Below are 57,277 nucleotides of genomic sequence, written 5' to 3'. Positions count from 1 at the left end.
CGTGGCGGCCCCGGCGGCTCACGCCGGCGGGTGCGGGTGCTCCGGGAACTTCGCCTCGTCCGGCCCCGTCCACGACCGTGGCGGCCAGCAGGCAGGGACGATCCACGACTACTGGGACGGCACCTGCAACTGCTCCGTCTTCGTCTTCGTCAGGAGCACGTACGCGGGTACGGCGACGGCCACCTCGATCCGCAGCGCTCGCGCTCCACCAGGTCACCCACGCGGCCCAGATCGCCGACCTCGACCGGATGGGACTGGACACCATTCGGATCGACCACTCCACCGGGCGGATCGAGCTGATCTCCCATGAGTACGACGACCCGCAGGCCGCCGAGGCTGCCCGCCGCGCCCATGCCGAGCAGCACGACGAACGGCCACCACGCCGCTGGTGGCGCCGACCCTGGTGATACGTCAGTACGACCGGGCAGCCCCAGGGTATTGGCCACATGGACGAGGACCGTTCCGCCGCCGACCGGGGCGATCCGGCCGGCCCCGCCGACCGGGAGCAGCCGACCACGCCTCTTCGGATCAGGACGACGCGCCGCCGGTGCCCGGCCGGGGTGGTGTCCGGGGATGGTCGGGTTGCTGGCGGGATCGGCGGAGCGGACCGGGCCCACTACGGCACAGCGGACCGGGCGGTTGGCCCGGCACAGCTCGCGGTGTGCCGGGTGGTCGCCTTGCCCGGCCGTGGGTGGGGTGGGTGTCCTCGGCCCGCGTCAGTGCCCCCGGCAGCACGCCGGTCCGGCGGCGTTCATGGTCCGGTGCGCTGCCACGACGCTTACGGCACAGGCGATTCGGCGGACGGCGGCCAGCGGTGGCCGGCATCGTGCAGCTTGCCGAGGGCGGCGTGGTCGTTGCCGACCAGTACCTGTGCCAGTCGTGCTGCGGTGGCCACGACATCGGGCCAGCCCGGCGATCGAAGGTAGATCTCGTCGCCGGCACCGGCGCCGACCAAGTCCTGCACCCTGGCGTAGGCGGCGCCGAGGCGCGCCATCAGCGACACCTCCTCGTCGGTGCGCAGGCTTTGCCCCAGCCAGGGCATCGGATCCTCCGCATTGCAGAAGTCGTCGAACAGGACGTGCACCACGTGGTCGAGATTCTCGAACCGATCCGGGTCGAGCCAGACTTCCCGTTGCCAGGTCGGGCTTGCCAGCGCCACGACCGCAGGTACGACGTGCAGGCGGTAGTAAGGCAGCGCGATGCCGTGATCAATCACAGGTCGAGGGTACCGACCTCGTGACCGGCAGGAGACGGGGGCGGCAGGCAGCTGCCCGGCCGGTCTCCGGGCCCGGTGGACAACTCCCCGGTAGATTCCCGCGGGTGACATCGATCCGGCCCCAGGCCGGGCGGGCGGATCGCGGTGAACGGCACGACGCCGGGATACCCGCCACCACCATGACCGGCTGCAGTGTCCGGGCCGTGGCCACGCGGCACCGGGCACCGGGTTGCCCCGGGACGCGGTCAGCGGCGGGTGACGGCGGATCCGCTGTCGTTCAGGGCCTCGGCCCACACCAGCGGGTCGAACCACTTGGCGATGTCCGGCATGTGCGCGGTGATCGCCTTCGATCGAGCCCATGCTCACCAAGGTCGATACGACAACGGCCGCTCATCGCGGTTCGTGGGGCTTGAGCTGTGCAGGGGATACTGCTGCGGTGCTGCTGACATGGATCGCCGAAGTGGCGGACGAGCCCCTGGTACTGGAGCCGGCTGACCGGCGGGTGGAGTGGGAGACCAACACCTGGTGGCTGAGTGCGGAGGTCGAGGACAGGAGGTCGTTGTCCGTCTCCGAGGTGGTGGCTGCTTTCGAGCGGACTGCTTCGGCTCTCCGCGCCCGCATTCGCGAAATGGGTTTTCCCGGGACCGCGACGTTCTACGTGTGGCACGACGACGTCGCCGGGCAGCTGGGGTGTTCGACCGGCTCGGTACCGCCGGACGAGTTGCCGTTCGGCGGAGCCTACGTGCCTTCCGACGACCTCGGATCAGTCGTCGGGGGATTCCTGGCTGACAGCAACCCCGGGGTCATCACCTTGTCGGACCTGGACGAGGCACGAGACTCCGGGCAGATCGAGGCCGAGCCCGAGATCGTGTCCTTCCCTGTCTGGGTCAGCAGCGTCGGAGCCGCCTCACCGTGAACGCTCCAGCCTGTCCGCAGGGACGAGCCGGCGGCGGCAGATGAGGGCTACGGCGAAGGTGAGGAAGTGGTCGGCCCTGCGCTCCTAGCACCGATGCAGGCGTCGGCGGCCGACGGCCCGGGCCCTCGCCCGTACCCCCGACCGCATGCCTCCCACCGCCTCCAGCGGCAGGATCAGCGGGACGTCGGACCGGGCGCCTGACAGCACTGCTGTCTGGATGCGCCGTGTGTCACCGGGCAACGGCCAACCCCTCCCCCACAGCTCCGCCTTGTGTCAGGGTCAGCCGAGCCAGACGATGTCGATGACGTAGAGCCGCCCCGCCGCGCTGTTGACCAGGTAGACGAGGCTGAGCTGGCCGATCGAGGCGCAGCGTACGTCTTCGCCCTCGGTATCGGTGGCGTCCCACTGCGGCCATCCCCAGGGGGTGCGGGCGGCGATGTCGAGCAGGTCGCGGACCAGCTGCTGGGCGTGCGTGGGGAGGTCGGTGAAGGTCTTGACCGCCTTGGGTGACAGGCGGGCGGGCCAGATGTGGTCGCTCACGGACGCGTCCCGAAGAGCTGGTCGATGTCGACACCGTCCTCGTCGTCCAGGCCGGCGGCGACGAAGGCGTCGACCGCGGGTGCGCTGTCCAGGCGGACCTGCCAGGTGCGGACGACCTCGTGCAGCGGGGAGAGGTCGTAGGTCTGGCGGGAGTCCTCCAGTGCCTTGGCCCAGTCCCGCTCGAAGGCCGGCAGCCATCGCTGGGCGCGCTCGGGGCGTTCGGCGCGAATACGGACGAGCAGTTGCGCCGCGGCGCGCGGGGCCGGGGCGGGTGGCGGGGCGGGAAGGTGTTCCGGCTGGGCGCTCATACGAATCTCCTCCACTTCGTCGTCGGTCACGGTACGGCAATCGGTGCCCGCAGTGGCGTGGGCGGGCGGATTCTCCGGTTCCGGCCGGGCAGAAGTGCGCGGCGGCACCGTGCCAGGGAGGGGAATGACCGCACAGCTCACATTTCCCGTACATCCCGGGCGGCCCGCCGCCGGTACAGCCGTGGGAACAACGGGCCCGGCCCGGCATCGCACGAGGCCGGCGTCGACGTTCCGAGAGCTGCCGACCGACTCCACGTAGAGGTCCAGGTCGTCCTCCCGTCCCGTCTCGCCCGCCCGCAGACCGATGAACAGGGGTGCCATCCGTTCGGCACAGGCGACGGCGAGCAGACGCACCGTCTCGTCTCCCCCGGCGTGAAGGGCGTCGACGGCGGTCTCTTCCACGAGCGTCTTCACAAGCCCGTCCTTTCTCCACGTCACTCGCTCAGCCGGTCGACTCGACCGCTCGCCTGCCAACCGGGCGCTCGGTCTCACACGGCGCGCCGCCCGGGGCGGGGTGGTCAGTGGTCGATGCCGAAGTCGATGTACTGGATGCCGGTGAACTCGACGGCCAGGCCCGCTGCGCGGCGGCCGCCGTCCTTGAAGTAGGACTCCTGGAGGGCTTCGGCGAGGATGTCGGCCTGCTGGCGTTCGCTGGCGCCGGTGTCGCGGGCGGCGAAGAGGCGGCGCGCGTACTCGCCGCCGATGTGCTGGCTGAGGTGGCGCAGGCGCGGGTCGTCGGTGGATCCGGCGGCGCTGGCGTAGCCGAACTGGGCCATGGTGCTCAGCTGGAGGCCGTTGTGTTCGGCGGCCTTGCGCATGCGGGCCTTCACCCGGGGCTGCCATTTGGCGCGGACGGCGTCCTCGATGGCGCGGGCGGTGTCGGGTCTGGGGTGGGTGCGGGTGTCCTTGAGCCAGCGCTGGACGGTGCGCCGGGAGACGCCGAGGTCCTGGGCGACCTGCTTGGTGGAGCCCTTGGCGGCCTTGACCAGGAACCGCACCCGGGCGGGGTTGCCCTGCGGGATGGGGCGGGTCTGCATGACGCGCTCCAGGCCGTCGTCGATCTCCCCCACGGTGGTGCTCCCTGTCCGGTGTCCGGCGGCGGTGCCGCCCGTGTCTGAGTGTGCTTGGTGTGCCTGGTGGCGAGGCCGGGGCCCGTGGCGGGCCCGGCCGCGGGTGGGTGCTACTCGTCGTGGGCGGGTGCGGTGCCGCCGGCCTTGATGTACCGGGCGGGGTTCACGTCGTCGGCCAACAGGTCGGCGATCTCGGCGAGCGGGCGGGCGCCCTCGAACTTGACCATTCCCGGCGCCACGCCCAGGCGCAGTGTGCCGGGGACCTGGCGGCCGTCGGGGCCCAGCGGGATCACGTCGAGGGCGGTGGGGCCGAGGGCGGGGTAGAGGGCGCAGTCGGAGAGGACGGCGATGGGGTGGCGGCCGGTGAGCTGGGCGGTCCTGAGGAGTTTGCGGTGGAAGTTGACGCGGGCGGTGGCGATGACGGCGGCGCGGATGTCGGGGCGCCAGGTGGGGCGTTCCAGGGCCGGCCAGGGCCGGCCGGGGCGGTAGCCGTGGCCGCGGGGGCGTTCGCGGAGTTTGCCGATGCCGCCCTTGGCGGTGGCCTTGACGGCGGCGAGGACGGCCAGGTCGACCGGGTCACCGTCCTTGAGCGCGGCCATCGCCTGCAGGAACGCGGTGAGGTCGCGCTCGGCGAGGTCGGTCGGGACGCCGAGGCGGGCCATGGCCGTCTTGTAGGCGGTGGTGAGGCGATCGTGCCAGGGGTCGAGGTACGGGCCGCTCTCGTGGCGCAGCCAGCCCTCCAGTGGCTGGACGCGGGCGCCGAGTTCGGTGGCGTAGGCGACGGTGGGGGTGGCGTACCAGGCCGGTCCGGTGGGGCGGGTGCCGTCCGGGGTGAACGGCGAGGGGAGTCGCTCGTCGAGGTCGATGTGGGAGAGGTCGACGAGCCAGGAGCCGGGCAGCTTCTTGTCGAACACCGGGTTGAGCTCGTGGACGGGCTCGGACAGGCCGACGGTCAGGCGGCCCGCGGCGGAGAGGAACGCGGTGTTGACGTCCACCCCGACCGCCCACGGCAGCACCGCCTCGGCGTCGGTGAGGGGGCGCCACCAGTCCCACGCCTCCTCCGTCAGCACCTCCTCGGGCCCGCTCCCCCGGCCCTGGGCGAGCGGGTGGACGTCCGGGACCTCCGGCGGCGCGGCGTCGACCGCCGCGTGCAGGGAGCCCGGGACCGGGGCGGACGTCCAGCCGCCGCTCTCACCGCGCACCGGCTTGGTGGGCGGGCGCAGCGCGGTCATGAGTTCGAGGCCGGAGACGGCGGTGGAGCCGCGGGGGGTGATGACGGTGTCGGCGTAGGTGGCGAGCAGGCGCAGCAGGCCGACCGCGTCCAGGTGGTCGGGGACGTGCCAGCCGGAGCTGGTCAGCGCCCCCCACATCGGCACGCAGTACTGGACGCATTCGCGGCGGGCGCCGTCGGGGGTGCGGTAGACGCGGGCCCAGGGGCCGAAGCCGCGGCGGGTGAGCTGCCAGCCGTCCTTGGTCAGGGCTTTCACCACGCGGTGGGTGTCGGGCAGGCGCCCGGTGCGGGGCGCGTAGGTGGTCTTCTCGTCCGTGCCCGTCGGGGGCAGGCCGAGTTCGGTGGCGGCCGCGTCGGTGAGGACGACCAGCGGATCGCCGTCGCGGCCCCACTGGTGAAGGCGCGGCGAGCCGAGGCCGGCGGTAAGCGTCCATTCGGTCAGTGCGGACAGTGTCCTGGCCGGAACCTCCATGACCTGGCCGTCGGTCAGGTGCGCGGCCAGGTGCTTACCCGTGGCGGCGACGTCCACCACGGCGAGCGGCCCGGCCGGGAAGCGGGCGGCGGCCGCCTGCTGCCACTCCGGCACCACGGACGCCTTCGCCGCCTTCGTTGCTTTCGCGGTCGCCGGAGCGGCCTTGCGGGCCCGCGCCGGGACACCCGAGCGCGACGGTGCCGCACCGCGGGTCTCGGCGGGCGGGGACACCGGCCGGGGTGCGGCCGGGGCGGTCGTGGCGGCCGGCGTCGATGCCGTGACCGGCCCCGCCGGAGCGGTAGCGGCAGAAACCGGCGCGGGGCTGCACCAGCCACCGCCGTGCATCGGCCGTCCTCCCGCCCGGAACGGCGTCGGACGCCCGCACCGCACACACGCCGCAGGCTCGGCCATGACCAGCTCACCGGCCGGACTCTGGTCCAGCGTCACCAGCTCCGCTCCCGCCCCTGCCCCTGCCCCCGGCGTCGGCGTCGGCGTCGGCAGCACGCTCGGCGCGGTCACCGGTGCGGCGGCGGTCGGCTCCGGCCCGGTCCCGGCCGGGGCCTGCGCCTCGGCGGGCACCAGGCCCGCCTCCCGGGCCCGGCGCAGCCACGCGGTGGGATCCACCGTGCCGTGGCGCAGCGCCAGCGTGGCCAGGAACCGGATGTAGGCCTCACGCTTGGGCGGACGCGGCTCCGTCGTCCCCGCCTCCCAGCGCACGATCGTCTCCCGGCGGGCCCGCAGCGCCTTCGCCAGGTCCTCCTGCGTCAGGTCGGCGAGCTTGCGCAGCCGCTCCCGCTCCGCGGGCACCGGCAGATCGTCCTCCGGCTTGGGCCGCGCGAGCAGCGCGTCCACCGAAGCGAACAGGTCATCGGACACAGGCCACCTCCACCCCCACCATAGCGCGAGTGTAACCTCAAACCACACATCCGAAACGCACATTCGAAGGCCTCGGCCATCCGCATGACCACGCTCCGGCCGTCGCCGGGTCGACCCTCCCGGCGAGGTTCGACCGCACACCGGAACCTCGCTCTCGTGGGCTGCCATCGGCAGCGCTGACCAGCACCTGCCGGCCCGGCCGGCCTTCCCCATGACGAAGCACTGCCGGCGGTGCGCCACGACCGGTGCAGTGGTCACGTGGTCGCGCAGTCCAGGATCCGGCCGTCGGCCGTGCCGATGAGCAGGCGGCCGGGCCCGGTGGCGGTGAGCGCAGTCGGGACGACGGGGACACCGGAGACGGTCAGCCGGTGGCGCCAACGGGGGGAGCCGTCGTGGAGGTCGAGGGCCAGGAGCTCGCCGTTGCGGTAGGCGAGGTGGACGGTGTCCGCCTCGGTGTCGAGGTCGGTGGCGACATGGTCGGTCCGGAAAATCCAGCGGGGCGCGCCGTCGGTGATCGTGCGGCGGACGACGAAGGAGCCGCCGGGCTGCAGTCCGTGGCCGCTGTAGACGGTACCGGCGTGCACCAGGTCGCCGTCGTCGGTCTCCACGCCCGGGCCCGGGAAGTGCGTCTGTCCGGGCTCCCAGGAGAACGGGAACAGGGGCTGGACACCCGGCCCCTTCCGGGAGGGCACCGAGAGCCAGTGCCGTTTCCGTGACACCTTGTTGACGTAGTCCCGGCTTCCGTGCCGGATCCGCAGGCGCTCGTGCCGGTCGACGTACGTGGTGGTCCGGTGCTGGATCAGCAGGCCGTCGGCGAGAGCGGTGCGCAGGGGCTGCTCCGGATCGTCCTCCTCCCGGTGGAGGGTGGCCAGGACTCCGGCGTCCGAAATCTCCTCGACGGCGAGGACGTGCCGCCGGGGTTCCCAGTGCGGGCTCAGCGCGGAGAGCGCCCGGTGGGCCCCGTCCCGCCCGTCGGGGCGCGGGGCGGGCACCCGGGGGCCGGCCAGTTCGGCAGCGGTGAGCGAACGCGGTGCGGCGGCGCGCCAGTCGGGCCGCCGCACCACGGCGACGTGGCCCTCGACGTGGGCCCTCCGGTCGTTCTTCCAGTCGTCGGGCGGTGCCGTCAGCACGCGCAGGGCCTGCTCGTCGAGCCAGGTCAGCGCGAGGACCTGGCGGCCGGAGTCGTGCTCCAGGAGGGAGGTGGCGGAGCCCGTTTCCCAGTCGAGCAGGAGCAGCTCGCCCTCGAAGAAGTAGCCGCCGTCGTACTTTCCGGCGCCGACGGCAAGCAGGGGCACCGTGGGGTGGAAGGCCAGGGCGTGCACCGGGAAGCGCGTGCGGAGAACGGCCCGGCAGGCGAGGTCCCCCGTGCCGTACACCCCCACTGTCGCCATCCCGGCGAACCCGCGCTCGCCCGCGACGGCGATCAGGCCGCGCCCCTCGTCGAACACGGCGAGGACGGGCCGACCGACCTCGGCGAACGGGCGCTCGCCGAGGACATGGAGGACGCGGAGCGGGGAGGTCATGCCGGAGATCCTCCCAGTAGGCGGCGTCAGGCTCTTGCGCGGGCCCGCCGAGGGACGTCTCACAGGAGTTGACGACAGCGAGGACTGCTGGTGCGAAACGACCGATGGCGGAGGCCGTCAGCCTTCGGGCCCGGCGGCGGGCCGCGGGGCTCGGCCGTGCCCGCCGAGGAAGGGGACGGGAGTACCGCCGCTCCCGACAGGTTCGGTGCCTGTCAGGAGTTCGGCCGGGGACACCACCAGGACGTCGCAGGCCGCGTGGGCGCGTTCTGGCATGGCCGCCGTGACGAGGTGCTCGGGACGGGCCACCGGTGCCGGGCACCTGCGGCAGGTGCGGCTCAGCGGTCGACCTCGCGGGCGAGGAGGTCCTCGACGCTCTCGCGGCGGATCAGCAGCCGGGCCCGGCCGTCGCGGACGGCGGCGACGGCCGGGCGGCCCACGAGGTTGTAGCCGGAGGCCATGGAGAGCTGGTACGCGCCGGAGGCGGGGACGGCCAGCAGGTCGCCGGCCCGCAGATCGGCCGACAGCCGGGCGCCGCGGACCAGGATGTCGCCGGCCTCGCAGTGGCGGCCGACCACGTCGACCTCCCGGTTGGCGGCGGTGGAGTCCCGTCCGACCAGGCGGACGGAGTACCGCGCGCCGTACAGGGCCGGGCGCGGGTTGTCGCTCATGCCGCCGTCGACGGCGGCGAAGATCCGGCCACCGCTTGTGTGCTTGACCGCCAGCACCCGGTAAACCGCGACGCCGGCGGGAGCGGCGATCGCGCGCCCCGGCTCGATCAGCAGGCGCGGTGTGTCCAGTCGGCGGCGCTTGCAGGCGTCGGCCAGGCGCACGGGGACGAGGGCGGCGAACTCGTCGAGGTCCAGCGCCTCGTCGCCGGGGACGTAGGGCACCGCGTGTCCGCCGCCGAGGTCGAGTTCGGGCAGGTGCAGGCCGTGCTCGTCGCGGACGGCGGCGAGCAGTCCGGCCATCCGGTCGACCGCGGTGAGGTAGGGCTCGACGGTGGTGATCTGGGAGCCGAGGTGGCAGTGCAGCCCGCTCAGGACCAGGCCGGGCTGGGCGAGGATGCGCCGGACGGCGTCGAGGGCTTCCCCGTCGTCGACTGCGAGGCCGAACTTCTGCCCGGTGACGCCGGTGCGGACGGCCTCGTGGTGGCCCGCGGCCACCCCGGGCACCACCCGCAGGAGGACGCGCTGCGGAGCGGTCGGGCTGGTCAGCGCGGCGATGCGGGGGATCTCGGCGAGGTCGTCGACGACGATCCGTCCCACCCGCAGGCGCCGGGCCAGGCGCAACTCGGCGGGGCTCTTGGCGTTGCCGTGCAGGACGATCCGTTCGGGCGGGAAGCCGGCGGCCGCGGCGAGGCGCAGTTCGCCCTCGGAGCAGACGTCGAGGCCCAGGCCCTCCTCGGCGGCCCAGCGGGTGACGGCGCTGCACAGGAACGCCTTGGCGGCGTAGAGCACCTCGGCCGCCGGCAGGGCCGTGCGGTAGGCGCGGCAGCGGGAGCGGAACTCGTCCTCGTCGAGGACGTACAGCGGTGTGCCGAAGCGGTCGGCGGCCTCGGCGAGGCCGACGCCTGCGACGGTGACGTCCCCGGCGGTCGACCGGGCGGAGGCCGGCCACGGGTCGCCGACCGCCGGGTCGGGCTGGTCGGTGTAGAGGCAGGGGCGGACGGGGGTGAGGCTCATGGGGTGGTGCTCCTTGCCGGTGCGGCAGCGGGATCGGTGGCGGTGGGATCGGTGACGGCGGAATCGGTGGCGGTGGGATCGGTTGCAGTGACGGGCCCGAGGTGCCGCAGGACCAGTTCGACCTGAACCCTGGCGGCGCCGGCTCGGCGCAGTGCGGAGGTGACGGCACGCAGCTCGTGCCGGTCGGTGCAGGCGAGGTGGAGTTCCAGGTCTGCGTCGCCGGCGAGGGCGAGCCCCCACTGCACGGCGGGGATCCGGGCGGCCAACTGCTCGAAGTCCATCGGCAGCGGCCCGTGGACGATGCGCGCGACGGCCAACAGGCGGCGGTCGGTCCGGGGCGGGCTTGTCCCGGCGTGGACGGCGGTCCCGCCTCGCGGTGGATGCATGTCCGGTCGGCCGGGTGCGGGTGCGACAGGGCGGACGGTCACGACCGGTGCAGCAGCGCCGGCAACTGCGGCGATGCGGGAACCGGCGCGATCGGCCCGACGACCGGGGCCGCGACCATCTGCGGGTCGACGACCAGGGCGACGGCGCCGAGCGGGGCCGCCAGGGCGCGCAGTGCGGGCTCCGCCAGTTCGACGGAGTGCTGGGCCGGCCCGAGCAGTGCGGTCAGCGCCGCGCGGGAGGTGAAGGCGACCGCGCAGCGGATCCCGTCCCGCTGCTTGAACAGCCGCAGCGCGTAGGCGCCGCTCACGGCTCGGACCGGGACGTGCAGGTGGTGCCGGGGTTCTTCGGGCGCCGCGGGGGCGGGGTCGGTACGGGTCATGGGGTGCGCTCCGGGGGCTGGGTGGAAGCAGTGCGGGTCCACGTCGACCCGGTGGGAACATCTCCGACGCCAGGCACTCGCATGCGAGGCGAGCGCCGTTCCTGACGCTTCGTTGACTGTCGCGGGGCCGGCCTTGACGAACCCCTGACGCGGCCCCTCCCCAGCCGATCGGAGGCACGCACCCCGGTGCCGTCAAGGGCACGTTCGGATCGGGCCCCGCGGCATCAGGATCGTGTCAATGACCGGCTCCTCCCCGGCGACCGGCCGCTTTGCTGGGAGCACCTGCACCAGCGAGACGGAGGATCGGACATGGACGACAGCCACCCGGACGAGGGCCCGCGCTGCCGGGTCATGGCGGGAGTGAGCGGATCGCTCGGCAGCCTCGCGGCACTGCACCGGGCGGTGGCCGAGGCCCGGCGCATCGACGCCGAAGTGGTGGCCGTCCTGGTGTGGGAGCCGCCGGGCGGCGAGTTCGGCTACCGGCGCTCGCCCTGTCCTCCCCTTCTCGACGCCGTGCGCGAGGCGGCCGACGAACGGCTGCGCACCGCGCTCGACGAGGCCTTCGGCGGGGCCGACCCGGGCGTGCCGCTGCGGGCGCTGACCGTCCGGGGCGAGCCCGGCACCGCACTCGTCCGCACCGCCCACCGCCCCGAAGACCTGCTGGTCGTCGGAGCCGGAGGCGGCTGGCTGCACCGGGGCCTGCGTCCCTCGGCCGCGGCGTACTGCGTCCGGCACGCGACCTGCCCGGTGCTCGCCGTACCCGTGCCCGCGCTGCAGCGCGACCTGGAGACCCTGCGCCGCCGCAACCTGTGGCACCTCCCGGCCGAGACGGCCCCGACGCGTTGAGGAGGCCGTACCCGTGCGCATGTACTCCGCCCGGCCGGGTGGCCGCGTCTTCCGGCCCGAGGCCGACCGCTTGCCGGTGGCGATGTCCGGCGCCCTGGCCCTGCTGGCAGCGGCGGCCCTCGCCCTGGCCTGCCTCGGCGAGCTGCGGCCGACCTGGTTAGCCCTGGCCGCGTACACCGCGACGAGCTGCGGGCTCGGCGCCTTCTCTCGGCCGCGCGCGGCACTGCTGATCGCGGGTGCGGCCTGGCTGTTCCACAACGGCTTCGCCGAGCACCGCCACGCCGAGCTCGGTCGGGGCGGGACGGGCGTGGAGAGCGCACATCTCGCGCTGTTCACCCTCGGCGCGCTGATGGGTGCCCTGCCCGGGATGCTGCCCCGCCGCAGGGTGCGCACCGGCGGCCGCCGCCTCCCGCAGCCGTCCGCCGCCCGGCATCCCTAACGCCACATCAACGGGAACCCGAACGGCCCTGATCGGGCAGGTGGGCGTCGCAGGCCTGCCCCGGACAGCCGTGCTGTCCGGGGCAGGCCCCGTTTCCGGCCGGCCCGTGCTTCCGGTGGAAGGACTGCCGGCGTCAAGGCGGCGTCAAAGTTCCCGGGGCGGCCGTATGGAGAGCGTCAGGGCCGCCGGAAACGCCCGGATCCGCTGCTTGGCTTCATCTGCCGGCCTCCCGCCGGCGCCGCGGGGGCCCTTCGGAGCCGCCCGCGGCCAGGCACTGAACCCCTTCGGGTGGAACCCATGTCAGACCTGCTCTTCGTCGGTGTCACGGTCGCCGTGTTCGCCGTCATCGCCCTGATCGCGCGGGGGGTGGAGAAGCTGTGAGTGCGGACAACCTCATCGGCCTCCTGGTGGCCGCCGGCCTCGTCGGCTACCTCGTCCTGGCCATCATCTACCCGGAGAAGTTCTGACCATGAGCTCCACTGCTGCGGGCTGGCTGCAGGTCCTCGCCCTGGTGGGCGCTCTGGCCCTGTGCCACCGCCCCCTCGGCGACCACATCGCCAAGCTCCTCACCACCGCCCGGCACCTGGGAGCCGAGCGCGTCCTCTACCGCGTCGTCGGCGTCGACGGCGACGCCGACCAGCGCTGGCCCGTCTACCTGCGCTCGGTCCTGGCCTTCTCCGCCCTCTCGATCCTCTTCCTGTACGGCCTGATACGCCTCCAGTCGCACCTGCTGCTGAGCCTGGGCGTGCCGCAGATGCCCGGCCACCAGGCCTGGAACACCGCGATCTCGTTCACCACCAACACCAACTGGCAGTCCTACAGCGGCGAGTCCGCGATGGGCCATCTGGTGCAGACGGCCGGCCTGGCGGTGCAGAACTTCGTCTCCGCCGCCGTCGGCATCGCCGTCGTGGCGGCGCTGATCCGCGGCTTCACCCGCCACCGCACCGACCGGGTCGGCAACTTCTGGGTCGACCTCACCCGCATCGTGCTGCGCCTGCTGCTGCCACTGGCGATCGTCTTCGCCCTGGTGCTGGTGGCGAACGGCGTGGTGCAGAACTTCCACGGCTTCCACGAGGTCACCACCCTCACCGGGGGCACCCAGGCGATCCCGGGCGGGCCGGTGGCCTCGCAGGAGGTCGTCAAGGAGCTGGGCACCAACGGCGGCGGCTTCTACAACGCCAACTCCGCGCACCCCTTCGAGAACCCGACCGGTTTCACCAACTGGCTGGAGATCTTCCTGCTGCTGGTGATCTCGTTCTCGCTGCCCCGCACCTTCGGCCGGATGGTCGGCGACCACCGGCAGGGCTACGCGATCGTCGCGGTGATGGGCCTGTTCTGGGTGGCCTCGGCCGCGCTGATCACGTTCGCCGAGTCGCACCACTCCGGTGCGGCGCTGAACGCCGCCGGTTCCGCGACGGAGGGCAAGGAGCAGCGGTTCGGCATCGCCGCGTCCAGCCTGTTCGCGGCCTCCACGACCCTCACCTCCACCGGCGCGGTGAACTCCTTCCACGACTCGTTCACGCCGTTCGGCGGCGGTCTGACGATCTTCAACATGATGCTCGGCGAGATCGCGCCCGGCGGCACCGGCTCCGGCCTGTACGGCATGCTGATCCTGGCGATCGTCGCGGTGTTCGTCGCCGGTCTGATGGTGGGCCGCACGCCGGAGTACCTGGGCAAGAAGCTCGGCGGCCGGGAGATGAAGTTCGCCTCCCTCTACATCCTCACCACGCCCGCCCTGGTGCTGGTCGGCACCGGTGTCGCGATGGCCCTGCCCGGCGAGCGCGCCGGGATGCTCAACTCCGGGCCGCACGGCTTCGCCGAGGTCCTGTACGCCTTCACCTCCGCCGCCAACAACAACGGCTCGGCCTTCGCCGGCATCACCGTCAACACCGACTGGTACGACACGGCGCTGGGGCTGGCGATGGTGTTCGGCCGGTTCCTGCCGATGGTGTTCGTCCTCGCTCTGGCCGGCTCGCTCGCGCGGCAGCAGCCCGTGCCCGCCACGCCGGGCACCCTGCCCACCCACCGGCCGCTGTTCGTGGGCCTGTTGTCGGGCGTCGTCGTGATCGTCGTCGGCCTCACCTACTTCCCGGCCCTGGCGCTCGGGCCGATCGCGGAAGGTCTCCACTGATGTCGTCCACTCTCACCCCTCCCGCGCCCGCACCGGCGGACCAGGGCCCGTCGACCGGGCACAGGGTCTCCGGCGGTCTGCTGGACCCGAAGCTGATCGTCGCCTCGCTGCCGGACGCGGTGAAGAAGCTCGACCCGCGGGTCATGGTCAAGAACCCGGTCATGTTCGTGGTCGAGGTCGGCTCGGTGGTCACCACCGTCTCCGCGATCGCCGACCCGTCCGTCTTCGCCTGGTCGATCGCCCTGTGGCTCTGGCTCACCACCGTCTTCGCCAACCTCGCCGAGGCCGTGGCCGAGGGCCGCGGCAAGGCCCAGGCCGACACCCTGCGCAGGAGCCGCACCGAGGCCATGGCCCGCCGCCTCGCCGACTGGCCCGCCTCGCAGGCCGAGGAGCAGGTGCCGGGAACGGCCCTGCGGCTCGGCGACCACGTGGTCGTCGAGGCCGGGCAGACCATCCCCGGCGACGGAGACGTCGTCGAGGGCGTCGCCTCGGTGGACGAGTCGGCGATCACCGGCGAGTCCGCCCCGGTCATCCGCGAGTCCGGCGGCGACCGCAGCGCGGTCACCGGCGGCACCAGGGTGCTCTCCGACCGGATCGTCGTGAAGATCGCCTCCGAGCCCGGCAAGACCTTCGTCGACCGCATGATCGCCCTGGTGGAGGGCGCCGCCCGGCAGAAGACCCCGAACGAGATCGCCCTCAACATCCTGCTGGCCTCGCTGACGATCGTCTTCCTGATCGCGGTCGTCACCCTGCAGCCGATGGCGACCTACGCCGGCGCCCCGCAGTCCACGGTCGTCCTCGTCGCCCTGATCGTCGCACTCATCCCCACCACCATCGGCGCGCTGCTCTCCGCGATCGGCATCGCCGGCATGGACCGCCTGGTGCAGCGCAACGTGCTCGCGATGTCGGGGCGCGCCGTCGAGGCCGCCGGCGACGTCAACACCCTGCTGCTCGACAAGACCGGCACCATCACCCTCGGCAACCGGCAGGCCGCCGAGTTCCTCCCCGCCGCCGGGGTGCCGATCGGCGAGCTGGCGGACGCCGCACAGCTCTCCTCGCTCGCGGACGAGACCCCCGAGGGCCGCTCGATCGTCGTCCTCGCCAAGACCGTGTACGGCCTGCGGGCCCGTGCCCAGGGCGAACTGACACAGGCCGCCTGGGTGCCGTTCACCGCGCAGACCCGGATGTCCGGCGTCGACCTCGCCGAGGACGGCGGCCTCCGCTCCGTCCGCAAGGGCGCAGCCGGATCCGTCACCCACTGGGTGACGGAGGGCGGCGGCAGCGTCGGCCGGGACGTCGCCGACCTGGTCGACGGGATCTCCGCCGCCGGCGGCACCCCCCTCGTCGTCGCCGAGCGGATCGGCGCACGGCCGGCCCGCGTCCTCGGGGTCGTCCACCTCAAGGACGTCGTCAAGGAGGGCATGAAGGAGCGGTTCGACGAGCTGCGCCGGATGGGCATCCGCACCGTCATGATCACCGGTGACAACCCGCTCACCGCCAGGGCCATCGCCGAGGAGGCAGGTGTCGACGACTTCCTCGCCGAGGCCACCCCCGAGGACAAGATGGCCCTGATCAAGAAGGAACAGGCTGGCGGCAAGCTCGTCGCGATGACCGGCGACGGCACCAACGACGCCCCCGCCCTCGCCCAGGCCGACGTGGGCGTCGCCATGAACACCGGGACCATGGCCGCCAAGGAGGCCGGCAACATGGTCGACCTCGACTCCAACCCCACCAAACTCATCGAGATCGTCGAGATCGGCAAGCAACTCCTGATCACCCGGGGCGCGCTGACGACCTTCTCGATCGCCAACGACGTCGCCAAGTACTTCGCGATCATCCCCGCGATGTTCGCCGGCGTCTACCCGGGCCTGCGCCACCTCAACATCATGGGCCTGCACAGCCCCGAGTCCGCGATCACCTCCGCGATCGTCTTCAACGCCCTCGTCATCGTCGGCCTGATCCCCCTCGCCCTGCGCGGCGTCACGTACCGCCCCGCCGACGCCGGCTCGCTGCTGGCCCGCAACATCGGGGTCTACGGCCTCGGCGGCCTGGTCGTCCCGTTCGTCGGGATCAAGGCGATCGACCTGATCGTCCAGTTCGTCCCCGGCCTGAGCTGAGAGAACGAGAACCATGCCCACCATCGTGCGCACCCACCTCACCGCCCTGCGGATGCTGCTGGTGATGACCGTGATCCTCGGCCTCGCCTACCCGCTGCTCGTCACCGGCATCAGCCAGGTCGCCTTCCCCGCCAAGGCCGACGGATCGATCGTGACGTCCGCCGGCAAGGAGGTCGGCTCCGGTCTCCTCGGCCAGACCTACGACCTGCCGAAGAAGAACCCGGCCGACCCGGACGAGGCCGCCCGGCCCGACCCGCAGTTCTTCCAGCCCCGCCCGTCCGCGTACGGCTACGACCCGAAGAGCTCCGGAGCCTCCAACCTCGGCCCGAACAGCGAGGACCTGCTCAAGGCCGTGCAGGAACGCCGCGCCGCCGTCGCCGCCTTCGACGGCGTCGACCCGGCGAGCGTCCCGCCGGACGCCCTCACCTCGTCCGGCTCCGGCCTCGACCCGCACATCTCCGTCGCCTACGCGAAGCAGCAGGCCGCCCGGGTCGCCAGAGCCCGCAACCTGCCCCGGACGACGGTGGACGCGCTCGTCGAGAAGTACACCGACGGTCGCTCGCTCGGCTTCCTCGGCCAGGCCGGCGTCAACGTCGTCCTGCTCAACACGGCGCTCGGCGAGCAGAAGTGACCGCGTCACCCCGGTCCGTCGTCTAGGCCGGCCGGCCCGGGTGCAGGAGACCCCCGCACCCGGGCCGGCCGGTTCGTGTCCTCCGCCAGCCCCCGTCACGAAAGAGCAGAGCCCATGTCCCGCGACCTCGCCCCCGGCACCGCCGCCCGCCGCGGCCGGCTGAGGGTGTACCTCGGCTCCGCCCCCGGCGTGGGCAAGACCTACCGGATGCTCGACGAGGCCCACCGGAAACGGGAACGCGGCGCGGACCTGGTCGTCGGCTACATCGAGTGCCACGGCAGGCACCGCACCGAGCGCGCCCTCGAAGGCCTGGACGTCGTGCCGCGCCTCACCCGCACCCACCGCGGGAGCGAGTTCGAGGAGATGGACCTCGACGCGGTGCTGGCCCGGCGGCCGTCGGTGGCGCTGGTCGACGAGCTCGCCCACACCAACGTCCCCGGCGGCCGCAACGCCAAGCGCTGGCAGGACGTCGAGGAACTCCTCGCCGCCGGCATCGACGTCATCACCACCGTCAACGTCCAGCACCTCGAATCGCTCAACGACGTCGTCGAGAAGATCACCGGCATCCCGCAGCGCGAGACCGTCCCCGACGGGGTCGTCCGCCGCGCCGACCAGATCGAACTCGTCGACATGGCACCCCAGGCCCTCCGCCGCCGGATGGCCCACGGCAACGTCTACAAGGCGGAGAAGGTGGACGCCGCACTCTCCAACTACTTCCGCGTCGGCAACCTCACCGCCCTGCGCGAACTCGCCCTGCTCTGGGTCGCGGGCCGCGTCGACGAAGGGCTGCGCGACTACCGCGCCGCGCACGACATCGACCGGGTCTGGGAGACCACCGAACGCGTCGTCGTCGCCCTCACCGGCGGCCCCGAGGGCGAGGCGCTGATCCGCAGGGCCGCCCGCATCGCCGCCCGTACCGCGGGCGGCGACCTGTTCGCCGTGCACGTCACCCGCAGCGACGGCCTGGCCGGGGCCTCCCCGGGCAGCCTCGCCGAACAGCGGCGGCTCGTCGAATCCCTCGGCGGTAGCTACCACGTCGTGGTCGGCGACGACATCCCCACCGCGCTGCTCGCCTTCGCCCGCGCGCACGACGCCACCCAGCTGGTGCTGGGCACCAGCCGTCGCGGCCGGACCACCCGCTTCCTCACCGGCCCCGGCATCGGCGAGACCACCGTGGACGCCTCCGAGGACATCGACGTCCACATGGTCACCCACGCCTTCACCGGCCGGGGCCGGCTGCCGTCGCTCGGCCGCCGCCACTCCCGCCGCCGCACCGCCGCCGGCATCGCCTCGGGCCTCGCACTCCCCGCCCTGCTCACCGCCGGGCTGTCCCAGGTGCCGGGCCTGAACCTCACCACCGTCGCCCTCATCTTCCAACTCGGCGTCGTGGCGGTCGCGCTGCTCGGCGGCGCCACCTCCGCCCTGCTGGCGTCGCTGGTCGCCTCGCTGCTGCTCAACTACTTCTTCATCCCGCCCGTCCACACCTTCACCATCGGCGAGCCCAACAACGTCATCGCGCTCGCGGTGTTCGCCGTCGTCGCGCTCACCGTCTCCACCGTGGTCGACCGCGCCACCCGCCTCACCGCCCGGGCCGCCCGCGCCACCGCGGAGGCCGAGACCCTGAGCACCCTGGCCGGCAGCGTCCTGCGCGGCGCCGAAGCCGTACCCGCGCTGCTGGAGAAGACCCGCACCGCCTTCGGCCTGGACTCCGTCGCCCTGCTCGACCGGGCGGGCGGCGCCACGATCGCGCGCAGCCACGCCGACGGCGATCCGGCACCCGACCGCGTCGTGACCGAACTCCCGGCCGGAGGCGAGGCGCTGCTGATCCTGGCCGGCCGCCGCCTGCCCGCCGCGGACATGCGGGTCCTCACCGCCTTCGCCGCGCACATCGCCGCCGCCCTGGAGCGCGACCGCCTCGCCACCGCCGCCGCCGAGATAGAACCCGTCCGGGCCGCCGACCGGATGCGCACCGCGCTCCTCGCCGCCGTCAGCCACGACCTGCGCACCCCGCTCGCCGCCGCCCTCGCCGCCGTCGGCTCGCTGCGCAGCCCCGACGTCGAGTTCTCCGACGACGACCGGGCCGAACTCCTCGACCTCGCCGACAGCTCCCTCGTCAGACTCACCCGCCTGGTCGACAACCTCCTCGACATGAGCCGCCTGCAGGCCGGCGCCCTCACCCTGCACCTCGCCCCCACCCGCCTCGACGAGGTGCTGTCCCGCGCGGTCGACTCCCTCGCCGACCCCGGCGCCCCCGTCCGGCCCGTCGGCCTCGACACCGCCCCCGCCGTGCTCGCCGACCCGCCCCTGCTGGAACGCGTGCTGGCCAACGTCGTCACCAACGCACTGCGGCACAACGCCCCCGGCCGACCCGTCCTCGTCACCGCCAGCAGCCACCTGCACCGCGTGGAGATCCGCGTCGTCGACCGCGGCCCCGGCATCGCCCCGGAACAGCGGGACCGCATGTTCCTGCCGTTCCAGCGGCTCGGCGACACCGACAACACCACGGGCCTGGGCCTCGGCCTCGCCCTCTCCCGCGGCCTCGCCGAAGCCATGGGCGGCACCCTCGACGTCGAGGACACCCCCGGCGGCAGCACCACCATGCTCCTCACCCTGCCCGCGGCGGAGGAGAGCCCCGACCCGGAGATCGCGGAGGCGGAGGGGTGAGGGGCCACGTACCGCACCCATGCCGCTCTCCCGCCCGAAGGCCGCCGTGTCCCGGGGCGGGGCCGGCCGGCACGTCCCGGGAAGGACACACCCATGAGCCGGATCCTCGTGATCGACGACGAGCCGCAGCTCCTGCGCGCCCTGGAGATCAACCTGCACGCCCGCCGGTACGCGGCGCTCACCGCCGCTTCCGGACAGGAAGCGCTCGACCTCGCAGGCCGGGTGCCGCCCGACGCCGTCCTGCTCGACCTCGGTCTGCCCGACATCGACGGCATGGACATCATCCACGGCCTCCGGACCTGGAGCACGGTCCCGATCATCGTCCTCTCGGGGCGTGCCGACGCCACCGCCAAGATCCGGGCCCTCGACGCGGGCGCCGACGACTACGTGACCAAGCCCTTCGTCATGGACGAACTCTTCGCACGGCTGCGGGCCGTCCTGCGACGGCCTCCCCGTGAGGACCCGCCCCGTGAGGGCCCGCCGCCCCGGACGGTGATCGGAGCCCACACCGTCGACATCGATGCGGGTCAGGTCACCGGGCCGGAGGGCACCGTGCGGCTCACACCCACCGAATGGAAGATCCTCGTGCTGATGCTCGCCAACCCCGGCAGCCTGATCCCCGGCCACCGGATTCTCCACGAGGTGTGGGGTCCGGACCAGGAGGAGAAAACCAACTACCTCCGGGTCTACTTCGCAGGCCTGCGCCGCAAACTGGAGCCCGACCCCGCACACCCCCGTCACCTGGTCACGGAACCGGGCATCGGCTACCGCTACCAGCCCTGACCCCCCTCATGTCGACGGGCCGGTCCTGGTCCCGGCCCTGCGACTCGGGCCACGGGTGCTGGTCCGCCGCGAGGGCGGCGCCCGGCGAGCCGGGGCAGTTCTCCCGCCCGGAAGTGCCGGGGTCGGAGACGGCGAAGGCGGATCAGTTGCCCACGAACGGTCTCGGCCTCGCGGCGCCGGGGGCCCGGTGCAGATGCCCGGGTCTTCCGATGACCTGGGCCATGCCGGCCGCGTCGTGCCGTCCTCGGCCGAGCAGCCGGCACAGGATGGCGCGTGGTGGCGCACGGTGGCGCCGAGTGATGCCACCATGCGCCATTCGGTGGCACCAAAGGCGCATGAGCACCCATGGCATCGCCGCGCTTCAGGCTTCCATTTTCGCGTTTCCCCAGTTCAGGGCGGTCACATGCACCTCACCACACATGCGGCACCATCATGGCTTGCATATGGCGCCACAGTGGTGCCACTATAGGCACCATGGACCTCACGCCGTATGTCGACACCCTCCGCCGCGAACTCGCGGTCGCCGCCGAAGCCGGCGGGGACGAAGCCCGCGAGCTGGCCGAGCGGCTCACCGCCCCCCTGGAGTCGGCGGCCCGGCTGACCATGCTCAACGTGCTCTCCGCCGCGATGGACGAGATCACCCGCGAGCTCGCCCCCGGCTCGGTCGACGTACGGCTGCGGGGGCTCGACCCCGACTTCGTGGTGACGCCGCCGCCCGCCGGCAGCGGCCCCGCGGATCCGGCCCCGCCCGCCGAACCGCTCAGGGCACCGGCCCCGGCCGACGGCGACGAGGGCGGCACCGCCCGTGTCAACCTGCGCCTGCCGGCCCACCTCAAGGCGCGCGCCGAGGAGGCAGCGGCTCGCGAGGGCCTGTCGGTCAACGCGTGGCTGGTGCGGGCCGTGTCGGCCGCGGTCGACGGCGACACCCGGCCGCGCACGACGGAGAAGACCCGGACCGTCGGACAGAGCTTCACGGGCTGGGTGCGCTGACCGCGCCACCGGCCCGCCCGCAGCACTTCACCCGCACCACGTCCCACCAGCGGGGACGACCCAAGGACTCAAGAGGACGGGACAGCCATGCCTTCTTTCGACACTCCCGGACCGATCTCGGCCACCGCGCACGTGGGGGCCGGCTCCGTCCGGTTCACCGCGGGCGACCGTCTCGACACCGTCGTCGAAGTACGGCCCCGCGACCCGAAGAAGGACAAGGACGTCCGCGCGGCCGACCAGACCGAGGTCACCTACGCGAACGGCGTCCTGACCATCAGGACGAAGCAGCGCCATCTCGTCGGGCCCGGCGGCGCCGTCGACGTGACGGTCGAACTGCCCACGGGCTCGCACGTCGATGCGACCGGCTCCTGGACCCAGGTGCTCGGCGAGGGCCGGCTCGGCGAGGTCCGCGTGAAGACCTCCTCCGGCGACGTCCGCCTCGATGCGACCGGCCCGCTGAAGCTGACCGCGTCGCACGGCTCGATCACCGTGGACCGGGTCGAGGGCCCGGCCGAGATCACCACCAGCTCCGGCAGCCTGCGCGTCGGCCTTCTCGACGGCACCGCCGTCCTGAAGAACTCGCACGGCACCACGACCGTCGGCGCCGCGACCGGCGAGCTGCGGGTGAACGGCGCCCACGGCGACATCGAGATCCGTCGCGCCGAGGACTCGGTCACCGCCACCACCGCCCACGGCGCCCTGCGCGTGTACGAGGTGGCCCACGGCACCGTCCAGCTGGAAACCTCCTACGGCGCCATCGAGGTCGGCATCCGCGAGGGCACCGCCGCCTGGCTCGACGTCAGCTCGGAGCGCGGACAGGTGCGCAACACGCTCACCGCGTCCGAGACCCCGGAGCAGGCCGAGGACACCGTCGAGGTCCGCGCCCGGACCCGCTGGGGCAACATCGACGCGCGCCGCGCCAAGGTCTGAGCGCAACCCCATCGACCGGCACCCCCCACCCATACCAGCCTTCGAAAGGGAGGGCCCCGTGCCTTCATCTGTCATGCCCACGCCCAGAAAGGCCGGCGGCCACCCGGCGCCCGCCGCCGTCACCGCCATCGGCCTGCGCAAGTCCTACGGCGACAAGACCGTCCTCGACGGCATCGACCTGCGCATCCCGGCCGGGTCCGTGTTCGCACTGCTCGGGCCCAACGGCGCCGGCAAGACCACCGTCGTGAAGATCCTCTCCACCCTCGTCACCGCCGACGGCGGACAGGCCCAGGTCGCCGGCCACGACATCGCCGCGTCACCGGACGGCGTACGTGCCGCGATCGGCGTCACCGGCCAGTTCTCCGCCGTCGACGGCCTGATCACCGGCGAGGAGAACATGCTCCTCATGGCCGACCTGCACCACCTGCCCAGGCCCGAGGGGCAGCGGATCGCCGCCGAACTCCTGGAGCGCTTCGACCTGGCCGAGGCCGCGAAGAAGCCCGCCTCCACCTACTCCGGCGGCATGAAACGCCGCCTGGACATCGCCATGACCCTGGTCGGCAGCCCGCGCATCATCTTCCTCGACGAGCCGACCACCGGCCTCGACCCCCGCTCCCGCCACACCATGTGGGGCATCATCCGCGAACTCGTCACCGGCGGCACCACCGTCCTCCTCACCACCCAGTACCTGGACGAGGCCGACGAACTCGCCGACCGCATCGCCGTCCTGAACGACGGCCGGATCGCCGCGGAGGGCACCGCCGAGGAACTGAAGCGCCTCGTCCCCGGCGGCCACGTCCGCCTCCGCTTCACCGACCCCGCCGCCTACCGCAGCGCCGCCTCCGCCCTGCACGAGGTCACCCGCGACGACGAAGCGCTGTCCCTGCAGATCCCCAGCGACGGCACCCAGCGCGACCTGCGTTCCGTCCTCGACCGCCTGGACGCCGCCGGCATCGAGGCCGACGAACTCACCGTCCACACCCCCGACCTCGACGACGTCTTCTTCGCCCTCACCGGCCCCACCGACCAGCCCGAGGAGACCCTCCGATGAGCTCCCTGACCCTCGCCGTGCGCGACTCGTCCACGATGCTGCGCCGCAACCTCCTGCACGCCCGGCGCTACCCCTCCCTCACCCTGAACCTCCTGCTCACCCCGATCGTCCTGCTGCTGCTCTTCGTCTACATCTTCGGCGACGTGATGAGCGCGGGCATCGCAGGCGGCAGCCCGGACCGCTCCGCGTACATCGCCTACCTCGTGCCGGGCATCCTGATGATGACCGTCGGCGGCACCACGGTCGGCACCGCCGTGTCCGTCTCCAACGACATGACCGAAGGCATCATCGCCCGCTTCCGCACCATGGCCATCCACCGCGGGTCCGTCCTCGTCGGCCACGTCATCGGCAGCGTGCTGCAGTCGGTCACCAGCGTGGCTCTCGTGGGAGCCGTCGCCGTGGCCATCGGCTTCCGGTCCGCCGACGCCACCGTGCTGGAGTGGCTGGCGGCGTTCGGGCTGATGGCGCTGGTCGCCCTGGCACTCACCTGGATCGCCGTCGGCATGGGCATGGTCAGCCCGAACGCCGAGGCGGCCAGCAACAACGCGCTGCCGCTGATCGTCCTGCCGCTGATCTCCAGCGCCTTCGTCCCGATCGACGCGATGCCGGGCTGGTTCCAGCCCGTCGCCGAGTACCAGCCGTTCACGCCCGCCATCGAGACCCTCCGAGGCCTGCTGCTCGGCACCGGGATCGGGTACAACGGATGGCTCGCCGTCACCTGGTGCCTGGCCCTCTCCGTACTCGGCTACCTCTGGTCGACCTCGACGTTCAACCGCGACCCGAAGTAACCGCCACGACAGCGCGGGCCGCCTCCCGCGGCCCGTCCCGCCCGAGGGCGGCGTACCCCGCCACCGGGTCGGGGCACGCCGCCCCGGCCGCGTTCCCGTCGCCGACCGGGCCCGGACGCAGTCGACCGGAAGTCACCTTGCACCCACAACCTTTCGGTGAGGCTCCACGGATGCAATTCCAGACAGGCCCAGGACGTGCAGGACCCTCCCGTACACCGTGAGCCGCCCCGGGGAACAAGTGTCGGCCCCGGTCGGCCGGACCAGGACGTTCGGCCGACCATCGCAGGCTCCTGCTCGACGGCCCTACGGGGCGGAGGGCCGTCACCGGTACGCACTTCCTGCGCTCGCGAGTGCCGGTCACCCGTCCCAGGGCCACAGTACGAAGCGCCACCATCGGCCGAGCGGTGACACGGTGTGCCTCAGGTCCGGATGATCGAGAATTCTGCTGTCCAGGCGGCCGACGATGCGGGTGAGCTCGCGTGCGGACTTCGCAGGCAGAGCATGTACGGCGGCATCCAGGAGGTCCCGCCACTCGGTCGGCTCCGGCGGGCAGCAGGCCGGTACACCGCAGCCCGAGCGAAAGACGAGCGAACGCCGCCGCGGGGTGTGCGCCAGCACACTCCAGGAAGCCAGGGCTCTGCTCAGGTCACCGGGCTCCAAACGGGTCCGCTCCAGGCGGATGATCTCGGCCTGTGCCGAACCGGAGAGCTGACCGATCCTCGAATACCGCCCGCGCTCGACCGGAGACCTCCGGCGCTCCGAGCGCAGGTCCGAAGGGCGCCTACGCGGCACGGTCCTTTCGCTGCATTGTCATGGTGTCAGTGTGTCAGAAGCCGTGCGCTCGTTCGGCCGTGGGGTGCGCGGAGGCGGGACCTGGAGGCGGGCAGCCTGGTGGACTGCCTGCTGCAGGTGGTGGTGGGCGGTGGCCGGGGACGGGCCACCGGTGCGGGTGACGGCGGTCGCGGCGGCATCGCGGTCGGACAGGCCCGGCAGGAACTGCACCACGCTCACCGTGGCCGACCGGGCCGGTGAGAGGCCCGGGCGCCCGTCCCGCGGGTACCGGTCGGCGAAGTCCTCGTCCCGCCGCAGGCCGTCGAGACGGTCACGCACCCACGTCGCCGTCGTACCAACGGAGTTGCCGGCCCGAGTCATCCGCACCGTCACCACCGGGACCTCGGTATCCGGACGAGGACGGACCGACATCTCGCACTCCTCGGAAATCTCGCGGCCATCGTGCATCCGTGAGACCGGCGCACCACCATGATCACCTGCAGCCGGACACCAAGTTTCCCGACAGGGTCGAGCTCAGACGACTCGTCGCGCGCCGGCCAGGTTGGCGATGAGTTCGTCGCGGGTCTGGTGCTCGTGTGCGAGCCACGCGGGCTGGCCGGGACCGCTGCGCCATGACTCTCCGAGAGGGCTGTTGTCGACGGTGTCGAACCCGAACTGGTCGTACAGGCGCGTCACGAGCTCCACGGCTTCGGGATGGTCGCTGGAGGCCGACAACGCAAGCCGGCCGGGGGTGCCTGCCGCTCTGCCCGCCGTGGTGATGCGGGGGGCTTGGATGTGGGTGAAGGCCTTGACGACCCTGGATTGCGGCAGGTGCTCCTGGCGGAGCTCGTGCACGGTCTTCTCTCCCGAGTCGACGGCCGGGATACGGCCGTCGCGCCAGATCATGTAGTTGTTCGTGTCCAGCACGATCTTGCCCGCCAGTTGGTGTACGGGCATGTCGTTGATCACCTTGAGGGGAACCGCCACGACAGCGAACTCTCCGGCGGCAGCGGCGCCGGCGGCGGTCGCGGCGCGCGCTGACGGACCGAGCTCGTCGATGAGGTCCTTCAAGGTCTCGGGGCCCCGCGAATTGGCGATGACGACGTCGTAGCCGTTCACGATCGCCGCACGCGCGATCTGGCGGCCGACTTCGCCCGCGCCGATGATGCCGATCACTGTCATGGTTCCTCGTCCCTGTGTGTGGTGGGGAGGCTGTGCCGTGGGGGGCGGCGTTGCGTTGCCCGCGGTCCGTGGACGGCCGGGCGGGGCTCCGCCTTCCGGGTGCGCGCCGGAGACCGTCGGCCAGGATGCCGGGACGCCCTGACCGACGGCCGTGCCGGACTCTTCCGGCCGCCGCTCCGGCGACCGGAGCCAGGGTGACCGTTCGGCGGGCCCGGGCCTTGTGGCTCGCCTGCCGGAACAAGCCCGGCCCGGCCCGGCCCGGCCCGGCCCGGCCCGGCGCCGCCGCCGGCGCCGGCGCCGAGATCAGATCTGGTTCATGCCGCCGTCGACGTACAAGCTCGCACCGGTGATGAAGCTGCTCTGCCCGGAAGCGAGGAAGGCCACGGCCGCGGCGATCTCCTCCGGGCGCCCGAGCCGGCCCAGCGGAACTTGCGCCGCCAGGTGCTGCCGCAGGCCGGCCTGCTCGGGACCGGGAACGAGTCCCGACAGGCCAGGGGTGTCGGTCGGGCCGGGCGTGACGGCGTTGACCCGGATGCCTCGGCCCTTGAGTTCGTTGGCCCAGGTCCGGGCGAAGGACCGGGTGGCGGCCTTGGACGCCGCGTACACGCCGAACGCCTCCGCACCGACGTCCATGTTGGTGGAACCGTTCAGGATCACCGAGGCGCCGTCGTTGAGCAGAGGCAGCGCCTTCTGGACGGTGAACAGCGTGCCCCGGACGTTGATCCCGAAGAGGGTGTCGAAGTGCTCCTCGGTGATCTGCTCCAGCGGCACGGACGCGGCGACGGAGGCGTTCGCGAACAGGACGTCCAGCCCCTGTCCACGGTCCCGGACCGCATCGTAGAGCCGGTCCAGATCGGCCAGGTCCGCGATGTCGCCGACCACGGCGGTCGCCGAACCGATCGTTTCGACGGCCGCGTCGAGTTCCGTCCTGCGCCGGCCGGTGATGAACACGTGCGCTCCCTCGACCGCCAGCCTCACAGCGCTGGCCAGGCCGATACCGGTGCTGCCCCCGGTGACGAGAGCGGTCTTTCCTTCCAGCAGTCCCACGGCAGTACCCTCCCCTGCATTCTGCATCGATCGATGCAGAACTCGAACGTACCACTTCTGCATCGATCGATGCAGAAGTGATAGTCTGCGGAGCGTGGGCACCGAACAGAACCGCTCCGCCGGCCGGCCACGGGGGTTCGACACCGACGAGGCTCTTGAGAACGCCATGCTGGTCTTCTGGGAGCACGGCTACGAAGGCGCCAGCCTGGCCACCCTCACGGACGCGATGGGCATCTCCACCACCAGCATGTACGCGGCCTTCGGCAACAAGGAGAACTTGTTCCGCAAGGCATTGGAGCGCTACACCGAAGGCCCCAGCGCGTACCTGGACCGCGCCCTGGAAGAACCGACCGCCCTGGCCACCGCCACCGCGATTCTGACCGGCACCATCCGGACCACCACAGGCCCGGCCCGCCCCCACGGCTGCATGGGCGTCCAGAGCGCCCTGGCCACCAGCGACTCCGGACAGGCGGTCCGGGACCTCCTCGCCGCCTGGCGGAACAACGGATGCTCCCGCCTGCGGCAGCGGTTCCAGCAAGCCGTCGACGACAGCGACCTGCCTCCGCAGACGGATCCGGCGATCCTGGCCCGCTACGTCACCACCCTGGCCTTCGGCATCGCCGTGCAAGCCGCGAGCGGCGTCGGCCGCGCAGAACTCCAGACGATGGCAGACGCCGCGCTACGCAACTGGCCACTCTCCTGAAAACCGCCCGGCACCGGGACCTGCTCCTGTCCGGTCGTGGCGGACCAGCCGGCGAGCAAGCCGGGGACAGCGGTATGCCGGCTGCCGGTGAGGAATCATGAGAACGGGCCGCCTCGGCGCGGGTCTCTGCGCACTGGGAGTGGCAACCGCCGTGGTCGGGTGGATCGCCCACCAGCCCGATGTGGTGGAGCATCCGTCGCGAACAGCCGGCGCCAGACTCGACGTCCTCCAACAGGATCCGCTGTCGCCGGAGTTCACGGCATTTCTCGGCACGACTCCCACCGTCACCCGTTACCACTGCCGGGACACCCCTGACGGCGTGGAGGCCCCGGACATCCTGGCGGAGTACCGGGGAGCCCATCCGGAGCTTCTCCCCGAGAAGGTCTACGCACTCGCCCGGGCCGCCGGCTGGAACCCCCTCTTCACCGGGGGTCCGGCTCCGACCGAATACACGGTGCAGCTCCAGAGGTCGTTCGACGACTGGGAGAGCGGGGCCGTCGTGTACGTGGGACGGACGGAGGTGACGGTCGACCTGAAGGCGTCCGCCGACGGATCCTGCCCGTAGCCAGGCGCAGGAAGCGGTCCTGGACGGCATGGTGCAGCCGGGTGGCCGCGCACGGCCGGGCGGGTGACTCCTGCGGGATGTCGACCGGGCCAGGGCGGTGGGGTGTGCCAACGGTAGAAGGACGGTGCCGTTCAGGGCCGCCGCCCGATCGCCGACCCTCTCGGGGAGTGTTCCGCCGTGTCCATCGCCCACCGGATCCTGCAGTTGCTCCTCGCTCTCGCCTGTGCCGCGGGACTGTGGAGCGCCACGGCCGCGCCCGCGCAGGCCGTTCCGGACCGGGAAATCGCCACCGTGGCTACCGCCGCGGCGAACACGGCGAACGCGGCGAACGCCGTTGTGGCGGCCGGCCGGCAGGGCGTCGACTGGGACAAGGTCGCGGCCTGCGAGAGCGGCGGCCGCTGGCACGCCAACACCGGAAACGGCTACTACGGCGGCCTGCAGTTCGACCGATCCACCTGGCGCGCCAACGGCGGCACCGCGTATGCACCCCGCCCGGACCTCGCCACCCGCGACCAGCAGATCACGGTCGCCGAACACCTCGCCGCCCGCCGGGGACTTGCCCCCTGGCCCGTCTGCGGCGCCCGCGCCGGCCGACCCGGCACCCACCACACGGTCCCCGCGCCACGCCCGGCGCAGCAGCCCGCCGCCGCCCGGCAGCCGACCGCCGGCCAGCCCGCAGCCGCCGAACCGGACACGGCCACCGACCTCGGCACCGACACCGGCTCCGGCCCTGCGGATGGCGGCGCCATCGTGATCCAGGACGGCGACACCCTCGACGGCATCGCCCGGACCCTGCAGCTGCCCGGCGGCTGGCCCGCCCTCTACCAGGCCAACCACGACACCATCGGCGACAACCCCGACCTCATCCTCGCCGGACAGACCCTCCGCCTCCCCTGACGTCCTGATCCGGCTGCCCGGTGATCGGCAACAGCGCACGCTGTCCGGTCGACAGGGCGGCGCACGCCGGTAGCCGTGCCGCGCCGCCAGAGGCTGCGAATCGGCCGGATCACCCCCGGCAACCCGTACCGCGGCTTCGAGTTCCCCCGCGGCACGATCGAGCCGAGGGTGTTCGTGCGGGCTCTGCTCGCCATCGAGCTCGGCGGCCACGCACCCCGCGACCGGCTCGCCGCCGCCACCGCAGCCGCAGCCGCAGGCCCCGTCCGCCCCCACGCAGGCCCAGGGCTGGGACAGCAGGAGAGCAACCGCGCCCGGGGCGCAACGACGGAGCCCCGCCCGGCCGAAACGGCACCGGGCAGCGAACAACGGCGACAGCGGCAACCCGCACGGCGACGAGCGGGACGGCACAGCGGCAGCGATGACACCACCGGCCCGGGCAGCATCTGGCCGGCACCCGCGCCCGGTGTACGGACCGGCCTGGTGCCGACGGCCGGCGGCGCAGCCCCGGCACGGAGCGACGCCGCGCTGCGGGTGGCGGCCGGACACACGGCGCTCTGCCCGGACAACGTCTTCCAGGAGGCCGCCCGCCCCGCCGGGCACGCAGCGTCACCGGCCGACGCGGACAGCTGGTTCCCGTGGTGGGACTGAGCCCGGCGGACGGCCTGTCGGTGGGCATGACTACTGTTCCTCCCCTGATCAAACGTTCGAGGAGAGGGGCGGAGCTGTGCGGCGCTGGGAGTTCGTCGAGGGCGGCTCGGACAAGTTCTGGGAGGCCGCGGTCGAGGGTGTCGTGGTGACCGTGCGCTACGGCCGGTCCGGCACCGACGGGCGGGAGCAGAGCAAGGAGTTCCCGACCGCGGAGGCGGCGCAGGCGCACTTCGCCAAGACGGTGGCCCAGAAGGAGCGCAAGGGCTACCGCGAGGCCACCGCCGGGGCGGCGCCCGCCGCGCAGCCGGTTGCGCAGCTGGTCACGGCCGTCCCGCCGACCACCGTCCCCACCGCCCCGGACGCCCCCGCTGCCCCTGTCTCCCCGGCCGCCCCCGGGACCGCAGACCTCCCGAACGCCGCAGACCTCCCGAACGCCGCGGACGCCCCGCTCGACGAGGACACCTTCGTCCTGCCGGACGCCTGGCGGCGGATCCTGATCCCCCGCCGGGGCGGGGTGGCCCGTGCGACGACCACGCCGACGCGGAACGCGCCGGAGAAGCTCCGCGCCCTGGTGGCGGAGCGGTCGGAGTGGGTGGAGCAGGCGCTCGCCTCCTCGCGCAGCAAGGCCGAGCTGGTCGAGGCTGCCCGCGCGCACCTCGGCGGCGTCACCGACCCGCGCGGCGCGGCGGTGGTGGCGGCGCTGGTCGCCGACTCGCCGGAGGGGTACCGCCGGGCGGTGGACGGCTGGGTGGTGGAGCACGGCCTGCCGTTCGCGGCCCGGGCGGTGGTCGAGCTGCTGGAGGTGTCCGTGACCTCGGACTCGTCCAACTCGCGCCGGTCCAATCCGCGGGTCGGGACGGCCAAGCACCGGCACCGGGCGTCGGTGACGCACCGCCCGGCCGCGGACCGCGTCCGCGCCCTGCTGGCGGTCTGCGACGAGGCGACCCACGGCGCCGTGGTCGAGGCCCTGGCCGGCTGCCGGCGGGATCTGCCGCGCCTGGTGGTGGCGGTGTACCTGGTGCCGTCCGAGACGGCCTGGGCCGAGGAGTGCCTCCGCGCGTCCGCGGGGCTCGACACGACCGCGTGGTCGATGCTGCTCTGCTCGCTCTCCTCGGCCGAACCGCTCAAGGAGCTGGACCGCCTCCCGGGCCTCGGCTGGGACGGCTGGTCGGCGGAGGTCATCGCCACTGTCGCGGAGGGGCTCGGCAGCGGCGCCACACCGCTGCTGCTGCACGCCCTGGCCCACGACTACCTCTACAGCGACCGGCGCAAGCAGCTGCTGGCCGCGGTCGCCGAGCTGCCGTCCGACGACGCCTTCCGCGGCCTGCTGACCCATCAGGGCGACGACAAGGCGGCCCGCTGGGCACTGGTGGCGGCGGTCCGCCGCTATCCGCGCCGGGCCGTCCGCCTCCTTGCCGAGGCCGCGACGTCCTCCGCCGATCCGGCCGCCCGGCGGCTCGCCGTCCAGCTCCTCACCCCCCACGTCGCCGCCCACCGTGCGACCGCGCTCGAACTGCTGCCGGAGCTGGCGCCGGAGCAGGCCGCCCTGGTGCAGCCGCTCACCGAGGTGGCCGACCGGGTGCCGGACCTCCCGGCCGGGTCGCTGCCCGAGCTGTTCACCAGCCCGCCGTGGACCCGGCCGCGCTCCACCGTGAAGCCCCGCGTGCTGACCGGCCTCACCGCGGCGGAGGAGCCGCAGCTGCGCTGGCTGCCGGGCGAGCAGGACGCCTGGGCGGCCTCCGAGTCCTGGTACGCGCGCTGGTCGGACGGCGACTGGCAGCGGATCGCCGACACGATGCGGGCCGCGGAGGGGCAGTCCGGCAACCAGCGGCACCACGCGAACCAGCACGAGGAGCTGGCGCTGTTCGCGTACGGCGACGAGGAGCTGGGCCGTCCGCTGATCGCGCGGTGGCGCGGCGGCGAACACATCTGGGACGCCACCGGCGCGCTGCGCCGGGTCGTCGCCCGCTTCGGAACGGACGCGCTCGAACCGATGCTGGCCGCCGCGCTGCACAGCCCGGCCGCCCACGCGTCGCTGCTGCTGCCCTGTCTGGACGTCCGGGTGGCCGCGACGATGGCGGACTGGCTGGTGCGCCTCAAGTCGGCCGGCGACACCGCCCGCTCCTGGTTCACCCGGCACGGGCCGGACGCCGCCCGGCTGCTGGTGCCCGCCGCGGTCGGCAGGGCCGGCGCGGCCCGGCGCGGCGCCGAGCACGCCCTGCGGCTGATCGGCAGCGTGCACGGCGCCCCGGCGGTGTGCGCGGTGGCCGGCGAGTACGGGCCGGACGCGGCGGAGGTGGTGGGCACGCTGCTGTCCGCCGACCCGCTGGTGAGCGCGCTGCCGGCGAAGCTGCCCCAGCCAGGCGACTGGGCGGAGCCGATGATGCTGCCGCAGCTGCTGGTGCGCGGCGGCGGGGGCGCGCTGCCGTCCGAGGCCGTGCGGCACGTCCTCACCATGCTCGCGCTGTCCAAGCCGGGGGCGTTCTACCCGGGTCTGGACCAGGTGGCGGAGGTGTGCGAGCCGCAGTCGCTGACGGACTTCGGCTGGGCGGTGTTCGAGCAGTGGCGGCTGGCCGGCATGCCGGCCCAGGACGGGTGGGCGCTGCACGTGCTCGGCCGGCTCGGTGACGACGGGACGGTCCGCCGGCTGACGCCGGTGCTCCGGGCGTGGCCGGGCGAGGGGGCGCACCACCGGGCGGTGGACGGCCTGGAGGTGCTGGCCGCGATCGGCAGCGACGTCGCCCTGCTGCACCTGCACGGCATCGCGCAGCGGGTGAAGTTCAAGGCGCTCAAGGCCCGGGCGCAGGAGAAGATCGCCGAGGTGGCGGCCGGGCTCGGCCTGTCCGGGGAGCAGCTCTCCGACCGCCTGGTGCCGGACTTCGGGCTGGACGCCGACGGCACCACCGTCGTCGACTACGGCACCCGGACCTTCACCGTCGGCTTCGACGAGCAGCTCAAGCCGTACGTGCTGGACGCGGACGGCGCCCGCCGCAAGGACCTGCCGGCCCCGGGTGCGCGGGACGACGCCGAGCTGGCGCCGGCCGAGCGCAAGCGCTTCGCCGCTCTGAAGAAGGACGTCCGCACGGTGGCGGGGGACCAGATCCGCCGTCTGGAGGACGCCATGGTCACCCAGCGGTCGTGGACGGCCGAGGAGTTCGACCAGTTGTTCGTCGGACATCCGCTGCTGTGGCACCTGGTGCGCCGACTGGTGTGGCTGGCCGGGGCGGACGGTACGGCGACCGCCTTCCGGGTCGCCGAGGACCGCACCCTGGCGGACGTCCGGGACGAGGTGTTCGCGCTGCCGGAGGGAGCGACCGTCCAACTGGCCCACCCGCTGCTGCTGGGCGACGACCTGGCCGCCTGGTCGGAGCTGTTCGCCGACTACGAGATCCTGCAGCCGTTCCGCCAGCTCGGCCGCCAGGTGTACGCGCTGACCGACGAGGAGCGGGCCGGGCACCGCCTGACCCGCTTCGAGAGCGGCCCGCTGCTGCCGACCGCCCGGCTGGTCGGCATGGAACGGCGCGGCTGGCAGCGCGGCGAGCCGCAGGACGCGGGCGTGGAGCGCTGGCTGTCCCGCCGGGTCGGCCCCGACCGCTACGTGGTGCTCGCCCCGGAGCACGGCATCGCGGTCGGCATGCACGACGTCTTCCCCGAGCAGCGGGTCGAGACCGTGTGGCTCGACGTCCGCCCCGGCGACTACTGGCCCCGCGACCGGACCTTCCCGGCCTTCGCCGAGCTCGACCCGGTGACCGCCTCCGAGGTGATCGCCGACCTGACCGAGCTGACCGCGCCGTGAACCCGCCGCCTGTGAACCCGCAGGCCGTGAACCCGCAGGCCGTGAACCGGCCGACTGTGAATCAGCAGGCCGTGAGCCGGCTCACCGACACCGACACCGACAGCCGTACGGACCACCCCGGGAAGGCCGCCATGACCACCACCGCCGAGGAGCAGCTCCAGCGGCCGCCCGCCGAGCTGCGGTACGCCGAGGAGCTGGCGGCGCTGCGCGCGGAGGACCGCGACCACCGCCCACCGGGCTGGGAGCTGAGCCTGCGCGCGGCCCGGCGGTTCATCGTCGGCGACGAGGCGACCGGAACCACCCGCAAGTTCGTCGGCGATCCGGCACTGGTCGAGCGCGCCCTGGTGACCCTCGCCACCAACCGCGGCCTGCTGCTGGTCGGCGAGCCCGGCACCGCCAAGTCGCTGCTGTCGGAGCTGATCGCGGCAGCGGTCAGCGGCACCTCCCGGCTGACCGTGCAGGGCGGCGCCGCGACCACCGAGGACCAGATCAAGTACTCCTGGAACTACGCCCTGCTGGTCTCCGAGGGCCCCTCGACCCGCTCGCTGGTGCCCGCGCCGATGCTGCGCGGCATGGCCGAGGGCCGGGTCGTCCGGTTCGAGGAGATCACCCGCTGCCCGCTGGAGGTGCAGGACTCGCTGCTGTCCCTGCTCTCCGAACGGGTGGTCGCCGTCCCCGAGCTGGACGGGCCCGAGGGCATGGTCTTCGCCAGGCAGGGCTTCAACGTGATCGCCACCGCCAACACCCGCGACCGCGGCGTGAACGAGATGAGTTCGGCGCTCAAGCGCAGGTTCAACTTCGAGACGGTCTTCCCGATCCCCGACCTGGACACCGAACTCGCCCTGGTCGAGGCCGAGTCCGGGCACCTGCTGCGCCGCTCGGGGGTGACCGCGGCGCCCGACCGGGACCTGCTGGAGGTCCTGGTCACCGCCTTCCGCGAGCTGCGGGCGGCCGAGGGCGGCGACCGCCCGTCCGCGGTGATGAGCACCGCCGAGGCGGTATCGGTCGCCCACACGGTCGGGCTGCGCGGCTGGTACCTGCGCGGCGAGCCCGGCAACGCGGCCGACCTGGTCTCCAGCCTGGCCGGCACCGCCGCCAAGGACAGCCCGGAGGACCTGGCCCGGCTGCGCCGCTACCTGGAGCAGCGGGTGCCGCGGCGGCGCGGCCCGCACTGGCAGGCCGTGCACGACGCCCGCCACCTGCTGGCCGGCTGATGCCCGCGGTCTTCCTCGGGGTCCGCCACCACTCACCCGCCTGCGCCCGCCTGGTGGCGGACACCGTCCGGCGGCTGCGGCCCGCGTACGTGCTGGTCGAGGGCCCGGCCGACCTCAACGGGCGGCTGGACGAGCTGGCCCTCGGCCACGAGCTGCCGATCGCCGTGTTCAGCCACTACCGCGACGCCGAGCGCACCGCCACCACCTGGGCGCCGCTGTGCGACCACTCGCCCGAGTGGGTGGCGCTGCGGGAGGGCCGGGCGGCCGGCGCGGAGGTGCTGTTCGTCGACCTTCCGTCCTGGCACCCGGCGTTCGAGTTCCGCGCCAACCGGTACGCCGACGCGGAGGCCCGGTACGCCGAGGCCACCGCCCGGCTGTGCGAGCGGTTCGGCACCGGGTCGGTGGACTCCCTGTGGGACGGCCTGTTCGAGGTGGCCCCGGCGGACGGGCTGGCCGAGCGCCTGGACGCCTACTTCGACCTGGTCCGCGGCGACGCCGAGGCGGAGGAGGGTGACCGGGCCCGCGAGGCGTACATGGCCGCGTGGGTCCGCGCCGTCGTCGCCGAGGCGGGGACGGCGACCGTGCTGGTGGTCACCGGCGGCTTCCACACGCCCGCCCTGCGCGCCCTCGCCGCGCAGCCCGCCGAGGTGCCCGGCCGGCCGGCGCTGCCCGAGCCGCCGTCCGGCGCCGTCTCGGGCAGCTACCTGGTGCCGTACTCGTTCCGGCAGCTCGACGCGTTCGCCGGGTACCAGTCCGGGATGCCCTCGCCCGCCTACTACCAGCGGCTGTGGGAGGACGGCCCCGAGGCCGCCGCCGACCATCTGCGGAGGTCCGTGGTCGCCCGGCTGCGCCGGCGCCGCCACCCGGTCTCCACCGCCGATCTGGTCGCCGCCGCCGCGCTCACCGGCGGCCTTGCCGCCCTGCGCGGCCACCCCGTGCCGTCCCGCACCGACGTGCTCGACGGCCTGGTCGGCGCGCTGGTCAAGGACGACCTGACCCAGCCGCTGCCCTGGTCCGAACGCGCCCCGCTGGCGCCGGGCAGTCACCCGGTGGTGGTCGAGATGGTCGCCGCCGGCAGCGGCGTCCGCACCGGGCGGCTGCACCCCGACACGCCCGCCCCGCCGCTGGTCCACGACGCCGGCGCCCGGCTCGCCGCGATCGGCGCCACCGGCACCCGTCCGCTGACCTGCGACCTCACCACCGAGGACGGCCTGACGGCGAGCCGGACCCTGCACCGGCTGCGCGTCCTCGCCGTGCCCGGCCGCCACCGCACCGCCGGACCCGCCCACGGCGCCGACCCGGTCACCACCGAACGCTGGGAAGCCGGACCGGAGAGCGGCCGCGACGCCGCCCTGATCGAGGCCGGCGCGTACGGCGCCACCCTCGACGAGGCCGCCGTCACCGTCCTCGCCGAACGCGCCCGCACCACCGGATCCGCCGACGCCGGGCTCGCCGACCTGCTGTTCGACACCGTGCTGTGCGGCGCCACCGCCCTGACCGACCGCCTGCTGACCACGCTCACCGCCACCGTCGCCCGCCACCCCGACCCGGGCGCGCTCGGCGCCGTCCTCGCCACCGCGCTCGGCCTGTGGCGGCACGACCGCGTGTACGGCACCGCCCGCAGCCCGCTGCTCGCGGCGCTCCTGGACGGCGCCGTCAGCCGGATCCTGTGGCTGGTCGAGGGCGCCCACGGCCGCTCTGGCGCCGACCCGGCCCGGCTCGCCGCCCTCGCCGCCGTCCGCGACGCGGTCCGTCACGCCCCCGAGCAGCTCACCACCGCCCCGGCGGACACCGCCGCCCTCGCCCTCCGCATCACCCGCGACCGCCACGCCCCCGCCGACCTCCGCGGCGCCGCCCACGGCCTCCACCTCACCCTCACCGCACCCGAACCCGAACCCACAGCCGCACCCGCACCCGCAGCCGCACCCGCAGCCATCGTCGCAGCCTCCGTCGGCCTGAACGCCGCGGGCGACCCGCACACCCCCTCCGGCCCCCGGCCCACCGGGGCCCTGGGCGCTCTCGACCTCCCCACCGCCGCCCTGAACGCCGCAGGCGACCCCCGCTCGCTCGGCGACTGGCTGGGCGGCCTGTTCGCCCTCGCCCGCGAGGAGGTCACCGCCGACTCCGGCGACGGCTCGCTGCTGGCCGCCCTGGACTCCGTCCTCGCCGAGCTCACCGACGCCGAGTTCCTGATCGCCCTCCCGGCCCTGCGCCAGGCGTTCGCCTGGTTCCCGCCGCGCGAGCGCGAGCGGATCGCCCGCCGGCTGATCGAGCGCCGCGGTGTGCGCGGCTCCGGCCGAGGCCTGCTCCGCACCACCGCCGACCCCCTGCACCTGGCCGCCGCCCGCGCCCTGGAGGAGAACGTGACCGCCCTGCTCGACCGCCACGGCCTGCGGAGCGCCCGGTGACCCCGCCCGACCCGGCCCCCGGACCCGACCTGGCCCCCGACCCCGCCCCGGGCCCTGCATCCGGCCCCGGCCCGGACCCCGCCCTGGAGCGCTGGCGCCTGGTGCTCGGTTCCCCCGCCGAGCCGTGGACCGGCTGCCCGAGCGCCGACGGCGCCGCCCGCGACGCCGCCCTCGAATGGTTGTACGGCCGCGACCAGGACCTCGACCGCCGCGGTGTCCGGAGCGCCGGAGCGGGGCCGTCCCGGGTGACCGCCGTCGACTGGCTGGACGACATCCACCGCCTCTTCCCCCGCGAGACGATCGAGCGGCTGGAGCGCGACGCGGTCGAGCAGTACGGCATCGACGAGATCGTCACCGACCCGACGGTGCTGGAACGGATCGAGCCGAACCCCGCCCTGCTGCGCGCGGTGCTCCGCACCAAGCACCTGATGAACGAGCAGCTGCTCGGCCAGGCGCGCCGGATCGTGGCCGCGGTGGTGCGGCAGCTGATGGAGCGGCTCACCCCGGAACTGCGCCAGGCGTTCACCGGTGCCCGGTCGACGCGCCCGAGCCGGCGGGCGCTGGCCCGCGACTTCGACTTCCGCCGGACCGTCCGGGCCAACCTCGGACGTTACCGTCCGGCCGAGCGGCGGATCCTGATCGAGCGCCCGCACTTCCACTCCCGCAGGCGCCGGCACCTGGAGCAGTGGCAGCTGATCCTGCTGGTCGACCAGTCGGGATCGATGGTGGGTTCGGTGATCCACTCCGCGGTGACCGCGGCCTGCCTGTGGAGCCTGCCGGGACTGAAGACCCATCTGGTCGCCTTCGACACCCAGGTGGTGGACCTCACCTCCGACGTGACCGACCCGGTGGAGCTGCTGATGCGGGTCCAGCTCGGCGGCGGCACCGACATCGCCCGCGCGGTCGACTACGCGGCCGGCCTGGTGGAGAACCCGCGGCGCACCATCCTCGCGGTGATCAGCGACTTCTACGAGGGCGGCGACCGGTACCGGCTGCTGCGCACCGTCCGCTCGCTGACCGGGCAGGGCGCCACGGTGCTGGGCCTGGCCGCGCTGGACGAGGAGGCGGCCCCGGCGTACGACCGCGAGCTCGCCGGGCTGCTCGCCGACGCCGGCGCGCACGTGGGGGCGATGACACCGGGGATGCTGGCCGAGTTCGTCGCCGAAAGGCTCGGCCGGTGAGCGCCGGAACCCGCGCCGACCTGCTGGCCCTGGACGCGGAGACGCTGGCCGCCCTCGCCAACCGCGGCCTGGTCAAGCGCGCCGCCCGGGAGGTCGACGCCGGGAACGGGCCGGTGCCCGGCCTCGATCCTGACGGCACGCTGCGCGGCACCTGCCCCGACGGCAGCGCCGTCGCACTGCCGCCCGGCACCGGGCTGGACGGCGGCAGCTGCACCTGCGGCGCGCCCGGCGTGTGCCGCCACCGGATCGCCCTGGTCCTCGCCCACCAGCGCGCCGCCACCGCCGCCACCGACTCCCCCAACACCCCCAACACCCCCCAGGAGCCCGAAACCCCCACCTGGGCCCCCGGCGCACTCGACGACGAGGCGCTGACCGCCGCCGTCGGTGCCCGCGCCGTGGCCGCCGCCCGCCGGACGCTGGAGCGCGGCTACACCGCCCGGCTGCACCACGCGCGCCCGGACGACCCGCAGCCGGTCGCCGAACTCGCCGCCTGCACGGTCCGGTTCCCCGTCCCCGGCGAGCTGGGCTTCGCGGTCACCGACGCCGCGCAGGACCGCCGCGGCGAGATGATCGCCCTCGCGGTCTGGGCCTTCCGCGCGGCCGACGGCCGACCGACCGTCACCCTCGGCGGCGGCTCCGAACCCGCCCCGGACACTCCGCCGGTCCTGGACGCCGCGCAGCGCGCCGCCCTGGACACCGCGCTCGACCTCACCCGCGAACTGCTGCTCGACGGCGCCGTGCACGCCGGGCCGGTCCTCACCGCCGCCTTCCACCGGGTCCGTGACGAGCTCACCGCGCAGTCCCTGCACTGGCCGGCCGGTCTGGTCACCGACCTGATCGGCCAGCTCGACGCGTACACGGCCCGGGCCGCCGGCCACCGGCCCGAGGAAGCCGCCCTGCTCCTGGCCGAGCTGCACGCCCGCCACCGCGCCGCCGCGCACCCCGGGGCGTCACCGTCCGAGGTGCTGGGCGTCCGGGAAGCCGCCGAGACGCCGCTGCGCCGGGTCCGCCTCACCGCGCTGGGCTGCCGGGTACGCAGCACCGCGACGGCCCGCTCCGCCGAGGTCTACCTCGCCCACCCCGCCGCCGGAACCGTCCTGGTGCTGCGCCGCAGCTGGGACGTGCCCGCGGACGGCCGTCCGCCCACGGGGCACACGCTGGGCGCCCGCCGGATCGCCGGCCACCGCCTGGAGGCCCTCGCCACCGGCAACGTGGTCAGCGAGAGCGCCGTACGCAGCGCCGCCCGCGAACTGGGCCTCGGCCGCGGGCGGATCGCCGCCACCACCGTCTCCCCGGTCGGCACCTCGTGGACCGACCTGCCCGCCCCGCTGCTGCTCACCGACCTGAACGCCCGGCTGCGCGGACCGGAGGGCCGCCCGCCGCGGCTGATCCGGCCGCGGATCGCCGCCGAGTCCGTGCACGTGGTGGAGCTCTCCGCCGTCGAGGACGTCCGCTACGACGCGGCCGAGCAGCGTCTGGAGGCCACCGTCCGGGACGCCGCCGGCAACCCGGCCACCCTCGCCGGCACCTACGACCCGGCCTGTCCCGGCGCCCTCGACGCGCTCGCCGCGGCTCTCGCCTCGGGCACCGTCACCCACGTCAGCGCCACCGTCGGACGCCTCGCCGGCCGTACCGTGCTGGATCCCGTCGCGCTGCTCGCGGGCGGCACCGTGGTCGTCCCCGACCTCGCGCCCGGCGGCGGCTCCGGCGCCCTCGCACCCGCCGCCGCAGCGCCGTCGGCCGATCCGGTCGCCGACGGCCTCGCCGAGGCGCTCGCCGCGCTGGCCGACACCACCCACCGCGGACTGCGCCACCCGGACGGGCCCTCCCTCGCCCGCCTGGAGCGCACCGCCGACCGGCTGGGCCGCGAGGGCCTGGCCACCACCGCCGAACTGCTGCGCGCCCTCGCCCACGCGCTGCGCAGCGGCGACCCGGAGGCCGCCGTCCGCGGCTGGGCGGACGCCGCCGTCCGGGTTGCCGTCGCGGCCGAGGCGCACCGGGAGGCCGTCCGCCACGGCTGACGGCCCGGCACGATGCGATCGGCGGGCTCCGGGATCGTGGTGCGGCGGCACCGGCCACGGATCACGCCCTCGGTTCCGGGCTCGCGCATCAGCCGCTCGACCGTGCGGCGCGTCACCGTCACCACGTGCCCGGCCGGATGCCCTTCCACGGCCGGTAGCTCCGCCCTGACGTTGTGTCATGGAGATGGCACGGGTGGACCGTTCGGATCCCGGCGTGATCGACCTGGTCCTCGGAGAACCGGAGACCGACACCGCCGCCCTGCACCGGGAACTGCACGAGGCCGTCGCCCCCGCCGTCCCGGTGCACCTGTTGGTCCGGCACCACCAGCGGCCCGAGCCTCCGCCCCCGGACGACCGCCCCGCGCTCGAAAATCGAGTGGGGCTCGATCGGCCACGGCGGCTCGACCGGCGGCGGAGGCGGCAGCTGAGATCCGGCTGCACACCGACCCGCCTCCAGGCCGGTCGAACAGGCGAGCCGGTCACCCCGAAGCGCCGACGTCGGCAACCGAGCGGCCCGCCCTCACCCGGACGAAGGACCGCCCCGGAGGCGTCTGCGCTGCCCACCGACCGCTCGACGGCCTCGCCGTCGGACCGGCCTTGCGCTGCCGGACGGTGACTTCCCGTCAGCGGAGAGGGGTGAGGTCGCCGAACCGTGCGGCGGGGCGAGGGCGGGGCGAGGGGCGGGCCGCGCGAAACCCCTTGCGCAATGGTCAAGAATCGTTGACCATTGCTCGCATGCCTACCGACGATCTTCCCGAGACGTTTCACGTCACCACCGACGAACAGCTGCGCGCCGTCTCCAACCTGACGCGTCACCGGATCATGGCCGTGCTCCGCTTCGAGCCCGCGACGATCACCCAGATCGCCGAGCGGGTGGGCCTCGCGAAGGGGAGCTCCAGCTATCACGTACGGCTGCTGGAGCGGGCCGGCCTGGTGAAGGTGGTACGGACACGGAAGGTGCGGGGTGTCACCGAGCGGTACTACGCGATGGCCGCGCGGGCGATCGTGCTGCCGGATCCGGGCGAGGGAGGGCCGGACGTGCTGATGCGCCATGCGGTGGCGGACCTGGAGGCGTCGCCGGTGGACGGCGAGCGGCACGTACGGATGGCGCATCTGCGGCTCACCGAGGAGCAGTTCGCGGAGCTGGGTGCGCGACTGGAGGCGCTGGCGGACGAGTACCGGGAGCTGTCCGATCCGTCGCTGCCGGACGCGTCGCTCGTCTTCGCCCTGTTCCACCCCGCACCGCGCGAGCAGGCCGAGGAGGGCACCAAGTGACGTCGGACATCCGGAAGCTGCCGACCGGGTTCGGACGGCTGTGGACCGCGCAGACGGTGTCCTCGCTCGGTGACGGGGTGACACATGCCGCGCTGCCGCTGCTCGCACTGACGCTGACGCGGGATCCGATGGCGCTCGCCGTCGTCACGGCCGCCGGAACACTGCCGTGGCTGCTCCTCGGGGTGCTCGGCGGTGCGCTGGTGGACCGCTGGGACCGCCGGCGCACGATGTGGGTCGCGGACACGGCACGTGCGGCGCTGCTCGCGATACCCGCGGCGGCGGCCGCGCTCGACGTGCTGAGCATCCCGCTGCTCGCAGCCACCGCCTTCCTCCTCGGCCTCGGCGGACTCTTCTTCGACACGGCCGCCACGGCCTACCTGCCGGATCTGCTCCGCCGCGACCCCGCACTCCTGGAGCGCGCCAACTCCCGCCTGCGCGGCGCCCAGACCGCCATGTCCGGCTTCGCGGGGCCGCCTGCAGGCAGTGCGCTGCTCGCGCTCGGGCGGGCGGTCCCGCTGCTCGCCGACGCGGTGTCGTTCCTGCTCTCCGCACTGCTCGTCCGTACGCTGCCCGCCATGCCCCGGCCCGTGCCGGAGGCCCGCGAATCACTGCTCCGGCAGGCACGGGCCGGCGCCTCGTACGTCTTCCGGGACCAGGTGCTGCTCGGGCTCGCACTCCGCCCGGCGGTCGGGAACATCGCCTTCCTCGCCGTGGAGACCGTCCTCGCCCTCTTCGCGCACGACCGCCTCGGCATCGACACCTACGGCTTCGGTCTGCTCCTCACCGCGGAGGCCACCGGCGGCCTGCTCGGCGCAGGCATCGCCTCCCACCTCGGCCGACGTCTCGGCACCGGCACCGCACTGACCTGCACGGCCGCCGTCGAAGGGCTCGCCATCCTGGGCCTGGCCGCCGCTCCGAACCCGTACGCGGCCGGGCTCGCGCTCGCCGTCTGCGGGGCCGGCATGGGCGCCACGATGGTGCTCGCGCCCTCCCTCCGACAGGCGATCGTCCCCGCCCACCTCATGGGCCGGGTCGCCTCCACCTCCCGCATGCTGGCCATGTGCGCCGCCCCTGTCGGGGCCTTCCTCGGCGGCTGGCTGGCCACCACCTACGACATCCGCACCCCGCTCTACGCCGCCGCCGTCCTCCTCCTGACGATGACGGCCGTCACGGCATCCATGACCAGCAACCGCCGGGTCGAAGCGGCGCTGCGGGCCGCCGCCCCGGCCGACGGCCCGGACCACCGCCCGGCATCCAAGGACCCCGCCCAGGAGAATGCACCCGACCTGGTGTGACACCCTGCCGCGAAGACCTCGCACCACCTCGGGCACCAGGCCCCGCGGGACACAACGAGCGGCCGGGCCGGCCGGGTGCACCGGCCGTCAATCCTCGTCGTCCCCCGAGGCGTCCGGCCCCCGGAAGCGCGCAGGCCCTGCCCGGGGCCGTCGGCTTCGATGCTGAACAGGCAGCGGCCCAGCAAGTTGACGTGCCGGTCCTCCTGGCCCTCCTGGCCTTCCGGGCTTTCCCGGGTACGTCTGTCGGATCTGGCCGAGGCCGCCGTGGCAGATCGCGCGGGCCGACCGGTGGCGGGACTCCTGCACGGTGAGCTGCCGGTTCATCAGGCGCCGGCAGGTGCCGTCGACCGGGTCGACCAGGGCGAGCATTCTGACCATGTGAACCGGTAGGCCACGCCTTGCACAGGCCGGACGACCGAAGTGATGAACAGGCGCTGGATCTCGTTGCAGGTGAGCGGGATCAGCCTGTCGGGGGCGGGATGGCGGCCGTGTTCCTCGGCGCGGACGACGGCGAGGAACGCGTGGGCGAGCATGGCCAGGGCGACCCATTGGAACCAGGACACGTAGCGGCGGACCTGGTGTTCGTCCAGTCCAGCCAGGCCCTTTCCGGCCTGGAAGGTCTCTTCCACCCGCCATCTTGACCCGGCCACGCGCACCGACGTGGCCAGGGCGTCCGCGCGGAACCTGCCTGCCTGAGCGGTGAATTCGTGGTTACAGGCCACCGCGAGGACGTAGCCGGTACCGCGTCCCTCCAAGGCCGCACGCCGCCGGCCACCCAGCGGGCGTGGTGGCCGGCGTCAAGGAATCGGGCGATCATGCGGGCGTCCTCGTCTTCGTGGAGGTGTTCGACCATGTAGTCGCACAGGTCGTCGCGGACGATGTCGGCGTCCCTTTTGGCGCGGTTCAGCAGGTGCTGCATGCCGTCTGGGATCGCGTCCCCAGCTCACCGAGAGCAGGCCGAGCACCAACCGTCTTATCCGGCAGCGGGGTTCGACCCTGGCGAATCGGCCCGCGATCCGGTCCACCAGGACCTCGAATGCGCCCTGCCGGCGGGCAGGGTCCACGGTGTGACCTGCGGCCACCACACGATCGTTCGTCTTCGCACGCCGATGATCAACGGTGGCCGCACCTGTGCCGGCACGGCCCCGCCAGCGTGATCAGAATCCACCGCTGGAGTATTTAGTGCAGAAAGATTCCGGCGAGGCGTGGCAGGCGGCGGCGCATCTCATCGTCGTCGGCGACGTCCCACCGAGTTCCGGTCGGCTCGGTCATGGCGCTGAGCGGGCCGGCTTCCGGGGAAGCCTCCAGCGCCTCGTTGAACCCGTCCGGTTCACCGGTGAGACGTTGATAGGCCCGGTGGGCCGCCTGGTTGAAGTCCTCGTTCCCGATGAGCACGTCCCCGCCGTCCCGCACCGCCGGATGGTGAGCGAGAGAGTCCGGATCCGCGAGTGCGCGCTCGTACCAGTGTCGGCCGAGCGAGATGAGGCCGTCGCGGAAGTCCATGAACGCGTCGTCGGACCACCAGCCTTCGATGAGGAACGCCGCTGCCCACAGGTCGTACCGGTAGGCATGGTCGCGCAGCTGCCACTGGCGCAGGGAGAACTGGATGATCTCGGCAGGCGTGCGGCTCACAAGCCGCTCCTCGCACGCGCGCTCGATCGCATCGCACCGATCGTCGAAGTCCAGTTCCAGCGCGTCAACCTCGGCGCACGCCTCGTCTATCAGGGCCCAGAACTCCTCGATATCCATCACGGCCTGAGTATGCCAGGCGCTTCGAAACCCCCGGCCTGCGGCGCAGCCAGCGCCGGACCAGCACACCGCCGGACAACGACCATGCACCCATGGGGGCGCCCCGGCGCCACCCAAGGGCCGCGTTCAGGGGCGAGCTGATCCGCCGTTGCACCGCTGACCGGAAATTCCCGCAGCGCCAGCGTGATCACGATCTACCGCTGGAGCACTCGTCGTCGGTGGCTGATCAAGGAGGATCCGTGTTCGACACCGGAACGTCCGAGCCGTGGTGACGAGTCGTGCCGACCGGCACGGACACCCCTGCGCGAGGTACCCCACAGGACAGGCCGATGTGTAACTGCACAGGTCACGCCGGTCTTCATACACACCCCAGAAGATCTGCACCCGTCCTTGACGGTCCCTGAGCCCCCCGCACGGAGTGCATTCGGGGCCGCAGACGTGCCGTCGTCCGACCCTCAAGCACGTTGTGTGGGCCGGTCCGTCCCGGGTGGTGAGAAGCAGCTCATCGGTTCATGGACAGCCCTTGCGACCCCAGCCCGGAGAGACCCCGTCATGAAGAAGCCCGTCCTGCTCGCCGTGCCCCTGCTCGCGCTCGCGGCCGGAGGCCTCGCCCCGGCCACCGCGTCCGCCGCGTCCGCCGCGGCGAACGGCATCACCATCACCAGCGCGGTCGTCAACCCGCAAAACTCCAGCTCGGTCATCGTGCGCTTCGACCATGCCTGCACCTCGCTGCTCGGCGTCGGCGTGAGCATGCTGTACGCCCACCAGGACAGCGCGGAGGGCACCAACGGCTTCCGCCCCGTGTGCGACGGACAGACCCACTCCGAGAGCGTGACGGCGATCAGCCAGCGAGGCGGGATCGTGGCGCCCACCTTCGAATCCGGCGAGCCGGCCTACGTCAGCATCACCATCGTCGATCTGAGCCTGCAGCCCGTTGTCAGCACTCCGCAGCCGAACAAGGTCGTCCTCGGGTAGCCGCCCTCCACCGGTCGGAATCGCCTGCGTCCCTCACACGTGACCGGCGGGGTACGTCGGCACGGACTGCATCGTCGGGCGCGCCGCTCCAAGCACGGCGTCCGCGCCGACCGGTCCGGTTCACGGTCCCGGGTGAAGCCGACGGACGACGGCCGTTCCTGGTTTGTGTCATGGGCCCTGGAACCGGGGACACGGAGATTTTCGAAGCCGAGAGCACCTGGACGAGCCTAACCTGGAACCACTCATCGGCTTCCATCCGACGCATGCCGTGGAGCTCATCGCCGGGTGCAACGACCCGATCGATCAGCTCCGAGCGGGAGCCATGACCACTCGTCGAGGTGTGGTTCCTCGCGGATGGTGGGCCGGGCGAGCGTCTGCCTCACCGGTGGCAGGAACCCGTGCCACCTCGTGGTGGCCCCTGGCAACGGCTGCGCGTAGGCGGTGGTCGGCGGTGTTCTTGTTCCGCCGGACGATGCAGCGGCGGATCATGCTGACCGGGGTGGTGGCCTGGATGGTGGTCGGGGTGGTCGGGGTGGCCGGGGTGGCCGGGGTGGCCGGTGCCGTCGGGGCGGAGCGGCACAGGGCGGTGAACCGGGCCTCGGTCCGGTTCGGCCGGAAGCTGTCCGTCGGGGTGCAGGCGATCTCGACGTGGCCGGTCCGGGCCCGGGCTCCGACCGGGTCAGAGCACCTCGACCTGCTCCGGGGTCACACAGTGGACGTACTCACCGACCTCCACGATGTAGCCCTTCGGCGGCTCCAAGGACGTCGTCCACCAGATGTCGGTGACCTTCCCGACCGCTTCCGTCGTCCCGCTCGGGGAGTCCGACTCGATGCGGATTCGGACGCGGGTTCCCTCGGGCAGGTCGCTGCGACAACGGGGCGGCATGTCGGGATGAAGTCTTCCCCGGGAGATCAGGAACTCAGGCCGTAGGCACCAGGGCCTGCCGTCCTCGGTCTCCACCGAGTAGAACGGTACGACGTCGCCGTTGTGCTCGTCCCGTTCGACGCCGCACTCGACGACCACACCGCGGCTGCCCACGATCTCCGGCCCGAGCCGGCCCAGCCCCGGAACGGGCGGATCAGGCGTCGTCAGTTCCACCATCTCGCCGTAGACCAGCGTGGCCTGCTCTGGCCAGGGAGTCTCGTCCAACAGCCATCGTGGCTCGACCGTCATGGGCGCCTCCTGTTCATGGTTCCGATGGACCCGCCACACCATAACGGCGAGGCGATCGGCCGAAGTGGCCTGGTCATGCCCCCTGGGCACGCGCGTGGGCCTTCGGCCACTGTCACGCCGGCCGGATCCACTCGTCCGGCGTCGTGCCACGAGGGTTCTGGTCGTCGGCGGGTTCCGGGTTCCTGGGTGCCGAACCGGTCCGGTAGGCAGTGGCTGCCGGGGCACGACGGCCGCGACCCGGGCGAGCAGATCCGGCAGTGTCCGCGGGGCTGCGTGGCACGCGCTGGACCTGCGGGATCCCGTACGGGTGGAAGCACGCGTGGCCGAGGCCGGCCCCCGGGTCGTCGTCAACGCATCGAGCGGCAGGGCGCACCGGGCGGTCACGGCCGAGGTCCCGGTCCGTCCGGCGACGGCCGCGGCGACGTCCGGCAGCCGTCTGGTCCACGTCTCCGGCGAAGCCGTGTTCTCCGGCGCCCGCGTCCGCTGCTCTGCGGCCCGCCGTGTCTCCTCCCCACCGTCCTCCGTGCCGCCCGTCGGAGGCGTGAAGCAGTCGGTGCCCGAGCTGACCGACCACCACCGGCCTGACGGGCACGTCGGCCACGCCGTGCGCACCGGCTCGTCGAGGTGGGCAGCCTGCTCGGCTTCGGGCACGACCCCGTGCCACCGCTCGCGGAGCGCTTCGGCGAAACCCGCCCGGCTCACGGTCGACGCCGAGCAGCGCGACAGCCCAGTGACGGTGAGGGACGGCGGGCCTGCTGACGGACGGCCGGCAGGTGGTCACCGCTCGGGGAGCTTCCGGGCCGGCCGAGGGGATCGAAACGCTTGCCGGCAGCGTCAGCCGGTCACGGGCGGGACGGATCCGCGAGGACGGCCACAAGGTCATCCAGGATCCCGACGAGCTCCGCGGTCGGGATCTCCGCCACGAAGACCTCGCCCGCATCCTCGGGATGCTCGGTCAGGTGTTCCTTGCGCCAGAACTGCAGGGTGAGGACCGAACGGTCTCCGTCGCCGAAGAGGTACGCCGTCACGTTGTCGGTCGTGGGCCCCCAGGCCAGGGCCCGAAACCGGCTGCGAAGCTCGTAATCGGCTTCGGTCTCGTCGTCGGTCCCGGCACGGAGCGTGAGACGCCGGTGGGTGGCTTCCGGGGACGAGCCGTCGAACGGCAGTGCAAGGCCTCCGTCGGAACGCAGCCGGTCGGCCGTGTCCAGCACGGCGCGGCGGAACTGCCCGACGAACGCCATGTTGTCGTCGCAGGTCAGCCACTTCCCCGCAGCCCACAGGTCCACCCGGCACAGGGAGTGGTCCCATGCCCCGACCTCGACTGCGAACGTGTGCTTGTCTCCCAGAACCACGGTCACGCCGGGACCATCGCAGGCCCGGCCCTTCAGCCGCAAGCAGATATCCTGCGCGGCGGCACCGTCGACACGCCGCTCCTGCCACCGGCAACCCACCCGGCCGGTCACCGGAGGCGGAACCGGTGGTGTCGGTGGCGGCCCCTACCCTGTGCGCGTGAACGATTCCCAGCCCCCGTCCTGCGAACTCCGCCGGTTGTTCGCCGGCGGTGCCGCCGATCACCTCGACCGGTCGACGCTGTTGCCGCCGGGCCGCCTGATCGGCTCCGACGAGGGCGGCGACGCCACGCCGGTGATGTGGATGAGCGAGGGGCCGGCACCCGCCGGGCTGTGGGAGAAGCTCCGCCACGAGCACGCGGGTTGTGGGCTGTGGCCGCTGCTGCTGGCGCCTCTGGGCGACGAGCCGGACTTCCGCCCCTGGGGATCGCAGGAGCTGTATCCGCAGCAGATGTCGTCCCCCGGCCGGCACGATGCCGCCGCCCTGCTGCGCGGCTGGTGGCGACGGGCGGCCACGGACCCGACGGACGATCCGCAGGACGCGCAGGAGCGGCAGGCCATGCTGGCCCCGCTCGGCCCGGCCTGGCCCGGCCTGGCGCCCTCCCCCGCTCTGGAGGAGGATCCGGACACGCTCGCGGACACCACCGCCGCCCGGCTGCTGCGACACCGACCGGAGCTGCGGATCGGCCTCGTACGCGCGGACAGCGGGGCCGAAGCACTGGCCGCCTGTGGATGGAGCGGACCGTGCAACCACGACGAGACCGGGACGATCGCCGCCGTGCTCCGCAGCTGGGAGCAGCGATTCGGCACCCGGGTCGTCAAGGTCGGCTTCGACACCCTGCACCTGAGTGTCGCCGCGCCGCCGACCGACCTGGACGAGGCCCTGCTGGTGGCCGCCGAACACGTGGCGCTGTGCCCCGACATCGTCTTCCAGGGCACCGAGAGCCTGACCGACTACGCGCAGGAACTCATCGACGAGGACTGCTGGTCGTTCTGGTGGGACTGACCACCGGCGGCCGACCTCCGTGCCTGCCTGCTGCGCGCCGTGCAGTGGTTGCCGCGTCCTCGGTGTACCGCCCGTGTCGTCCTCACGGCGGGCGCGCAGTGCGCGGATCGCCCGGTCGTACTCCCGAGCGCGGATCAACTCGGTGGACGTCCGAGCGGGTCAGGTGGCACGCTCCGCTGCGTGAACGCGATTCGGGCCCTGGCCGAGTTCGGCTCCACCGCAGCCATCGGCCCGCTGCGTTGCGGCGCGGTGCTCGGCGACATCGCGGTGGCGCTCGGACCGCCGTGGGACATCGGTCGGGTGAGCAAGCGGCGGCGCTGGCCCCATCTGTTCTCGTACGGAGACGCCGAGCTCTGTGTGTGCCGCTGCCGCCGGGTCACGTCGATCAGCGTGCAGACCTGGCGGGACACCGTCGACCTTCCCGGCCCGGGGACAAGGACATCCGTCACATCCCCAGGGCCTTTCATGCACACGCAGGTCACGGCCGAACTCGGCGCGGCCGGTTGCCGCTTCAGCCCCGTGACGTTCCACCAGCCGCCCGGGCAGCTGGCCCTGCAGGTCGAGTCGACGGGCGTCACCTTCACCTTTCGGACCGGGGCCGGCCCCGAGCCCCTCCTGGACAGCGCCGCCCACTGGATCGGCACCCACGAGTGCGTACCCCCGGAGACCGACGCGCCGGACGACGGCTTCGGCACGTGATCGAGCCCGGCCGACAACGGGCCCAAACAGACGAAGGAGTCTCACCGATGCGGATCTCCGGCTGGATCGATCTCGACGGCCACCCCCGGGGAGTGCCGCTGCGGACGCACGACTACCCGCGCTGGCTCCGCGCATGGCTGCGCATCCCGCTCGTCGACCGGTTCGCCCACCCGCACGTCGTACGCATCAACGCCACGCTCCCCCCGGACCGCGCCGTCATGGCCGCAGCATTCAGCTACCACCCCACGCGAAAGCCGGCCAAACGGCGAACGCTCTACCGCAACCGCCTCATCCGGCGCCCCGATCAGCCGCAGTGACCTGAAGGACCGGCCCGTGTCCGTCCGGGGTTTGCGCAGACGGGTCGGGGAGGAGTACCTCCACTCGTCAGGATCAGGTGGGATCCGGTGGCTGTTGCCGCACCGGCGCACGACGATGCGGTGCTGCCGGTGTTCGAGTCGGACTTCGTCGACGCCGGTGAGTACCGACCGCTACCGACCGGGCGTGCCTGGAGCCGACGTTCGAGGCAGCCGACCTGATGCGTGAGTTCCGCCGGGCGAAGGGCCGGCAGGGCTCCGCGGGCCGGTGCCGAGGCACCCGATCCGGCGGTCAGACCGGGGCGCCCGGCGTGAGCTTCCCGGCATCGCCTGCCCGCCGGAGCAGTGCGGACGTGAACAGGCCCTGGTACGGCTCGAACTGGAACTGCAGCGGTGGAGCCATGTCCCCGAAGGACTCGCCGAACGCGCGCGGCGACCGTGCCGGTCCCAGCAGCACCCGGTCCGCGGTGGCGTCGCCCGCAAGGCCGGGCGCCAGGGCCGCGCACCCCCGAACGCCCGCATGCGGGTCGGTCAGCCAGGCGTGCGTGTCGCCGCCGAGGTGGCCGACGGCGATCAGGACCGTCGCCCGCTCGTGCGGGGAAACGGCGGCCCGGGCCATCGACGTCAACTGCTCCAGCAGCGCCGGACGCTGCGCCGAGGCCGAGGGATGGCGGGCCAGCGATCCGACGGCCGCGGCGGCACAGGTCCTGCGCCCGGCACGTTCCGACGCGAGGTGCGGCAGCGTTCGCCGCAGGAGCGCGGGAGCCAGGTCGAAGCAGGCGAGCGCCGCCTGATCGAGGACGAGTCCGCCCAGGCCCGTGCCGTCCTGCCACATCCGGGCCCGGCCGTCGGCATCGGCCGACAGGTAGTCTTCGGTCCAGGCCCGCAGCTGCGGTGCGCGGTCCCCGACCCGAGTACGGATCTCCTCGGCCCGGTCGCCGAGGTCGGCGGCGATGCCGACCGCGTACAGGTAGGCGAGCATGGCGTCCCGCAGCGAGGGATCGTCGGGCCCCGGCGGCGGATCGTCCAGGAGATCGGCGACAAGCAGCGCGGTGGGCGCCGTGGCGGGCCAGGCCCGGCCCTCGCGGCGCAGCGTCGCCGACCACAGGTGCGTGTACCCGTCGACGAAAGCCTTCGCATCGTCGCCGAGGAGAGCTGCCAGGTGCCGCGGCGTGTCGCAGGCGGGCCCCGAGGCGTGGAACAGTGCGGACCAGTCCACGCCGTCCGTATGATCGACCACAACGGGGATGATGCCACGACACTCCGACAGGACCGCACCGACCCGGCCATGATCGTTCGCCGCGGGACGGCACCGCCTGGGATCCGGTTCGATCTCCGGCCGGAACCACGGGCGGACAATTCCGTGCCGCCCGGCCCCGTTCACCGCCTCGCCGAGCGCCAGGCGGAGGCCCGGTTCGTCGGTGATGTACCGGCCGTCGAGTTCGCAGCCGTGACCGGCCGGCTTCCGGGCCCGCTCCCGGCGGGCAAGCAGGCCGACCGTCGTCGCCCCGTTCGGGTGCCGTTGCCCGGGCAGTGTCCGGGGGACTCGTCAAGGCGGTACCGTGGGATCCCAGTTGCGACGGCCAGGGTTGGAGAGGCAATGAGTGACGAGCCGTGGACCATCGAGCGGATCAGTCGGGCTCTGGGCACACCTGTTCTCACGGCCCGGTTCCTCGGCGAGATCAACCGTGCGCCGGCCGGTGACCTCCTCACGGTCTTCGCCCACTGGCAGGCCGTGGCCGAGAGCCTCCAGGACGGCGCGCGGCGCGGCCGGGACCTCGCGGCCCGGGCCGGAGAACCCGACGGCGGCGAGTGGGCCGACATCACGGACACGGTGAAGGCGGACGCCGAACGGATCCGCCACCGGGCAGCCTGACACCCTCCCTCTCCCCTGCCCCACCCGCGGAGCAAGCCTGTCGGGCGGTCCGGCTAGGGTCTTGGGCATGTCCTACAGGCTCCGGATCACCGCCGACCAGCAGCGCGTCTGGGACTCCCTTCCCCCGCGGGCCGGTGAGGAACTCACGCTCGCTCTCGCACGGGTCTGCGACGATCCGATCGCCACCACCCTCCCCTACGACGGCGACGAGGACGGGGTCCTGCGCGAGATCGTCCTGCCCTCCCTGGTCGTCGTCCTGCTCCTCGTCGACGCCACCAGGAACCTGCACATCATGCAGATCACCTACCTCGGCTGACAGACAGGCTCCTGCCGTACCGCACGAGGGGGGCCGAGCCCACGTGCCGGCGGCCCCGTGGGACGGGCGGTTCACGCGAAGGCCGCTGACGGTCCGTCATGGCGGTCGGTTCCTTCGCGCGTACAGGGCCCCGGCCGCCCTGGTGGGCGGAGCACCGGACCGGGAACCCCGATCCGTGACGGACGTTGACGGCCGCCCGACGTCCGGGGCAGCGCCGACGGGCGCAGGCGGGCGGAGGCCGTCCGGGCACTACGCTGCACGCATGATCGAGCATTCGAACGTACGCCTCGCCGACCTCCTCGACCGCCGTACGGACGGGCACGAGCCCGCACCGGAGGCGGTACTCGCCGCACTGTTCGGGGGCGGGGTGTTCGTTCCCGTCACCGGCACCGGGTCGGTGATGTTCCTCCCCGACGACGAACAGCCGCCCACACTGCTCGGGTTCACCGACGCTGCGCTCGGAACGCAACTGCTGCCGACGGCCGCCGGGATGGTGCACTGCGACGCGGCACGGCTGAGGGACATCCTGGAGAAGACCGGCGTCGCCGTGCTCGGGGTCCGCTCCGGAAACGGGCAGGCGATCTTTCCCGAGCAGGTGCTGCGGGACTGGGCAACCCACGGGCCCGGGGCGGAGATGAAGCTCGAACGGTCCATCGACCCGGTGGCGGTCGCCCTGCGCGACGCGCTGGTTCGGCGGGTCCGCGAGTTCCCCGCCGTCCGCTCGGTCTGGGTGGCTCAGGTCCGGTGGCAGGCCAGCGGCGAGGAACACCTGATGCTGCACGTCGCCGTGGACGAGGACCTGCCCTCGGCCTCCGCCGACCGCCTGATGCAGATCCTGCTCAGCGAGGAGGTGAAGCTCGGCCAGAGGGGTCCGAAGATCGGGATGCTCGCCCTGAACACCACCAGCCATGCCGACACCATCGCCCAACTGGACCGCCAGGGCCTGGACACGGTGCGCCACGACATGGAGTCGGGCCGGATCCAGGTGATCTCCCGCGAGTTCGACGACCCGTCGGTGACCCCGGCGAACGGCACCGTGCCACCGCCCCGGGCCAAACGCCGCTGGTTCGGCCGATCCTGATCCGCTACGACAAAACCCCTGCAAGCTACCTCGCCGGCCTCCACCTCCGAGCCCCAATGATCTGGATCGAAGATCTCACCCGGCCCATCCGTTGATCACGCCTCAATACGGTTCCTAGAACAGCGCCGTCACGCTCTGCTGGATCGCCGCTACGTCTGCCGCGACCGCGGCCGTCGCGTGGACACCGGGGGCGATGAAGCCGAGCCATCGCAGGAGCGTGTTGCGGCGAGGCTCATCCTGGGCGAGTTCCGAGTCGACCCGCTCCACAGCCTCGACAAGCTCCGCCCCGTCCTCGTACTGGTCCTCGTTCTGGCGGAGTCGGTCCAGCAGCAGGCCCACCGCGGTGCGCAGTTCTGCAACGGCCTCCTTGTGCTCGGACGGCGCCAGAGGGCCGGCCGCCGTGGAGTGGCCCACGGCGACCATGCTCCCCTCGATCCGCACGTCCCGGCCCGCCTGGATGCCGCTGACGCTACTTGCCCCATGACCAGACATTGCGTCACCTTTGTTTCACGGGCTGCGGATTATTCCATTGCGGGCCGCCCCCGGCTCGAATGCTGGAACGGTTGACAGAAATATCACGCCCCGCGAACAAACCTGAGTTGTAAATGGTCAACTGCCGCTGGATCAGGTCGCTGGAGTCGATGTTGTGATCCTCCATGAACTCCACCAGGGCGTCCAGCACACGATGTTCGATCGTCTTGGCGTACAGCTCCCGGTCCAGCATCTGGAAATAGCGGTAGTAGAGCTGGTCGCTTGCCGCCTCCCTCAGGCTGAATTCCGAACCGTAGTTGAATTGACGCAAGCGGATCAAGCGCTCCTGGCGGAGCTGCTGATGCTGCTCGGAAACCGGCGAGAAGATGGCTTCGATGATGGAAAATGGGGAACCGATCAGCAGGATCGGTGTGCGCAGGCCCGCTTGTCCGACCAGTCCGCACCACTGTCGGAAGGTGGGGGCATCCAACAGCGAGTCCACGGCCCGGTACTGCTCACGCACGGGCGCAAGCAGACAGCTACTGCCCTCGATGAAAGCAATTTCGCGGCCGGGCAGCAGTGCGCACCTCAGAAAAAGGGTGTTGACCAGCTCGCCGCTCCACCCGGTTGCACGGATCGCCAGATAGGGCCGTGCCCGGCCGTTCCCGTCCTCACGCAGCCCGCGCAGAAGGGCCTCCGAGACCTGCGCCCCCGGCGGTCCGGCGGGGTTGCGGAGCACTTCGGCACGCGTACGGTCGTCGATTCCGAGTGGCAGGTCCGCCCCGTTGACCAGTAGCACGTCGCCGATGTCCATGCCGGGCAGATGGAGGGCCCCGACACGGGAAGATATATGCCCGTAAAGCTCGTGAATCGTAAACGGAATGACCTGCTTTCCCCTCTCGGGGCGCGCCGTGTTCAGAGCGAACGACCACGCGCTGTATGCGCCACCGTGCCCGACGAAGGGCGCAAAGCGCGAGGAGACCACGACGTTGCCCCGGTCGCGGAGTTCGATTGCTTCGAGGCGCGCGGCATCCTGGGCGTTGGGAGGCCGGGGGGCATGGTGCGGGTCGAAGTTGTCCCGCTTCAGCTGCCTGGAGACGATTCCGTAGTGGACCGAGATTAATTCGAAGGCCACTATCGCCCAGGCCACAAGAAAGCCCAGGATCAGGGATCCACCGAAAGTGAACGGTAGAGTGATCAGTATGACGAGCAGAAGGAGTACGAGTACGGCGTCCCGGCGCTTCTGCCGCCTGCGGGCGGCCAAGGCGTGCCGCAGAACGCAGCCGAGATCCACGCCGGGCGAGGATGCCGCGGCGCGACGCGGCTCGTTCACGATCTGATTCACGGCCTTGCGGGCGAGCGCGATATCGGTGTGCATAGCGGCGCACAGGTACCGGGTGACGTCGTAGCGCGTGGGTGGAGGAGGAGCGGGCGGGCCACCGCGTGGCGCGCTCTCAGGTGGGTCGACAGGCAGATTCATTGTTACTGCCTCTGTATTTTCCCGGCAATGACGCCGGCTACGGGCCGAAGAGGATAGGGAGACGGCCTTGGGCAGCTTCGGCGGCTGTCCCTGCAGAGCAGTGGTCGCGAGCCGCTCAGGCGATCTGGTGGTCCGGTGAGCGAACATACCGCAAGAGATTGACATCCGTCCCGTCCACGAAGAGGGGGCGGACGATGAGCGCAGGCTTGTCGTACACCTGCGACGCCCCTCATTTTACTCCGCACGAGATCGAATGCATCAGAAAACTGTCGCTCTGTCACTGAGCGTTTCGCCCCCGTGAAAGGCTCGGGCATGACGGATGGTTACGGAATCCCGCCGGGGCGCGTGCCGGCCGGAGCGAACCCGCCACGACCCTCGTTGCCCGCCCCGACTCTGGACCGTGTCTGAAGCCGTGGCAAAGTCCGGGTGTGCGGCCGGTCGAGTCCCGGTTGATGGCCCCCAGAACTGGCTCGTGCAAGATTTTTCGGGATGCGGTGACGGAGTGTTTCCGGGTCAGGCGAGCAGGACGCGGTGACGCAGGAGACGGCGCCCGGCCCGGCCGAACATCCGGCGCTTCAGCACCTCGATCCGGTTGACGTGCCCTCGACGGCGCCCGAGCTCCAGGGCCGGGTCAGACCGGCCCGAACAGCATCGAGGTCACGGGCCGGGCCGTCGGCGAAGCCACACCAACCGTGGCTACCCGACCCCGCACGAGACCCACCTACGACACGGCCTCGCCGCGCAAGAACGAGTGTCCGAGACCACGGGGAAACGTCGTCCTTCCGGCTCTCGTATCCTCACGGGATGACGACCGAAGAAGGAACCCACCCCACTGTTCTCGTCCAGGTGGGCCACCGCCGAGCCCAGATCGACGAACAGCTCGCGCCGGCGATCGAAGCCTGCTGGCACAGCGGATTCGAGACCTTCACCTGTTGCCAGGATCTGGGCGAGAGCAACACGAGCTGGGTGGAGAAACTGCCGCACATGGCCGAATACGTGGAGTCCCGCCGTGGCTGGATGCTCATCGACTTCCCGATCGACAGCGGCCTCGCCTTCCTCTCGGCCGTCGCGAACGCCGGCCCACGGGACGCCTTCTACGTCCGGATGACCCACTGGGCCGCTCCCGAGGCATGGGACGTCAAGGTCAAGCCCATGGACGCCGCGATGTTCCGTGAGGAGTCGGCATCGCAGTTCGGCTTGCGGCTCCTTCAGGTGAGCTTCCCCGCCCACGACCTGCCGGAGCTGACTCGGCGCCTCCGTGAGCACGCTGCAGGTCGACGCGTGGAGCCCGCGCCGGTCGACTGGAGCACCGTCGGCCGCTGAAGCGCAGCGTCGGCGCACGTCGTTCACCGCGCTCTCGGCTCTTCACCCTACGGTCGATGGACACACCGCGTTGCCGCCCGGACCAGTCAATCGTCGGTGGCAAACGGTCAAGGTCCCATGGCAGAAGGCAGTCGGTGCCGACGACCGTGAACCCGCCAGGGCTGTCCCGTCTCACTCGATCTGGTCCCGGTCTCGAATGATCTGGTCCGATTCACTCGGCGTCTCAGATGATCGGGTCCGTATGGAACGTGCCGTCTGGACTGACCACCGCCCGGGTGGCCGCGCTGTTGTCAGCGGGCGAACTTTTCGATGGCCGCCGGCGTGACAGGGGTGAAGAAGTTGACGAGGTTGCCGTCGGGGTCGCGGAGCAGGAGCGACCGGTTGCCCCAGGGCATCGTGGTGGGCTCGGTCACGAAGTCGGCGACGAGATCGGCCAGGTTCCGGTACACGCCGTCCACGTCGGCGACGAGGAATTCGATGATCACGGTGTT

The 57,277-nt window shown here is 72.8% G+C and carries 52 protein-coding genes and 3 pseudogenes; 35 read left to right on the top strand and 20 right to left on the bottom strand.

Annotated features, from left to right (window positions below; all coding sequences use genetic code 11):
* Nucleotides 1–248 precede the first annotated feature (248 nt).
* Nucleotides 249–407, top strand: a complete 159-nt coding sequence (locus tag SNE206_RS32790) for a hypothetical protein (protein WP_407917179.1) — start codon at nt 249–251, stop codon at nt 405–407.
* A gap of 371 nt (nt 408–778) precedes the next feature.
* Here the strand turns inward: SNE206_RS32790 and SNE206_RS32785 are convergent, their stop codons facing one another.
* Complete coding sequence (locus SNE206_RS32785) at nt 779–1,216, bottom strand: SCO4402 family protein (protein ID WP_407917178.1); 438 nt, start codon at nt 1,214–1,216, stop codon at nt 779–781.
* A 358-nt stretch (nt 1,217–1,574) separates the two neighbouring features.
* Here SNE206_RS32785 and SNE206_RS32780 point away from each other — a divergent pair, with 358 nt between their 5' ends.
* Complete coding sequence (locus SNE206_RS32780) at nt 1,575–2,132, top strand: hypothetical protein (protein WP_407917177.1); 558 nt, start codon at nt 1,575–1,577, stop codon at nt 2,130–2,132.
* 279 nt (nt 2,133–2,411) lie between these two features.
* Here SNE206_RS32780 and SNE206_RS32775 read toward each other — a convergent pair whose 3' ends face one another.
* The 8 genes from SNE206_RS32775 to SNE206_RS32740 form a co-directional block, all read right to left on the bottom strand.
* A complete protein-coding gene (locus tag SNE206_RS32775) occupies nt 2,412–2,672 on the bottom strand; it encodes a hypothetical protein (protein ID WP_407917176.1) in 261 nt (86 codons plus the stop codon).
* Nucleotides 2,669–2,980 carry a DUF6247 family protein gene (locus SNE206_RS32770; RefSeq protein WP_407917175.1) on the bottom strand — a complete coding sequence of 104 codons (312 nt, stop codon included), beginning with the start codon at nt 2,978–2,980 and terminating at the stop codon, nt 2,669–2,671. Before SNE206_RS32770 ends, SNE206_RS32775 begins: the two co-directional genes overlap by 4 nt.
* A 518-nt stretch (nt 2,981–3,498) precedes the next feature.
* Nucleotides 3,499–4,050, bottom strand: coding sequence for a telomere-protecting terminal protein Tpg (gene tpg / locus SNE206_RS32765; RefSeq protein ID WP_407917174.1), 552 nt, complete (start codon nt 4,048–4,050; stop codon nt 3,499–3,501).
* Between the two features lie 110 nt (nt 4,051–4,160).
* Complete coding sequence (gene tap, locus SNE206_RS32760; RefSeq protein ID WP_407917173.1) at nt 4,161–6,629, bottom strand: telomere-associated protein Tap; 2,469 nt, start codon at nt 6,627–6,629, stop codon at nt 4,161–4,163.
* 254 nt (nt 6,630–6,883) lie between these two features.
* Nucleotides 6,884–8,152 (bottom strand): hypothetical protein, encoded by a 1,269-nt coding sequence (locus tag SNE206_RS32755; RefSeq protein ID WP_407917172.1) that lies wholly within the window; start codon nt 8,150–8,152, stop codon nt 6,884–6,886.
* Between the two features lie 335 nt (nt 8,153–8,487).
* Nucleotides 8,488–9,834, bottom strand: a complete 1,347-nt coding sequence (lysA, locus tag SNE206_RS32750) for a diaminopimelate decarboxylase (protein ID WP_407917171.1) — start codon at nt 9,832–9,834, stop codon at nt 8,488–8,490.
* A complete protein-coding gene (locus tag SNE206_RS32745; protein ID WP_407917170.1) occupies nt 9,831–10,151 on the bottom strand; it encodes a hypothetical protein in 321 nt (106 codons plus the stop codon). Before SNE206_RS32745 ends, lysA begins: the two co-directional genes overlap by 4 nt.
* 107 nt (nt 10,152–10,258) lie before the next feature.
* Nucleotides 10,259–10,600: an SAV_915 family protein gene (locus SNE206_RS32740; protein WP_407917169.1), complete on the bottom strand. Its 342-nt coding sequence runs from the start codon at nt 10,598–10,600 to the stop codon at nt 10,259–10,261.
* A gap of 309 nt (nt 10,601–10,909) precedes the next feature.
* Here SNE206_RS32740 and SNE206_RS32735 point away from each other — a divergent pair, with 309 nt between their 5' ends.
* From SNE206_RS32735 to SNE206_RS32680, 12 genes are all read left to right on the top strand, one after another.
* On the top strand, nt 10,910–11,446 hold the full coding sequence (locus SNE206_RS32735; protein ID WP_407917168.1) for a universal stress protein: 537 nt from the start codon (nt 10,910–10,912) through the stop codon (nt 11,444–11,446).
* A 13-nt stretch (nt 11,447–11,459) separates the two neighbouring features.
* Nucleotides 11,460–11,885 (top strand): hypothetical protein, encoded by a 426-nt coding sequence (locus SNE206_RS32730; protein ID WP_407917167.1) that lies wholly within the window; start codon nt 11,460–11,462, stop codon nt 11,883–11,885.
* 377 nt (nt 11,886–12,262) lie between these two features.
* On the top strand, nt 12,263–12,352 hold the full coding sequence (gene kdpF / locus SNE206_RS32725) for a K(+)-transporting ATPase subunit F (protein WP_407917166.1): 90 nt from the start codon (nt 12,263–12,265) through the stop codon (nt 12,350–12,352).
* A 2-nt stretch (nt 12,353–12,354) separates the two neighbouring features.
* A complete protein-coding gene (gene kdpA / locus SNE206_RS32720; RefSeq protein ID WP_407917165.1) occupies nt 12,355–14,016 on the top strand; it encodes a potassium-transporting ATPase subunit KdpA in 1,662 nt (553 codons plus the stop codon).
* Complete coding sequence (gene kdpB / locus SNE206_RS32715; protein ID WP_407917164.1) at nt 14,016–16,133, top strand: potassium-transporting ATPase subunit KdpB; 2,118 nt, start codon at nt 14,016–14,018, stop codon at nt 16,131–16,133. Before kdpA ends, kdpB begins: the two co-directional genes overlap by 1 nt.
* Before the next feature lie 13 nt (nt 16,134–16,146).
* Nucleotides 16,147–16,764 (top strand): potassium-transporting ATPase subunit KdpC, encoded by a 618-nt coding sequence (kdpC, locus tag SNE206_RS32710; RefSeq protein ID WP_407917163.1) that lies wholly within the window; start codon nt 16,147–16,149, stop codon nt 16,762–16,764.
* Nucleotides 16,765–16,878: 114 nt separating this feature from the next.
* The gene (locus SNE206_RS32705) at nt 16,879–19,428 is read left to right on the top strand and encodes an ATP-binding protein (RefSeq protein ID WP_407917162.1); all 2,550 of its coding nucleotides are present in this window, start codon (nt 16,879–16,881) and stop codon (nt 19,426–19,428) included.
* 93 nt (nt 19,429–19,521) lie between these two features.
* The gene (locus tag SNE206_RS32700; protein WP_407917161.1) at nt 19,522–20,211 is read left to right on the top strand and encodes a response regulator; all 690 of its coding nucleotides are present in this window, start codon (nt 19,522–19,524) and stop codon (nt 20,209–20,211) included.
* A 474-nt stretch (nt 20,212–20,685) separates the two neighbouring features.
* On the top strand, nt 20,686–21,201 hold the full coding sequence (locus SNE206_RS32695; RefSeq protein WP_407917160.1) for a toxin-antitoxin system HicB family antitoxin: 516 nt from the start codon (nt 20,686–20,688) through the stop codon (nt 21,199–21,201).
* 87 nt (nt 21,202–21,288) lie between these two features.
* Nucleotides 21,289–22,131 (top strand): DUF4097 family beta strand repeat-containing protein, encoded by an 843-nt coding sequence (locus SNE206_RS32690; protein ID WP_407917159.1) that lies wholly within the window; start codon nt 21,289–21,291, stop codon nt 22,129–22,131.
* Nucleotides 22,132–22,204: 73 nt separating this feature from the next.
* A complete protein-coding gene (locus SNE206_RS32685) occupies nt 22,205–23,182 on the top strand; it encodes an ATP-binding cassette domain-containing protein (RefSeq protein ID WP_407917158.1) in 978 nt (325 codons plus the stop codon).
* The gene (locus SNE206_RS32680) at nt 23,179–23,970 is read left to right on the top strand and encodes an ABC transporter permease (protein ID WP_407917157.1); all 792 of its coding nucleotides are present in this window, start codon (nt 23,179–23,181) and stop codon (nt 23,968–23,970) included. Before SNE206_RS32685 ends, SNE206_RS32680 begins: the two co-directional genes overlap by 4 nt.
* A gap of 810 nt (nt 23,971–24,780) precedes the next feature.
* On the opposite strand, the gene SNE206_RS32675 is transcribed toward SNE206_RS32680, so the two are convergent.
* The 3 genes from SNE206_RS32675 to SNE206_RS32665 all read right to left on the bottom strand — a co-directional run bounded on the left by SNE206_RS32675 (nt 24,781) and on the right by SNE206_RS32665 (nt 26,970).
* Entirely contained in the window at nt 24,781–25,080 is a 300-nt protein-coding gene (locus SNE206_RS32675) for a hypothetical protein (protein WP_407917156.1), read from the bottom strand.
* Nucleotides 25,081–25,275: 195 nt separating this feature from the next.
* Entirely contained in the window at nt 25,276–25,923 is a 648-nt protein-coding gene (locus SNE206_RS32670) for an NADPH-dependent F420 reductase (RefSeq protein ID WP_407917155.1), read from the bottom strand.
* A gap of 303 nt (nt 25,924–26,226) precedes the next feature.
* A complete protein-coding gene (locus SNE206_RS32665) occupies nt 26,227–26,970 on the bottom strand; it encodes an SDR family oxidoreductase (RefSeq protein WP_407917154.1) in 744 nt (247 codons plus the stop codon).
* 94 nt (nt 26,971–27,064) lie between these two features.
* On the opposite strand from SNE206_RS32665, the gene SNE206_RS32660 reads away from it, so the two are divergent.
* The 11 genes from SNE206_RS32660 to SNE206_RS32610 all read left to right on the top strand — a co-directional run bounded on the left by SNE206_RS32660 (nt 27,065) and on the right by SNE206_RS32610 (nt 42,973).
* The gene (locus SNE206_RS32660; RefSeq protein ID WP_407917153.1) at nt 27,065–27,673 is read left to right on the top strand and encodes a TetR/AcrR family transcriptional regulator; all 609 of its coding nucleotides are present in this window, start codon (nt 27,065–27,067) and stop codon (nt 27,671–27,673) included.
* A 97-nt stretch (nt 27,674–27,770) separates the two neighbouring features.
* Complete coding sequence (locus SNE206_RS32655) at nt 27,771–28,238, top strand: hypothetical protein (RefSeq protein ID WP_407917152.1); 468 nt, start codon at nt 27,771–27,773, stop codon at nt 28,236–28,238.
* 177 nt (nt 28,239–28,415) lie between these two features.
* Entirely contained in the window at nt 28,416–29,135 is a 720-nt protein-coding gene (locus SNE206_RS32650) for a transglycosylase family protein (RefSeq protein ID WP_407917151.1), read from the top strand.
* Nucleotides 29,136–29,210: 75 nt separating this feature from the next.
* The gene (locus SNE206_RS32645) at nt 29,211–29,783 is read left to right on the top strand and encodes a DUF6420 family protein (RefSeq protein ID WP_407917150.1); all 573 of its coding nucleotides are present in this window, start codon (nt 29,211–29,213) and stop codon (nt 29,781–29,783) included.
* 76 nt (nt 29,784–29,859) lie between these two features.
* Nucleotides 29,860–33,579, top strand: a complete 3,720-nt coding sequence (locus tag SNE206_RS32640) for a DUF4132 domain-containing protein (protein WP_407917149.1) — start codon at nt 29,860–29,862, stop codon at nt 33,577–33,579.
* A gap of 131 nt (nt 33,580–33,710) precedes the next feature.
* Nucleotides 33,711–34,793 carry an ATP-binding protein gene (locus SNE206_RS32635; RefSeq protein WP_407917190.1) on the top strand — a complete coding sequence of 361 codons (1,083 nt, stop codon included), beginning with the start codon at nt 33,711–33,713 and terminating at the stop codon, nt 34,791–34,793.
* Nucleotides 34,793–37,201 (top strand): DUF5682 family protein, encoded by a 2,409-nt coding sequence (locus SNE206_RS32630; protein WP_407917148.1) that lies wholly within the window; start codon nt 34,793–34,795, stop codon nt 37,199–37,201. Before SNE206_RS32635 ends, SNE206_RS32630 begins: the two co-directional genes overlap by 1 nt.
* On the top strand, nt 37,198–38,382 hold the full coding sequence (locus SNE206_RS32625) for a VWA domain-containing protein (RefSeq protein WP_407917147.1): 1,185 nt from the start codon (nt 37,198–37,200) through the stop codon (nt 38,380–38,382). Before SNE206_RS32630 ends, SNE206_RS32625 begins: the two co-directional genes overlap by 4 nt.
* Complete coding sequence (locus tag SNE206_RS32620) at nt 38,379–40,403, top strand: hypothetical protein (RefSeq protein ID WP_407917146.1); 2,025 nt, start codon at nt 38,379–38,381, stop codon at nt 40,401–40,403. The genes SNE206_RS32625 and SNE206_RS32620 overlap by 4 nt, the downstream gene beginning before the upstream one ends.
* 735 nt (nt 40,404–41,138) lie before the next feature.
* Nucleotides 41,139–41,678, top strand: coding sequence for an ArsR/SmtB family transcription factor (locus SNE206_RS32615; protein WP_407917145.1), 540 nt, complete (start codon nt 41,139–41,141; stop codon nt 41,676–41,678).
* Complete coding sequence (locus SNE206_RS32610; protein ID WP_407917144.1) at nt 41,675–42,973, top strand: MFS transporter; 1,299 nt, start codon at nt 41,675–41,677, stop codon at nt 42,971–42,973. The genes SNE206_RS32615 and SNE206_RS32610 overlap by 4 nt, the downstream gene beginning before the upstream one ends.
* A 323-nt stretch (nt 42,974–43,296) precedes the next feature.
* Here the strand turns inward: SNE206_RS32610 and SNE206_RS32605 are convergent.
* Nucleotides 43,297–43,998, bottom strand: a pseudogene (locus SNE206_RS32605) (hypothetical protein).
* Between the two features lie 154 nt (nt 43,999–44,152).
* A complete protein-coding gene (locus SNE206_RS32600; protein ID WP_407917189.1) occupies nt 44,153–44,722 on the bottom strand; it encodes a DUF4240 domain-containing protein in 570 nt (189 codons plus the stop codon).
* A gap of 552 nt (nt 44,723–45,274) precedes the next feature.
* Between SNE206_RS32600 and SNE206_RS32595 the strand changes: the two genes are divergently transcribed.
* Nucleotides 45,275–45,697 carry a hypothetical protein gene (locus tag SNE206_RS32595; protein WP_407917143.1) on the top strand — a complete coding sequence of 141 codons (423 nt, stop codon included), beginning with the start codon at nt 45,275–45,277 and terminating at the stop codon, nt 45,695–45,697.
* 163 nt (nt 45,698–45,860) lie between these two features.
* A pseudogene (locus SNE206_RS32590) lies at nt 45,861–46,013 on the top strand (DUF6368 family protein); the annotation flags it as partial.
* A 363-nt stretch (nt 46,014–46,376) separates the two neighbouring features.
* On the opposite strand, the gene SNE206_RS32585 reads toward SNE206_RS32590, so the two are convergent.
* On the bottom strand, nt 46,377–46,871 hold the full coding sequence (locus SNE206_RS32585; protein WP_407917191.1) for a hypothetical protein: 495 nt from the start codon (nt 46,869–46,871) through the stop codon (nt 46,377–46,379).
* A gap of 842 nt (nt 46,872–47,713) precedes the next feature.
* Nucleotides 47,714–48,229 carry a hypothetical protein gene (locus SNE206_RS32580; RefSeq protein WP_407917142.1) on the bottom strand — a complete coding sequence of 172 codons (516 nt, stop codon included), beginning with the start codon at nt 48,227–48,229 and terminating at the stop codon, nt 47,714–47,716.
* Nucleotides 48,230–48,380: 151 nt separating this feature from the next.
* On the opposite strand from SNE206_RS32580, the gene SNE206_RS32575 reads away from it, so the two are divergent.
* The 3 genes from SNE206_RS32575 to SNE206_RS32565 all read left to right on the top strand — a co-directional run bounded on the left by SNE206_RS32575 (nt 48,381) and on the right by SNE206_RS32565 (nt 50,242).
* Entirely contained in the window at nt 48,381–49,226 is an 846-nt protein-coding gene (locus SNE206_RS32575; protein ID WP_407917141.1) for a DUF4253 domain-containing protein, read from the top strand.
* Between the two features lie 180 nt (nt 49,227–49,406).
* Nucleotides 49,407–49,925 (top strand): hypothetical protein, encoded by a 519-nt coding sequence (locus tag SNE206_RS32570; protein ID WP_407917140.1) that lies wholly within the window; start codon nt 49,407–49,409, stop codon nt 49,923–49,925.
* A 47-nt stretch (nt 49,926–49,972) separates the two neighbouring features.
* The gene (locus tag SNE206_RS32565; RefSeq protein WP_407917139.1) at nt 49,973–50,242 is read left to right on the top strand and encodes a hypothetical protein; all 270 of its coding nucleotides are present in this window, start codon (nt 49,973–49,975) and stop codon (nt 50,240–50,242) included.
* 289 nt (nt 50,243–50,531) lie between these two features.
* Here SNE206_RS32565 and SNE206_RS32560 read toward each other — a convergent pair whose 3' ends face one another.
* On the bottom strand, nt 50,532–51,479 hold the full coding sequence (locus tag SNE206_RS32560; RefSeq protein ID WP_407917138.1) for a hypothetical protein: 948 nt from the start codon (nt 51,477–51,479) through the stop codon (nt 50,532–50,534).
* A gap of 360 nt (nt 51,480–51,839) precedes the next feature.
* Here SNE206_RS32560 and SNE206_RS32555 point away from each other — a divergent pair, with 360 nt between their 5' ends.
* The 3 genes from SNE206_RS32555 to SNE206_RS32545 all read left to right on the top strand — a co-directional run bounded on the left by SNE206_RS32555 (nt 51,840) and on the right by SNE206_RS32545 (nt 53,512).
* Nucleotides 51,840–52,115 carry a hypothetical protein gene (locus SNE206_RS32555; RefSeq protein WP_407917137.1) on the top strand — a complete coding sequence of 92 codons (276 nt, stop codon included), beginning with the start codon at nt 51,840–51,842 and terminating at the stop codon, nt 52,113–52,115.
* 67 nt (nt 52,116–52,182) lie between these two features.
* Nucleotides 52,183–52,431: a hypothetical protein gene (locus SNE206_RS32550; RefSeq protein WP_407917136.1), complete on the top strand. Its 249-nt coding sequence runs from the start codon at nt 52,183–52,185 to the stop codon at nt 52,429–52,431.
* A 262-nt stretch (nt 52,432–52,693) separates the two neighbouring features.
* The gene (locus tag SNE206_RS32545; protein WP_407917135.1) at nt 52,694–53,512 is read left to right on the top strand and encodes a hypothetical protein; all 819 of its coding nucleotides are present in this window, start codon (nt 52,694–52,696) and stop codon (nt 53,510–53,512) included.
* Nucleotides 53,513–53,626: 114 nt separating this feature from the next.
* Here the strand turns inward: SNE206_RS32545 and SNE206_RS32540 are convergent, their stop codons facing one another.
* Together SNE206_RS32540 and SNE206_RS32535 are read right to left on the bottom strand one after the other, a co-directional pair.
* Nucleotides 53,627–54,004 (bottom strand): hypothetical protein, encoded by a 378-nt coding sequence (locus SNE206_RS32540; RefSeq protein WP_407917134.1) that lies wholly within the window; start codon nt 54,002–54,004, stop codon nt 53,627–53,629.
* Between the two features lie 4 nt (nt 54,005–54,008).
* A complete protein-coding gene (locus SNE206_RS32535) occupies nt 54,009–55,361 on the bottom strand; it encodes a hypothetical protein (protein WP_407917133.1) in 1,353 nt (450 codons plus the stop codon).
* Between the two features lie 399 nt (nt 55,362–55,760).
* Between SNE206_RS32535 and SNE206_RS32530 the strand changes: the two are divergent.
* Together SNE206_RS32530 and SNE206_RS32525 are read left to right on the top strand one after the other, a co-directional pair.
* A pseudogene (locus SNE206_RS32530) lies at nt 55,761–55,862 on the top strand (IS5/IS1182 family transposase); the annotation flags it as partial.
* 405 nt (nt 55,863–56,267) lie between these two features.
* A complete protein-coding gene (locus SNE206_RS32525) occupies nt 56,268–56,786 on the top strand; it encodes a hypothetical protein (protein WP_407917132.1) in 519 nt (172 codons plus the stop codon).
* Between the two features lie 290 nt (nt 56,787–57,076).
* On the opposite strand, the gene SNE206_RS32520 is transcribed toward SNE206_RS32525, so the two are convergent.
* A partial coding sequence (locus tag SNE206_RS32520) for a VOC family protein (protein WP_407917131.1) occupies nt 57,077–57,277 on the bottom strand: 201 nt, incomplete at its 5' end.

It is taken from the genome of Kitasatospora sp. NE20-6, from assembly GCF_045862635.1.
The sequence above is the reverse complement of the archived record's forward strand: the minus strand, read 5'-3'. Positions and strand labels throughout refer to the sequence as shown.

Coding starts and splice junctions, on each gene's coding strand:
- SNE206_RS32585 (WP_407917191.1), bottom strand. CDS start 46,871: ATGACGGTCGAGCCACGATGGCTGTTGGACGAGACTCCCTGGCCAGAG.
- SNE206_RS32540 (WP_407917134.1), bottom strand. CDS start 54,004: ATGTCTGGTCATGGGGCAAGTAGCGTCAGCGGCATCCAGGCGGGCCGG.
- SNE206_RS32655 (WP_407917152.1), top strand. CDS start 27,771: ATGAGAACGGGCCGCCTCGGCGCGGGTCTCTGCGCACTGGGAGTGGCA.
- SNE206_RS32755 (WP_407917172.1), bottom strand. CDS start 8,152: ATGACCTCCCCGCTCCGCGTCCTCCATGTCCTCGGCGAGCGCCCGTTC.
- SNE206_RS32670 (WP_407917155.1), bottom strand. CDS start 25,923: ATGACAGTGATCGGCATCATCGGCGCGGGCGAAGTCGGCCGCCAGATC.
- SNE206_RS32705 (WP_407917162.1), top strand. CDS start 16,879: ATGTCCCGCGACCTCGCCCCCGGCACCGCCGCCCGCCGCGGCCGGCTG.
- SNE206_RS32600 (WP_407917189.1), bottom strand. CDS start 44,722: ATGGATATCGAGGAGTTCTGGGCCCTGATAGACGAGGCGTGCGCCGAG.
- SNE206_RS32615 (WP_407917145.1), top strand. CDS start 41,139: ATGCCTACCGACGATCTTCCCGAGACGTTTCACGTCACCACCGACGAA.
- SNE206_RS32735 (WP_407917168.1), top strand. CDS start 10,910: ATGGACGACAGCCACCCGGACGAGGGCCCGCGCTGCCGGGTCATGGCG.
- SNE206_RS32770 (WP_407917175.1), bottom strand. CDS start 2,980: ATGAGCGCCCAGCCGGAACACCTTCCCGCCCCGCCACCCGCCCCGGCC.
- SNE206_RS32635 (WP_407917190.1), top strand. CDS start 33,711: ATGACCACCACCGCCGAGGAGCAGCTCCAGCGGCCGCCCGCCGAGCTG.
- SNE206_RS32680 (WP_407917157.1), top strand. CDS start 23,179: ATGAGCTCCCTGACCCTCGCCGTGCGCGACTCGTCCACGATGCTGCGC.
- SNE206_RS32535 (WP_407917133.1), bottom strand. CDS start 55,361: ATGCACACCGATATCGCGCTCGCCCGCAAGGCCGTGAATCAGATCGTG.
- SNE206_RS32695 (WP_407917160.1), top strand. CDS start 20,686: ATGGACCTCACGCCGTATGTCGACACCCTCCGCCGCGAACTCGCGGTC.
- kdpB (WP_407917164.1), top strand. CDS start 14,016: ATGTCGTCCACTCTCACCCCTCCCGCGCCCGCACCGGCGGACCAGGGC.
- SNE206_RS32555 (WP_407917137.1), top strand. CDS start 51,840: ATGAGTGACGAGCCGTGGACCATCGAGCGGATCAGTCGGGCTCTGGGC.
- SNE206_RS32565 (WP_407917139.1), top strand. CDS start 49,973: ATGCGGATCTCCGGCTGGATCGATCTCGACGGCCACCCCCGGGGAGTG.
- SNE206_RS32525 (WP_407917132.1), top strand. CDS start 56,268: ATGACGACCGAAGAAGGAACCCACCCCACTGTTCTCGTCCAGGTGGGC.
- SNE206_RS32790 (WP_407917179.1), top strand. CDS start 249: ATGGGACTGGACACCATTCGGATCGACCACTCCACCGGGCGGATCGAG.
- SNE206_RS32545 (WP_407917135.1), top strand. CDS start 52,694: ATGATCGAGCATTCGAACGTACGCCTCGCCGACCTCCTCGACCGCCGT.
- SNE206_RS32700 (WP_407917161.1), top strand. CDS start 19,522: ATGAGCCGGATCCTCGTGATCGACGACGAGCCGCAGCTCCTGCGCGCC.
- lysA (WP_407917171.1), bottom strand. CDS start 9,834: ATGAGCCTCACCCCCGTCCGCCCCTGCCTCTACACCGACCAGCCCGAC.
- SNE206_RS32780 (WP_407917177.1), top strand. CDS start 1,575: ATGCTCACCAAGGTCGATACGACAACGGCCGCTCATCGCGGTTCGTGG.
- SNE206_RS32630 (WP_407917148.1), top strand. CDS start 34,793: ATGCCCGCGGTCTTCCTCGGGGTCCGCCACCACTCACCCGCCTGCGCC.
- SNE206_RS32740 (WP_407917169.1), bottom strand. CDS start 10,600: ATGACCCGTACCGACCCCGCCCCCGCGGCGCCCGAAGAACCCCGGCAC.
- SNE206_RS32690 (WP_407917159.1), top strand. CDS start 21,289: ATGCCTTCTTTCGACACTCCCGGACCGATCTCGGCCACCGCGCACGTG.
- kdpA (WP_407917165.1), top strand. CDS start 12,355: ATGAGCTCCACTGCTGCGGGCTGGCTGCAGGTCCTCGCCCTGGTGGGC.
- kdpC (WP_407917163.1), top strand. CDS start 16,147: ATGCCCACCATCGTGCGCACCCACCTCACCGCCCTGCGGATGCTGCTG.
- SNE206_RS32550 (WP_407917136.1), top strand. CDS start 52,183: ATGTCCTACAGGCTCCGGATCACCGCCGACCAGCAGCGCGTCTGGGAC.
- SNE206_RS32685 (WP_407917158.1), top strand. CDS start 22,205: ATGCCCACGCCCAGAAAGGCCGGCGGCCACCCGGCGCCCGCCGCCGTC.
- SNE206_RS32595 (WP_407917143.1), top strand. CDS start 45,275: ATGAAGAAGCCCGTCCTGCTCGCCGTGCCCCTGCTCGCGCTCGCGGCC.